The 57,671-nt window shown below is 32.8% G+C and carries 50 protein-coding genes (2 of these 50 cut by a window edge); 19 read left to right on the plus strand and 31 right to left on the minus strand.

Annotated elements, in window-relative coordinates; genetic code table 11:
* On the minus strand, positions 1 to 904 hold the 5' portion of the coding sequence (locus E0I61_RS04805) for a PAS domain-containing sensor histidine kinase (protein WP_132069784.1). Its footprint begins 815 nt before the window's first position; only the first 904 of its 1,719 coding nucleotides appear in the window; it begins with the start codon at positions 902 to 904; its stop codon lies off the left edge, out of view.
* A gap of 172 nt (positions 905 to 1,076) precedes the next feature.
* On the opposite strand from E0I61_RS04805, the gene typA reads away from it, so the two are divergent.
* Entirely contained in the window at positions 1,077 to 2,873 is a 1,797-nt protein-coding gene (gene typA, locus E0I61_RS04810) for a translational GTPase TypA (RefSeq protein ID WP_131996301.1), read from the plus strand.
* 196 nt (positions 2,874 to 3,069) lie between these two features.
* Here the strand turns inward: typA and E0I61_RS04815 are convergent, their stop codons facing one another.
* The 7 genes from E0I61_RS04815 to E0I61_RS04845 form a co-directional block, all read right to left on the minus strand.
* Positions 3,070 to 5,856, minus strand: a complete 2,787-nt coding sequence (locus tag E0I61_RS04815; RefSeq protein ID WP_132069786.1) for a T9SS type B sorting domain-containing protein — start codon at positions 5,854 to 5,856, stop codon at positions 3,070 to 3,072.
* Between the two features lie 66 nt (positions 5,857 to 5,922).
* Entirely contained in the window at positions 5,923 to 10,263 is a 4,341-nt protein-coding gene (locus tag E0I61_RS04820; RefSeq protein WP_132069788.1) for a T9SS type B sorting domain-containing protein, read from the minus strand.
* A gap of 24 nt (positions 10,264 to 10,287) precedes the next feature.
* Positions 10,288 to 12,615, minus strand: a complete 2,328-nt coding sequence (locus tag E0I61_RS04825) for a T9SS type B sorting domain-containing protein (RefSeq protein WP_132069790.1) — start codon at positions 12,613 to 12,615, stop codon at positions 10,288 to 10,290.
* Between the two features lie 14 nt (positions 12,616 to 12,629).
* Positions 12,630 to 13,466 (minus strand): ABC transporter permease, encoded by an 837-nt coding sequence (locus E0I61_RS04830; RefSeq protein WP_132069792.1) that lies wholly within the window; start codon positions 13,464 to 13,466, stop codon positions 12,630 to 12,632.
* Positions 13,467 to 13,469: 3 nt separating this feature from the next.
* On the minus strand, positions 13,470 to 14,381 hold the full coding sequence (locus tag E0I61_RS04835) for an ABC transporter ATP-binding protein (protein WP_132069794.1): 912 nt from the start codon (positions 14,379 to 14,381) through the stop codon (positions 13,470 to 13,472).
* Positions 14,382 to 14,446: 65 nt separating this feature from the next.
* The gene (locus E0I61_RS04840; RefSeq protein ID WP_131996316.1) at positions 14,447 to 14,848 is read right to left on the minus strand and encodes a response regulator; all 402 of its coding nucleotides are present in this window, start codon (positions 14,846 to 14,848) and stop codon (positions 14,447 to 14,449) included.
* On the minus strand, positions 14,838 to 16,667 hold the full coding sequence (locus E0I61_RS04845) for a PAS domain-containing sensor histidine kinase (RefSeq protein ID WP_132069796.1): 1,830 nt from the start codon (positions 16,665 to 16,667) through the stop codon (positions 14,838 to 14,840). The genes E0I61_RS04840 and E0I61_RS04845 overlap by 11 nt, the downstream gene beginning before the upstream one ends.
* 392 nt (positions 16,668 to 17,059) lie before the next feature.
* Here E0I61_RS04845 and E0I61_RS04850 point away from each other — a divergent pair, with 392 nt between their 5' ends.
* Complete coding sequence (locus tag E0I61_RS04850; RefSeq protein ID WP_131996322.1) at positions 17,060 to 18,127, plus strand: hypothetical protein; 1,068 nt, start codon at positions 17,060 to 17,062, stop codon at positions 18,125 to 18,127.
* 36 nt (positions 18,128 to 18,163) lie between these two features.
* Positions 18,164 to 19,042, plus strand: a complete 879-nt coding sequence (locus tag E0I61_RS04855; RefSeq protein ID WP_132069798.1) for an SdiA-regulated domain-containing protein — start codon at positions 18,164 to 18,166, stop codon at positions 19,040 to 19,042.
* Here E0I61_RS04855 and E0I61_RS04860 read toward each other — a convergent pair.
* Positions 19,025 to 22,759 carry a metallophosphoesterase gene (locus E0I61_RS04860; RefSeq protein ID WP_132069800.1) on the minus strand — a complete coding sequence of 1,245 codons (3,735 nt, stop codon included), beginning with the start codon at positions 22,757 to 22,759 and terminating at the stop codon, positions 19,025 to 19,027. The genes E0I61_RS04855 and E0I61_RS04860 overlap by 18 nt on opposite strands.
* A gap of 25 nt (positions 22,760 to 22,784) precedes the next feature.
* Between E0I61_RS04860 and E0I61_RS04865 the strand changes: the two genes are divergently transcribed.
* A complete protein-coding gene (locus E0I61_RS04865) occupies positions 22,785 to 23,969 on the plus strand; it encodes a Pycsar system effector family protein (protein ID WP_132069802.1) in 1,185 nt (394 codons plus the stop codon).
* Here E0I61_RS04865 and E0I61_RS04870 read toward each other — a convergent pair.
* The 13 genes from E0I61_RS04870 to E0I61_RS04930 form a co-directional block, all read right to left on the minus strand.
* Complete coding sequence (locus tag E0I61_RS04870; RefSeq protein WP_132069804.1) at positions 23,966 to 26,335, minus strand: GAF domain-containing protein; 2,370 nt, start codon at positions 26,333 to 26,335, stop codon at positions 23,966 to 23,968. The two genes, E0I61_RS04865 and E0I61_RS04870, sit on opposite strands and share 4 nt — an antisense overlap.
* Positions 26,336 to 26,700: 365 nt before the next feature.
* On the minus strand, positions 26,701 to 26,940 hold the full coding sequence (locus E0I61_RS04875; protein ID WP_131996337.1) for a hypothetical protein: 240 nt from the start codon (positions 26,938 to 26,940) through the stop codon (positions 26,701 to 26,703).
* A 211-nt stretch (positions 26,941 to 27,151) separates the two neighbouring features.
* Positions 27,152 to 28,210 (minus strand): nucleoid-associated protein, encoded by a 1,059-nt coding sequence (locus tag E0I61_RS04880; protein ID WP_131996340.1) that lies wholly within the window; start codon positions 28,208 to 28,210, stop codon positions 27,152 to 27,154.
* An 89-nt stretch (positions 28,211 to 28,299) separates the two neighbouring features.
* The gene (locus E0I61_RS04885; RefSeq protein ID WP_131996343.1) at positions 28,300 to 28,839 is read right to left on the minus strand and encodes an IS1096 element passenger TnpR family protein; all 540 of its coding nucleotides are present in this window, start codon (positions 28,837 to 28,839) and stop codon (positions 28,300 to 28,302) included.
* A gap of 203 nt (positions 28,840 to 29,042) precedes the next feature.
* On the minus strand, positions 29,043 to 29,651 hold the full coding sequence (locus E0I61_RS04890; protein ID WP_131996346.1) for an HPP family protein: 609 nt from the start codon (positions 29,649 to 29,651) through the stop codon (positions 29,043 to 29,045).
* A 6-nt stretch (positions 29,652 to 29,657) separates the two neighbouring features.
* A complete protein-coding gene (locus E0I61_RS04895) occupies positions 29,658 to 30,938 on the minus strand; it encodes a chloride channel protein (RefSeq protein WP_132069806.1) in 1,281 nt (426 codons plus the stop codon).
* Between the two features lie 127 nt (positions 30,939 to 31,065).
* Positions 31,066 to 31,455, minus strand: a complete 390-nt coding sequence (gene gloA2 / locus E0I61_RS04900) for an SMU1112c/YaeR family gloxylase I-like metalloprotein (RefSeq protein ID WP_132069808.1) — start codon at positions 31,453 to 31,455, stop codon at positions 31,066 to 31,068.
* Between the two features lie 182 nt (positions 31,456 to 31,637).
* The gene (locus E0I61_RS04905) at positions 31,638 to 32,606 is read right to left on the minus strand and encodes a lipid A deacylase LpxR family protein (RefSeq protein WP_132069810.1); all 969 of its coding nucleotides are present in this window, start codon (positions 32,604 to 32,606) and stop codon (positions 31,638 to 31,640) included.
* 78 nt (positions 32,607 to 32,684) lie between these two features.
* Positions 32,685 to 32,945: a hypothetical protein gene (locus E0I61_RS04910; RefSeq protein WP_131996358.1), complete on the minus strand. Its 261-nt coding sequence runs from the start codon at positions 32,943 to 32,945 to the stop codon at positions 32,685 to 32,687.
* Positions 32,946 to 33,009: 64 nt separating this feature from the next.
* Positions 33,010 to 33,405 (minus strand): hypothetical protein, encoded by a 396-nt coding sequence (locus tag E0I61_RS04915; RefSeq protein WP_132069812.1) that lies wholly within the window; start codon positions 33,403 to 33,405, stop codon positions 33,010 to 33,012.
* 84 nt (positions 33,406 to 33,489) lie between these two features.
* Positions 33,490 to 34,047, minus strand: coding sequence for a sugar O-acetyltransferase (locus E0I61_RS04920; RefSeq protein WP_131996364.1), 558 nt, complete (start codon positions 34,045 to 34,047; stop codon positions 33,490 to 33,492).
* 11 nt (positions 34,048 to 34,058) lie between these two features.
* Entirely contained in the window at positions 34,059 to 34,409 is a 351-nt protein-coding gene (locus E0I61_RS04925; protein ID WP_132069814.1) for an MmcQ/YjbR family DNA-binding protein, read from the minus strand.
* A gap of 4 nt (positions 34,410 to 34,413) precedes the next feature.
* Complete coding sequence (locus E0I61_RS04930; protein WP_131996370.1) at positions 34,414 to 34,872, minus strand: YciI family protein; 459 nt, start codon at positions 34,870 to 34,872, stop codon at positions 34,414 to 34,416.
* 179 nt (positions 34,873 to 35,051) lie between these two features.
* Here E0I61_RS04930 and E0I61_RS04935 point away from each other — a divergent pair, with 179 nt between their 5' ends.
* The 6 genes from E0I61_RS04935 to E0I61_RS04960 all read left to right on the plus strand — a co-directional run bounded on the left by E0I61_RS04935 (position 35,052) and on the right by E0I61_RS04960 (position 41,093).
* A complete protein-coding gene (locus E0I61_RS04935; protein ID WP_131996373.1) occupies positions 35,052 to 37,256 on the plus strand; it encodes a TonB-dependent receptor in 2,205 nt (734 codons plus the stop codon).
* 221 nt (positions 37,257 to 37,477) lie between these two features.
* Positions 37,478 to 38,098, plus strand: a complete 621-nt coding sequence (locus E0I61_RS04940; protein ID WP_132069816.1) for a hypothetical protein — start codon at positions 37,478 to 37,480, stop codon at positions 38,096 to 38,098.
* A gap of 74 nt (positions 38,099 to 38,172) precedes the next feature.
* The gene (locus E0I61_RS04945; RefSeq protein ID WP_132070224.1) at positions 38,173 to 39,528 is read left to right on the plus strand and encodes a histidine kinase; all 1,356 of its coding nucleotides are present in this window, start codon (positions 38,173 to 38,175) and stop codon (positions 39,526 to 39,528) included.
* Positions 39,529 to 39,573: 45 nt separating this feature from the next.
* Positions 39,574 to 39,879 (plus strand): 2TM domain-containing protein, encoded by a 306-nt coding sequence (locus E0I61_RS04950; RefSeq protein WP_131996379.1) that lies wholly within the window; start codon positions 39,574 to 39,576, stop codon positions 39,877 to 39,879.
* 60 nt (positions 39,880 to 39,939) lie between these two features.
* Complete coding sequence (locus E0I61_RS04955; protein ID WP_132069818.1) at positions 39,940 to 40,275, plus strand: 2TM domain-containing protein; 336 nt, start codon at positions 39,940 to 39,942, stop codon at positions 40,273 to 40,275.
* Between the two features lie 62 nt (positions 40,276 to 40,337).
* Positions 40,338 to 41,093: a LytR/AlgR family response regulator transcription factor gene (locus E0I61_RS04960; RefSeq protein WP_132069820.1), complete on the plus strand. Its 756-nt coding sequence runs from the start codon at positions 40,338 to 40,340 to the stop codon at positions 41,091 to 41,093.
* 107 nt (positions 41,094 to 41,200) lie between these two features.
* On the opposite strand, the gene E0I61_RS04965 is transcribed toward E0I61_RS04960, so the two are convergent.
* From E0I61_RS04965 to E0I61_RS04985, 5 genes are all read right to left on the minus strand, one after another.
* Positions 41,201 to 41,383 carry a CsbD family protein gene (locus E0I61_RS04965; protein ID WP_131996388.1) on the minus strand — a complete coding sequence of 61 codons (183 nt, stop codon included), beginning with the start codon at positions 41,381 to 41,383 and terminating at the stop codon, positions 41,201 to 41,203.
* A gap of 238 nt (positions 41,384 to 41,621) precedes the next feature.
* Positions 41,622 to 42,395, minus strand: a complete 774-nt coding sequence (locus tag E0I61_RS04970) for a CDP-alcohol phosphatidyltransferase family protein (RefSeq protein WP_131996391.1) — start codon at positions 42,393 to 42,395, stop codon at positions 41,622 to 41,624.
* Between the two features lie 58 nt (positions 42,396 to 42,453).
* Positions 42,454 to 43,476, minus strand: a complete 1,023-nt coding sequence (locus E0I61_RS04975; protein ID WP_132069822.1) for a COX15/CtaA family protein — start codon at positions 43,474 to 43,476, stop codon at positions 42,454 to 42,456.
* A gap of 51 nt (positions 43,477 to 43,527) precedes the next feature.
* Positions 43,528 to 44,961: a CCA tRNA nucleotidyltransferase gene (locus E0I61_RS04980; RefSeq protein WP_132069824.1), complete on the minus strand. Its 1,434-nt coding sequence runs from the start codon at positions 44,959 to 44,961 to the stop codon at positions 43,528 to 43,530.
* Between the two features lie 53 nt (positions 44,962 to 45,014).
* Positions 45,015 to 45,581 carry an L-threonylcarbamoyladenylate synthase gene (locus E0I61_RS04985; protein ID WP_131996400.1) on the minus strand — a complete coding sequence of 189 codons (567 nt, stop codon included), beginning with the start codon at positions 45,579 to 45,581 and terminating at the stop codon, positions 45,015 to 45,017.
* 270 nt (positions 45,582 to 45,851) lie between these two features.
* Between E0I61_RS04985 and E0I61_RS04990 the strand changes: the two genes are divergently transcribed.
* Genes E0I61_RS04990 through E0I61_RS05000 form a run of 3 tightly spaced genes read left to right on the plus strand, consistent with a single transcriptional unit; the run spans position 45,852 to position 48,194 of the window.
* Positions 45,852 to 46,571, plus strand: coding sequence for a glycosyltransferase family protein (locus E0I61_RS04990; RefSeq protein WP_132069826.1), 720 nt, complete (start codon positions 45,852 to 45,854; stop codon positions 46,569 to 46,571).
* A 45-nt stretch (positions 46,572 to 46,616) separates the two neighbouring features.
* A complete protein-coding gene (locus tag E0I61_RS04995) occupies positions 46,617 to 47,399 on the plus strand; it encodes a DUF5672 family protein (RefSeq protein ID WP_132069828.1) in 783 nt (260 codons plus the stop codon).
* A gap of 27 nt (positions 47,400 to 47,426) precedes the next feature.
* Positions 47,427 to 48,194 (plus strand): lipopolysaccharide kinase InaA family protein, encoded by a 768-nt coding sequence (locus tag E0I61_RS05000; protein ID WP_132069830.1) that lies wholly within the window; start codon positions 47,427 to 47,429, stop codon positions 48,192 to 48,194.
* Here E0I61_RS05000 and E0I61_RS05005 read toward each other — a convergent pair.
* From E0I61_RS05005 to E0I61_RS05015, 3 genes are read right to left on the minus strand one after another with little or no spacing between them, the layout of a single operon-like run.
* Positions 48,191 to 48,982 (minus strand): glycosyltransferase family 2 protein, encoded by a 792-nt coding sequence (locus E0I61_RS05005; RefSeq protein WP_131996412.1) that lies wholly within the window; start codon positions 48,980 to 48,982, stop codon positions 48,191 to 48,193. The genes E0I61_RS05000 and E0I61_RS05005 overlap by 4 nt on opposite strands.
* On the minus strand, positions 48,966 to 50,045 hold the full coding sequence (locus E0I61_RS05010) for a glycosyltransferase family 9 protein (protein WP_132069832.1): 1,080 nt from the start codon (positions 50,043 to 50,045) through the stop codon (positions 48,966 to 48,968). The genes E0I61_RS05005 and E0I61_RS05010 overlap by 17 nt, the downstream gene beginning before the upstream one ends.
* A 60-nt stretch (positions 50,046 to 50,105) precedes the next feature.
* Entirely contained in the window at positions 50,106 to 50,921 is an 816-nt protein-coding gene (locus E0I61_RS05015; protein ID WP_131996418.1) for a 2,3,4,5-tetrahydropyridine-2,6-dicarboxylate N-succinyltransferase, read from the minus strand.
* Between the two features lie 145 nt (positions 50,922 to 51,066).
* Here E0I61_RS05015 and E0I61_RS05020 point away from each other — a divergent pair, with 145 nt between their 5' ends.
* The 3 genes from E0I61_RS05020 to E0I61_RS05030 all read left to right on the plus strand — a co-directional run bounded on the left by E0I61_RS05020 (position 51,067) and on the right by E0I61_RS05030 (position 53,858).
* Positions 51,067 to 51,801, plus strand: coding sequence for a class I SAM-dependent methyltransferase (locus tag E0I61_RS05020; RefSeq protein ID WP_132069834.1), 735 nt, complete (start codon positions 51,067 to 51,069; stop codon positions 51,799 to 51,801).
* Between the two features lie 23 nt (positions 51,802 to 51,824).
* On the plus strand, positions 51,825 to 52,241 hold the full coding sequence (gene ruvX / locus E0I61_RS05025) for a Holliday junction resolvase RuvX (RefSeq protein WP_131996430.1): 417 nt from the start codon (positions 51,825 to 51,827) through the stop codon (positions 52,239 to 52,241).
* Positions 52,242 to 52,361: 120 nt separating this feature from the next.
* Positions 52,362 to 53,858, plus strand: coding sequence for a malate:quinone oxidoreductase (locus tag E0I61_RS05030; RefSeq protein ID WP_132069836.1), 1,497 nt, complete (start codon positions 52,362 to 52,364; stop codon positions 53,856 to 53,858).
* 64 nt (positions 53,859 to 53,922) lie between these two features.
* Here the strand turns inward: E0I61_RS05030 and E0I61_RS05035 are convergent, their stop codons facing one another.
* Positions 53,923 to 56,136 (minus strand): FUSC family protein, encoded by a 2,214-nt coding sequence (locus E0I61_RS05035; protein WP_132069838.1) that lies wholly within the window; start codon positions 56,134 to 56,136, stop codon positions 53,923 to 53,925.
* 196 nt (positions 56,137 to 56,332) lie between these two features.
* On the opposite strand from E0I61_RS05035, the gene def reads away from it, so the two are divergent.
* From def to mazG, 3 genes are all read left to right on the plus strand, one after another.
* Positions 56,333 to 56,920, plus strand: coding sequence for a peptide deformylase (def, locus tag E0I61_RS05040; protein WP_131996439.1), 588 nt, complete (start codon positions 56,333 to 56,335; stop codon positions 56,918 to 56,920).
* An 89-nt stretch (positions 56,921 to 57,009) separates the two neighbouring features.
* Entirely contained in the window at positions 57,010 to 57,489 is a 480-nt protein-coding gene (locus E0I61_RS05045) for a DUF5606 family protein (protein ID WP_131996442.1), read from the plus strand.
* 81 nt (positions 57,490 to 57,570) lie between these two features.
* Positions 57,571 to 57,671, plus strand: partial view of a nucleoside triphosphate pyrophosphohydrolase gene (mazG, locus tag E0I61_RS05050; RefSeq protein ID WP_131996445.1) — the 5' end (the start) only. It continues 682 nt past the right edge of the window; only the first 101 of its 783 coding nucleotides appear in the window; it begins with the start codon at positions 57,571 to 57,573; its stop codon lies off the right edge, out of view.

Below are 57,671 nucleotides of genomic sequence, written 5' to 3' on the forward strand. Positions count from 1 at the left end.
AATATTCTTCTTTGTCTTTGGTTAGACTGATTGTTTCTATAAGACATTCCTCTTTGTTTTTTATTGCGTCTAATAGTTTTTCGAGTTCATTACTATCAGAATTTGGACTGTTGAAGATATCCGGAGATTTTCCTATTATATCATCAGATTCATATCCTGACATAATAGAAAAAGCGGGATTTACATAGATGATGTTGGGTATTTTTCCGTCAATTGAATCAGTTTCGGTGATTATGATAGAATCTTTGGATTGGGTAATTACAGTTTCCAGTAATTTAAGTCGTTGTTCTTCTTCTTTCTGTTTTGTAATATCTTGTATGGCTCCAATCATTCTAATGGCTTTCCCGTTTTCATCTTTCAGGAGAAATCCTCTGTCTAGAACATATTTGTAAGTGTCGTTTGCGCATTTGAAACGGTATTGATCTTGCCAGTTTTCGGTTTTTTGTTCTATAAAGGAGTATAGTTTAATAGACATTTTAATGCTGTCTTCGGGATGAATTTTATCAAACCACCATTTTGAACTATCTCCCACTTCATTGTCACTATAGCCAAAAACACTTTCAATTCCTTTGTTCCAAGAAAAGCTGTCTTCTTGTATTTTCCAATCCCAAATAGTATCGCTGGTTGCTTTAGCTACAATATCGTATTTTTCATTTGACTCCTTAATTTCGTCATTTGTGTTTTTAAGCTTTTCAAAAATGGCTATGTTCCGAGTGTCGTTTTTTGATAAAATAAGTTTAAAAATTATTCCAGTAAAAAATATAAATAAGATGTCTTTAGTGAAATTGTAAAATTGATTATTTGAATCAGAAATATATTCTTGTAATAATTTATGACTAACAATGGCTACAAACATTGAGATTAGAATGTAGATGATGATTACTTGATTGGTTTTGTTTTTCATTACTCAAATATAATTAATTATTGCGGAATTATTAAACAACATCCGTAACTTATTTTTGAGATTTTGTTAAAGACCTATTTTTGTGTCTAATGCGTTAAGAATATGTAAACTATTGCAGAAATATTTTTTATACCAAAAAAAAGTGTACCTTTGCACCCATTAAAAATCACAGATGGAATCTATTAGAAACATTGCAATTATTGCCCACGTCGATCACGGTAAAACAACTTTGGTTGATAAAATTATGTATCACTGTCAGTTATTTCGTGATAACGAAAACACAGGTGACTTAATCCTTGATAACAACGACTTAGAGCGTGAAAGAGGTATTACCATTACTTCAAAGAATGTTTCTGTAGTATACAAAGGAACAAAAATCAACATTATCGATACTCCTGGTCACGCCGATTTTGGTGGTGAAGTAGAGCGTGTATTGAATATGGCTGATGGAGTTTGTCTACTTGTAGATGCTTTTGAAGGACCAATGCCACAAACGCGTTTTGTATTGCAAAAAGCACTTGACCTTGGTTTAAAACCATGCGTTGTTATTAATAAAGTAGATAAAGAAAACTGTACTCCTGAAGAAGTTCACGAAAAAGTTTTCGATTTAATGTTCGAATTAGGAGCAGAAGAGTGGCAATTGGATTTTCCAACTGTTTACGGTTCGGCTAAAAATAACTGGATGTCTGACCATTGGGAAAACGTAACTGATAATGTTGAAGCATTGTTAGATATGGTTATTGAAAATGTACCACCTCCAAAAGTTTCTGAAGGAACGCCACAAATGTTAATTACTTCATTAGACTTCTCAGCTTTTACAGGTCGTATTGCTATTGGTCGTTTGGAAAGAGGTGTTTTGAATGAAGGTATGCCAATCTCATTAGTAAAAAGAGACGGTACTGTAATGAAATCTAGAATTAAAGAACTTCATACTTTTGAAGGTCTTGGTCGTAAAAAAGTACAACAAGTAATTGCTGGAGATATCTGTGCGATTATTGGAGTTGAAGGATTTGAAATTGGAGATACTATCGCTGATTTTGAAAACCCGGAAGCGTTGAAAACAATTGATATTGACGAACCTACTATGAGTATGTTGTTTACAATTAATGATTCTCCTTTCTTCGGAAAAGATGGTAAATTTGTAACTTCTCGTCATATTAGAGAACGTTTGACAAAAGAATTAGAGAAAAACTTAGCAATGAAATTGGGTGAAACTGATTCTGCTGATAAATTCATGGTTTTTGGTCGTGGAGTACTTCACTTATCTGTTCTTATTGAAACAATGAGAAGAGAAGGATATGAGTTGCAAATTGGTCAACCGCAGGTTATTATCAAAGAAATTGATGGTAAAAAATGTGAGCCTATTGAGGAATTGACAATCGACTTACCAGAAACTCTTTCGGGAAGAGCGGTAGAGTTTGTTTCTTTCCGTAAAGGAGAAATGTTGAGTATGGAAACTAAAGGTGAGCGTATGATTATAAAATTTAATATTCCTTCACGTGGAATTATTGGATTGCGTAACCAATTGCTTACTGCTACTGCTGGTGAGGCCATTATGGCACATCGTTTTATAGGATATGAGCCTTACAAAGGTGAAATTTCTGGTCGTAACAAAGGTTCATTGATTTCTATGGAAAAAGGAAAAGCTATTCCTTATTCTATCGATAAATTGCAAGATCGTGGTAGATTCTTCGTTAATCCTAATGATGAAATTTACGAAGGTCAAGTAATTGGAGAAAACTCTCGTAGCGATGATATGTGTGTGAACGTGACTAAAGAGAAAAAACAATCTAACGTTCGTTCTTCTGGAAATGACGATAAAGCTAGAATTATTCCTCCAGTTATTTTCTCTCTTGAAGAAGCTTTAGAGTACATTCAAAAAGATGAGTATGTTGAAGTAACTCCAAAAAACATCCGTTTGAGAAAAATATATTTGACAGAAACAGATAGAAAAAGATTTAAATTCTAATTTTTATTTTTTTAAATATAAAAGCCATTCGTTAATTCGGATGGCTTTTTTTATGCTTTTTATTTTTAGTATTTGGATGTTTTTATTAGCAAAAATATTTACTGCTAAACTATTTTTTATGTTCAAGATTGCCAAAGTTTATCAGTTGAAACTTACTTAAAAAGAAGTTAGGGTAATAAAACGATATTTGATTCTATTATCTCTTCAAGCTAAAATGGCTTTTAGCTTCTCTACCGTCTTCAAGTTTTATTGTGAACCAATAATCGTCTGCGGGTAATGCTTCCTGAAGGAAAGTACCATCCCAACCAATACTTGAAGGAGATAATTGTTTCAGTAATTTTCCATATCGATCAAAAATATATATAATTGCATTTTCATAAATACTGCTATTTATTCCTTTCAGATTCCAATTGTCATTGTACCCATCACCATTAGGAGTAAAGAATTTGGGCGCATTTAATACGGCAAAACTTTTTGTTGTTTGCCCACACCCATTATTGCTTTCCACAATTAATTTGTGAAAACCACCAGGTACGTTTTCAAAAAGAGTTGAAATTTGAAAAGAAGTTTCGGTTCCATTTTCGTATTGAACCATATATTTATAATCACTTGGATTATCGAGTTCAATTATGACTTGATTTGTTTGCTGTAAATCGTGTACAATTATATTATTTATTTTTGCTAAATAGGACAGGGTAACAATACATTTTCGTGTAGTGGTACAGCCTGATTTGTTTTTTACAGTTATAGTATATTCACCTTCTTTGTTTATGGATATAGCAGGAGTTGTTTCTCCTGTTGACCATAAATAAGTGAAATCACTGGTTGTAGCGGGTGTTGAAATTCCTGTGTTTAACCGTATAGAAGGATTTACAAGTCCTTCGCACAGAATTATATTTTCTAAAACATCAACTTTTGGAGACGACTCGACTATAATTTCAAAATTTCCAGTTCCATAACAACCCTCAGCATTTTCAGCTCTAATGAATACTGTTTTAGAAACCGAAACAAACGGCTCTTGAAGCTCATTTATTCCCATAGAGGCATCCTGTTCATTTGAATAAAAAAACAAACGTACATCTGAAGGTAAATTCAATTCGGTTTTTATTAAATCTTTTTTTTGTTCTAAATCAAATGATGCTTTTCCATCACCAAGATCACATTCATGCATTGCTTCGGGTAACAATAATATGTTTTTATTAGCATGTAAAATGACAGTTCCTATGCTATAGCAGCTTGAATTTGGTTGTGTAATTTTTGCGTATATAAGTTCATCTGGAGCACTATTTCGATAATTTACAGGAATAGATTGGGTATTGGTTATGTCATTTTCAGCATCACTAATACTATGATAATAATATACTTCATAATCTTTTTCCCCTAAACAAATTGGCTCATTAGCCAGAGTCAAATTAAACAAAGCTAATCCATCAGTTGGAGCGCTATCTTGTGTGTCACATTGTGTTAACTTGTAAGAAGTTGAAAGTATTTTGGGAATTTCATAAATAGTAATTGTCTTTTCAAGTGGCTCTCTGTTTTCCCCATTTACAGTTTTTATTAGTGTTACTTTATAATCACCTGCTTGGGCATAAGTATGATAGGCATGAATATCTGTGGAGGTAAATCCATCACCAAAATCCCAAACAACAGAGTCAATTTTCTCGACAGAATTACTATAAAAATGAGTAGCTTCCCCTAGACAATTGAATTCGTAATTAAAAGTATAAAGAAATAGAGAGGTGATAAAAGGAGGAAGGCCCTGTTCTGAACTACCTGTTTTCAAATTAATTGCATTTGGTATATAATTACAACTAGTTCCATCTAATTCAGGATTGTTGATTACCGATAATTTGTTACGAAGGTTGTCAGTTGTAGCATATCCTGCACGGTATATCTTTTCATCAATGGCCAATTGTAAAGCTCCTGCTATTAGAGATGAAGTATTTATTATAGTCTTTGTGGATAGGATATTTGCACTTTTTAGGTCAAATTGAATTAATGAACTTTCTAAAATTGTCTCACCATTTGCATTAAATTTATTTGCTGTTACATATAATTTTTTTGTTTTTGACGAAAACTCTGCACCATAAGGATTTGAATTACTCAACAGAGTAATTTCATTGCTTATTTTTCCTGTACTCGAATCGAAATCGTAAAGTAATACATTACCTGTATCTCTGATTTCTTGACCTTTTGGTCCCTTTTCATTTGTTCGTCTTGATGCATTGTTTGCTATAACTATTTTTTTGCCGTTTGGAGATGCTTTTAAATATCCAATTGCATTCGGAATATAGCCACCTATTGGGATATTAAGAGGAGTCATTGTCTTGACAGGATTCTTATTAACCCCTTGAGTACTTATTTTAAAGGTATAAAAATTATTTATAAAATGTGTAATTACCCAAAAAGAAACGCCATCTCCGTGTTGAACTGCTGTTATTTTTTCAGAACATTTGTATTTGACCTCTTCACTATCATTTGGATTATAAGTGACAAGAGGAATATTCTTTTCAGTGATTACGATGTCTCCTAACCCATTATTTAACATCATGTCAACTTGGGAATAATTCACTCCATTATTAGGAGGATCCAAGTCATTTAACGGATTGTTATCCGCATTTGCAGGAAGTGGTTGGTCAACCGTAAAAATATAATATATATTGGGATTGTTTGGTTTTGGAACGATAATCGCCGACTGTGTACTTGAATTATGTCCTAATAAACCAAACCCATTAGGCATAATTTGATGATTTTTATTGTAAACGATTCTGCCGTCTGTATAAAAAAGTAAATTACCGTTTTTGTCAGAAATAGTGGTACATCCTTCTTTTGTAACTAATTTGCCATTAGTTAAAGCTACCGGACTTCCTGAATTGAAATCGAGACCGGCATTATTACCAAAATACCATATAGCCGCTTCTTTTTGTCCAAAAGAAGGAACAGTTAAAAAAAGGAAAAAAAACAATAAATAATAATATTTCATAACTATCAAATATAGTCAATATCTACAAAAAAATGCAATATTATGAATCATGAATATGGTTACATATTATCTTTTTAAGCTAAAATGTCCTTTAGCTTCCCTGCCGTCATCCAATTTTATGGTATACCAATAATCATCTCCAGATAAGGGTAGACCCAAAAATGTACCATCCCAGCCTTGACTGGATGCAACAATTTGTTTTAAAAGCTTACCGTAACGATCAAAAATATAGATGATTGAATTTTCATTGAAATTTTTATTTACTCCTTTTACATTCCAATAGTCATTGTATCCGTCTCCATTTGGGGTGAAAAATTTTGGAACACCAATTACGGCTACGGTTTGGCTTACGGTTCCACAACCATTTTTATCATTAATGTATACTTCATGAATTCCGGCAGATACATTATCAAAGAAATTAGAATCCTGAAAAGGTCCAGAAGGAGCGTCCAAGCTATATTGATATTGTCCCTGTCCTGATACGTTTACCGTTACTGAATTTACATCCGATAAATCAATAATTGAAATAGCTCCTATTTCTGCTATATCAGAAGCGGTTACTTTTATAGTTCGGATTCTGCTACAACCGGCAAGAGAACTAACTTCTACTGTATAATCACCTTCTGTATTTACATCTAATGTTGGACCAGTTTCAGCTGTTAAAACAACATTGCCTTTTGTCCATACATACGTATAGTCGGTACTGGGAGTGCCATCTTGAATTCCAGCATCTAATTTCACAAAGAAAGTGGGGAGGTTAGAGCATACTAATTCATTTTCATCTAAATCATCATTTGTATCAATATTGGGTTTTGGATTTACTCTTAAAGTTACCCTTGGGCTCAAGCCATAACACGCATTATTAGATGTGCTTTCCACACGGACCCAAATTTTTTGTTCATTTGGATATCCATTATTTATATAATTTGATGTGTTTGTTATTTCATCATTTTCTGATAAAGCATCTGCTTCATTTTTATAAAATTTTATCGAATAAGAAGTACTCGATGGAGGAAGAATCGCTGAAATATCAGTGGCTACACTACTGAAATCAAAGGTTGCAATGCCATCAGTATCGTTATTAGCTGCTCCTAAGTCATCACAGGTTGAAAAAGTACGACTGAATGAAGCTGGAATTTGGGTAGTAGAAACCACTAAGGTAATTTGAACTACACTACTACATCCATTAGCATTTTTTACTCTTGCCCAAACCGGCATACCACCCGAATTAGTATTTGTAAATGCTAAAGGATTGGAAATTAATTTCCCAGCATCTGCTGTTTCAGCCCCCGATAGTGAAGTGTAATAGCTAAAAGTTTCAGATGTGGAATTTGACGATATCTCATTGTTTTTCACCGTTAAATTAAAATCTGAGAAACCATCCGTATCGTCATCACATTGAACAATAGTAGCAGTAGTTACCACAGGTAAACGATAAACAGTCAATGTTGTTTCAGAAGAAATCAAACCGCATGAATTTCCAATTTTATCCAGTTTCACTCTGTATTTATAACCATTCATTGCATTGGTCACTTTTATCAGTGTTAAGGTTTTTGTTGTGGCATCTTGATAAGTAGCATTGTTTAAAATTTTATTCCAAGTTATTCCGTCAGTAGACAATTGCCATTGATAGGTATTTCCTCCATTATCAAGGACTGTGATTGTTGCTTTTTCTAATTCACAGGTTGGCGCAACTTGAGGTTGGGCAGTTATTATTATTGGCGCAGCAATTATATAATTGTTATGTGGAGTTAAATAACCCAGATCACTCGTAACTTTTCCTTTAGCATCAACAGTAACGGGATTGTTTCCTAATATTCCATCATTGTTAGGATCATTAAAACCAGCTTCAGTGACATCAAAACAAATATCATTATCACTATCCAAATCACGGTAGTTTTTTATTCCATCAGCGTCTGTGTCAATTTCAGTTTCTACTGAATCTAGAATTCCGTCGTTATCGCTATCCAAATCCAGATAATCTAAAACGCCATCCATATCCGAATCAATCGGATTAACTCCTGTTCCAAAAGCAGTATCAAGTCCGTCATTATTAGTGTCAGAATTTAATAACGCAACGGAAGTATTGACTTGTGCTTCAATAGTATCGGGAATTCCATCATTGTCGCTATCTAAATCCAATTGGTCAGGAATGCCATCACCATCAGAATCTTTTGGAACACAAACTGCAAAAAACTTTAAAGTTGATTTATTTGGATTGTCATCAGATAAATTTTTATGGGTAAAAGTTATCGAGTTTGACAAATATGTCAAGAATTTAAAAGTCCCTGTACCTGTGGCTAAGGGTGTTGTACTGTTTAGCCTAAATCGAATTTCAAAAGAGGAATATTGTGTAACTCCACTTTCATAAATACCATCATAATTAGTATCAATCAGCAATTGATTCGTAGGATTGAGAACTGTTATTGTTTTGTTTATAGAAGAACTTATAACATATTCGGCATCGGCATTTAGTAAATCGGTAGCGTTTGCAGTAGTCACATATTCAATTCCTATACTCATTGGTTGGTTAAAAGTCATAGTATAGGTTGCCGAATTAGTTTTCCCGATAGGAATATCGGTAATAAAACTGCCGTCAGCATTTCCTATAAAAGGAGTTCCGCTTGCAGTTGCAACTGTAGTCACTGCTCCCGTAAAGGAATTAGAATAATTACCAATTGCTATAGTTCCTGCTGCGGTATTTGAAATGTTTATATTTTGGTTTCCATAGGATTCGGTACAATTGATAATTCCATCATTATCTAAGTCAATATCAACGTTGTTATTTGTTCCGTCATTATCTGAATCTAATGGGCAATCGCTGACCGGGATCTTGTCTGAGAAAACGTTACCGCCACATCCAGAAATACTTCCTTTTACTTGATAATAACCGGGTTGGGTAGGTGTGTATGAATTTGAGGTTTCTCCAGGAATAAGAATGTCATTTTGATACCACTGAAAAGTATCATAAGAGGATAAAGTGCTGATTTTTAGAACAACATTTGGTATACATGCCGAATTAGATACTGCAATTTTATCAGTTACAATTTCTGGTTTCGTATCAAAGCCGGAATAATAACCACCATAAGTTGCGGCGCCATTTGTCCCAAAGTAAGAAACATAAACTTGCCTCGTTGATTTTACAGCAATATTCCCCGTTTGATTAAAAACGGTGTATCTCACATAATCTGTGTTTCCTGTTACTGAAACAGGAGGGCTCGAGATAGGAATGTTGTTTATGCTTACAGTCGCACCAGTTTCAGTCACAATATTTAACCCACCATTATAGAATGTACTTCCTATCGATTCAATGGAAGGAATATTGTCAACAATGCTTGGCGTTGAACAATTTAGGGGTGGTACAAAAAATAAATTTTGATTAGCGGGTGAAGCGGATCCCCCAATGCTTTGATAAGCAGATACGTTTTCGGAGGCTGAAACATATAAATTGCTATTTATAAATTGGCTTCCATCAATAACGGTATATTCTCCTCTACTCAGACTGATAATTGGTACTGTAGAACCATTAACGAAAATTTTGGTATTATCTACATTTGCAATTAATAAAACCCGTTCTAATTCATCAGTTCCAAGACCTTTTACAAAGATATATTCCTTACCGGTTTTTTCTGTTGGAACAATTTGGTCAAAACCTACATCTCTTCCATTTGTATTAGTACTATTGCTTCCTCCAAAAGAACCCGAATTGACAACTACAGGTTTGTCTGATTCTACTAATGCACCAATCATTTTAGAGCTATTGGAAACAGTATTGTTATAATTTTCCAAAGCCAAAACATAACTTTCATTTTTACCTAAAATAACAGTTATAGGTCCAGCTACGATGGTTCCATTTGATAATACCGACCCTATTGGGATGTTTGAAATAGTGACTTTGGTATTGTTCTCTGTTGACAGGATCGAAGCAAAATTTAATACACTTTGATCATAAACCGGATTTAGCATTGCACCTAATCTGAATTCTCTTCCTAGGGCACTATTTCCTTTTGATACAAGTCCGCCCGCATGATTATATGAATTATTTTGAGAAGAAAATCCGGCATTAACCCTAACACTTACATAAATTAAATCGTCAGCTTCAACTATATATCCTTTGTTAATTACAATTCCAATACTAGTTTTTGGAGTGAACAACTGCGTATTTTGTCCTTGACCAATAGAATAAATATATGGAGTAGTATTCTTGACTACACCAGTTATTATACTACCTCCGTTTGCTATAATTTTGAAATTAACATCGGTGGTGCTTGGTGTAGATATGTATAAATAATGGTCCCCTGCTAAATTTGTAACGCAAGTTAAAGGCGGAATATAGTGTGTTTTACTAAACTGGGAAAAACAACTTATGGAAAAAAGGGTAATGAGTAAGAGTAATGTTTTTTTCATTTGCTAAAAATAGCAAAATTTAGATTATCTTTTTAATGAAAAATGACCTTTTATTACTCTGCCGTTTTCTAAATTCAAATGAAACCAATAATCATCAGTGGGTAATGCGAATCCATTGAAAGTTCCATTCCACCCAATGTCTGAGGTAATTAATTGTTTTAAGAATTTTCCGTAACGGTCAAAAATATGTAAAGTTGATTGGGGTAAATTATCCAGATTTTTAATTTGCCAAATATCATTATAACCATCTCCGTTTGGAGTGAAATAACGAGGATAATCCAAAACATATACCACAAACGGAATTGATAAACCACAGCCGTTTTTATCTCTGGCATAAACTAAATATTCTCCGGGTGCAATTCTATCAAACATTGGATTATCCTGAAAAAAAGAGCCGTCAATAGAAAATTCATAATCCCCAATTCCAGTATGTTCAATTAAAACTGAATTTTCATTTCCGGAAAAATCATTTATTATTGCACCTGTAATCGTTGCTATTCCAGAGGCTGTAACATGATATTTTTTTGTTTTTTCGCATCCGTTTGCACTCGTAACTTTCACCCAATAATCACCAGAAGTACTAATCGAAATCGAATTTGAAATTGCTCCTGTACTCCATAAATAGCTGGAAAAACCAGTGTCAACGGTTAAATTAATTGAAGTACCATTACATAAAACAGCATTCTCTTCTTGAAAATTAGGTGGGTCAAAGTTGTTCACTACAAGTGTAATGGGAGTAATTGCATAACAGTCAGAACCATTTACGATTCGGGCATAAATAATTTGTTGGGTTGCAATGGTATTTTTAAAAATATTTGATAACTGATTTTGTTGGACTATGGCATCCGTTGGATTTAAATAATATTCTACGATTAAGCCAGCAGGTAAACCCGTTACTACTTGAGGTGTTACTTGTGTGTTTAAATCAAATTGGGCTAAACCATCATTTGTACCATCAGTATCGCAAGTTGAAATTGGGTTTTGAACTGCAATAGCGTTATTGGAAATAATCAATTTTACTTCGGCATAATTTACACAGTTAAATGAATTACTCACTCTTGAAAATACGGACTGATTTATGAATTTGTTGCTATACGTTGTAGGATTGGTAATTGGATTTGTTTTTGCTTGAGCATCAACCAACGTTTCATAATAAACAACCGCACTTAAATTACTCACATTGTTTTTTATAACCGCATCGACTTTGGTTAAGTTGAAAATGGATATTCCATCATTGTCGATGTCACATTGTGAAAGAGTAGTGTCATTCAAATCAATTTCTGGAGTATATTCGATTATTATTTCTTCAGTAGCGATACAACTGGGTGTCAATTGCACTTCGACTCTATAAATCCCTGGACCGGTTACAGAATAAGTAGAAGTGTTGTTCGTAAACTCTACATTATTCTTAAACCATTTGTAAGTATATCCTAAACTCGCGGGTAGTTTTGTGTCAATATTAAAGCTTTCACCAAAACAAATAGGGTTGTTTGTCGCTAATAATCGGTCTGATCCCAAATCAATTTTTGGTAAAAAACTGCCCGCTTCAATAAATACTGCGGAGTCATAATATTGGTTTCTCTGGTCAGCGATTACTAATTTTATATGGTATGTTCTTCCCGGTTGAACTTTTGTTTGAGCGGTTAAAACTTTAGTTTGCCCAGCATAATTAATTGGACTGGTAGCGGTGTTGAAGCCGCCAAAATAGAATTCGTTTTCCGGACCACAACTTTTTATGGGTTCGGTCGAATTTGGAATCGGATTAATTAAAGGGTGAATGCTTTTTGATGAAACGGGAGTAGAAGTACCAGGAAGCAATGCTAAATTAGTATAAGTAGTTGTATTTATTTCTTTGATTAAAAAGGCGAAACCATCAGAATAATTACAAGGAAAATCATCTTGGTATTCATTAGAAGCAAATATATAATCAAAACTTATGAAATCTGTCAGAGCTGTAAAATCGAATTCTAAAACCGTCGCGTTTATTGTATTTGTTATTCCTAATGCTTGTTCTAAATCAGTATCTCCCAGCCAAGAAGGATTTCCTCCTCCCAAGTTTCTTACAAATGGGCCTCTGGAATTTTGACTACTTCTCGTACTCAAAAGAACGCCTTGTGTAAAAGGGAAACTACTCCCTTGATTATTAAAATAGGCGTAACTGTTTTGACTGCCGGAAAATGAATCTCCTTTTGCGATGAAATTAGAAACATTGGCGCAAGAACTATTTACTAAAATATTTTCAACAAGTTGTTGCGCTGTATATGAGTCGTTTACTGAAATAGATTGAGCGGTTGCATCAAATATAACGCAACAAATAAAAATATAGAATAATATTATTTTCACACATTTCATCGTGTGTAAAGATACTACAAATCTCTATTTTTTAATAATCGATAGGAAAGGAAAATAAAAATTACAGTCCAAAATAATACGATAAGAATAGCCGATAGGTTGACACCATATTCTTTAATATTATTCAAACCAATTTGTGTTCCCAAGTTTTTTACCACTGATAATCTGGAAAAAGGTTCTACGATTAAATTCGACATGGATTGTAAAGGTAAAAATTGGGTAAAAGATGCTGCCGTAGTGCTATTCGGGAATACTTTAAAAGTTAAAACGCCATTGATAACTCCTTCGATGATATTCCAAACTAAAAGAAATCCCAGTGCAAAAGCAGAACGCTTTACCAATATTCCTAAAAATAAACAGAAAGAGAAAAAACCGACCAGTTTGACGAAATAGGCTAAAAGATATTCTAAATCAGAGAAAACGATACTAAACTCAGTGTAGGAAGAATAGCTTAGTCCTAAAATGAGTGACATTATGAAAATAAAAATAGTTGATACCGTTGCAAATAAAACAACAGTCAGAAATTTAGACTGAATAAACTCCTTTTTACTCATTCCATCAATTAAATTTTGTTTTAGTGTTCCATAGCTGTATTCATTTGCCATCATGGAGACAATTACAATCGCTAAAAACAATTTTAATATGGCTGCGATATACGTGTTGAAATGCCATATAAAAGGGAAATTAAAAATTCCCATCTCTGCAAGATGAAATTTAAAAATGCCGAGATCAAATTTAATGGAGGCTATTAATGCTATAAAGGTTAGGAGAATAAAATAGGCCAATGTTAAAACACGGCTGGCTTTGTTTTTCCAAATTTTTTGTAATTCTATTGCAAGTAATCGTTTCATGATTTAGTTTTTGAAAGTTGGATTAGAATTGGTCAGTTCTAAAAATTGTTCCTCTAAGCTGTTTTTACGCTTTACCAAATGATTTAGTATAATGTTTTTTTCAAAAAGAAATCGATTCAATTCCTTAGCGTCTAAATCATTTTTTAAATAAACTAAAATTTTTCCATCCTCGTTTACAACATTTTTAAAAGCTGGATGAGTTTTAACCGCTAGGATTAAATTTTCAGTATCATCAGCTTGTAATTCAAAAAAGTCTTCATTTGCTGACATACCATCCACTAAGCCAGTATATAAAATTTCTCCTTTCCTTAAAACCAAAACATGGGTACATACTTTTTCTACTTCGTCTAATAAATGCGAGGCGAGTAAAATGGTGGTTCCTTTTGACGCAATTTGTTTGATGATATCTCTAATTTGATGAATCCCTTGAGGATCTAAACCATTAGTAGGTTCATCAAGAATTAAAATTTCAGGATCATTCAATAGGGCCGAAGCTATCGCTAACCGCTGTTTCATTCCCAAAGAAAAAGTACTGAATTTACTGTTTTGTCGATCAACTAAACCTACCAATTCAAGTTTTTCATTGACTTTTGCATAGTTGATTCCTTTAATTTTACAAACCAGTTCTAAGTTTTCCTTAGCAGTCATATAAGGATAGAAATTGGGTCTTTCTATAATTGCACCTACTTTTTTTAGGGCTTCATGCGTTTCCATAGAACCACTAAACCAGCTGTATTCTCCAGAGGTTTTATTAACGACATTCAATACAATTCCTAAAGTTGTTGATTTTCCGCTCCCGTTGGGACCTAGAATTCCGTATACATTGCCTTTATGTATGTCGAAAGAAACGTTTTTTAAGGCTTGCAGTGAGCCATAACGTTTGTTGAGATTTTTGATAGAAAGTATAGTTTCCAATAGGTTCGTCTTTTTAATTTAATATAGGACGAACAAGATGGGATATTGTTACTGTTAAACTTGAATTAGTTGATTTTAGAAATGAGTTTGCATAGCGTATCTAATTTTTGAGCAGTAATTGGCTTCATTATATAATCTTTTATCACATCATATTTTTTCGCCATTTCTATATCTGCAGGGTCGATTGAAGAGGTCATGATAAAAATTGAAATTTCTTTTTTTATGGGTAAATGAATAAATTCATCCAAGAACTGCCATCCATCCATTACGGGCATATTTAAATCAAGTAAAATGGCATCAGGTAGAATTTCACTATCGTTCCAATTTTCTTTTAATTTATCAATTGCGAATTGAGCATTGTTAAAAGATTCGATTTCTTCACAGAACTTGTTTTTAGAGATGAGAATACTCATCAATTTCACAGTTAATTTATCATCATCAATGATGTAGGTTAATTTATTTTTCATTCAAATAAATTTTAAAATTTGACCCAAGACCTTCTTCGCTTTCTACTTCAATTTTTCCATTCATGGCTTCGAGCTGGTTTTTGGTTATAAATAATCCAATTCCTTTTGCATCTTCGTTGCCGTGAAAGGTTTTATTCATTCCAAAAAGTTTATGCCCATTTTTTTTCAAATCAATGCCTAAGCCATTGTCTCTAAAGTTTATAACGGTGTAGTTGTCTATGATTTCGTAACCAATATCTAAAGTGGCTTTCCGTTTTGGAGATTTATACTTAATGGCATTTGTGAATAAATTCAGCAAAATACTATCTAAGTAAGCCGGAATTGCATTAACAACCAGATCTTCTGGGATTGTATGTGTAATTGTTATTTGGCTGTCTTTAATGGCCAAACTCAAAGCCATTCTTGTTTTTTCGATTTCACTTTTTAACGGAATCTTAGTCTTTTCAATATTTGTTTTTTGCTGAATGGTTATAATTTCATTCAAATATTCGATTGTTTCTGACAGTTTCTCTGTTCCTTCTTTAAATAAATCAAAATAGGAAAGCTTTTCAGTAATATCATCTGTATTTTCAATCACATCCACTACCATTGATAAATTACTGGTGTGTGAGCGTATGTTATGAGAGACTATGTGAGTGAAATTGTACAGTTTATTGTTTTGACAACTGGTTACATCTAATAATTTTTTAAGTTCAAATTCTTTTTCGATTCTTTGAGTTACGTTTCTGCCGACACCAATAAAATTAATTAAATTGTTATTACTGTCAAAAACGGTAGTTATATTTAGTTCAAACCAATACTTCTCTTTGTTTTTATTATAATTTAGTATTGTAATTTTTATACTTTCTTTATTTTTAATTGCTTTTCTCATTAATGCTGTAGCACTTAAATCAGTTTCGGGGCCTTTGGATAAATAGCCAGGTTTTTGTCCTATTATGTTCTCCATATTTAAACCGGTAAGATCTAAATAGGCTTGATTTGCCCATACCGCTTCTCCTTTTTTATTTGCAATTACAATGGTGTCCGTAGTTTCGGAAGCTGCAAGAGATAATAAATTCAATTTAGCATCAACATTCTTCCTTTCACTTATATCTCTAATGAAACAAACCAAATACGTTATGTTATCGACCTGAAATTTTTTCCCGGAGGCCACTTCCACAGGAATGATTTTTCCGTCTTTTCTTTGAATATTAGTTTCGTTAATAATATAATCATCCTTAGCTAAGTGATTGACGAGAAAAGCCCCAACTTTTCGTCTGTATTTAACTGGAAATAAGTGAGAATTATGCCAACCAACCAATTCTGAGTTGTCATATCCGGTAAGTTCCGAAGATCTCGAATTGCAACTGGTTACAATTCCATTAGAGGAGTCAATGATAAAAATAGCGTCATTGGCACTAGTAAAAATGGAGGAAAATTTCTCTACGCTTAACTGCAATTCATTGATTAAATTCTGCTCTTTTGTGATGTCTTGAAATGTGCCCAATAAATTCATGGGTTTTCCGTCAATAACTTCTATCTGACATATAAATTCGATATACTTGATGTTATTTTTAGCAGTAGTAATCTGAAATTTATCATCAAATGAAATCCCTTCGTAGGTTGCTCTTTCGATAAGGAATTTTATCCGATCTCTATTTTCGCCCTCTGTATAAAAATTAATACCATTTTCAATAACAGGTTCAAAATCTTCAGGAACTTCAAGAATAGATTTTGTGACAGCATCCCAATATACATCATCGGTTTGCAGGTTCAATTTCCAGATTCCAATTTTAGCTGACTGCGCAGCCTTGAAATAAAGTTCAAGCTTATCTGTCATTTGTAGGGTTTAAATATTTTAATCGTCTTGGGGACAACCAAATATAAAGTTTATATCTTGGCGTTAGTGTTTTTTAATATAAAAAAACTGATATTTATGATTTTATTCTTCTTGAATTATGCTTAATTCACTTTTAATCAGTCGTTTGTGTGGTTTTTATTTTAAGCTTAAAACCCGGTTTTTGTCTAATAATTAAATAGTTACGTTTTTTATCGAATTTTTATTCCTTTTTGGTTCTTATCGGATAAAAATAATTTTGACTTTGAATATAAAAATGGTAACCGGGATACTTTTATGCTTCTAATTATGCAGTACTTTGAAAGCATATTTTTAAAAAGGAATAACCTTCAACGGCTTAATTTATTGTAATTTTGTATTAAATCCTTTTTCAAATGAGTAGTGAGCCAGTAATGCTTTTTAAAAAACCTTCGTATCCAATAAACAAATCACTGTTGGAGTACTTAGAACGTTTTGACCGTTTGTCAAAAGTTTCTATTTTTTACGATGATTTATTGCGCTTTTCAGGATCTGTGACCGTTTATGATAAAAATGATGAGGACACTTTATGGATTAGAGTGTATTATAATGAATTTGAAAGGCAAGAAATTGATTTGAATCTAAAAAAAATCTATTCGTTGTTGCATTCTGATGGTAATCTGGGAATTCTTAAATTTTTGAATGTGGATTCCATTGATTACTGCACTTTTGGAAACTCGAAACCTTTTCGAATAAAAGTCAGAAACATACTGAATGATAATTACACTCATTTTTATATCAAGAAAGCAGATGCTTCCCGTATTTACGGACTAGAATTGGAACATATTTTATCTCCGGATAAAATAAATTTTTTAGTGTATAATGACACTTTAATAGAGGAACACATCATGGGGATTCCTGGCGATATTTTTATAAAAACACTTTTGACAGATTGTACTGAAACTGAAAAATCACAAATTGCAAAAGAGTTTGTGAAATTCAACGAGCGTTGCATGATACGATTATTGGGCGATATGCGTTCCTATAATTATGTGATTGTTCCTACACATGATTTTGACCATGTTGTTTATAAAATACGCGCTATTGACTTTGACCAACAATGTTATGAAGGAAATTTTAAAGTCTATAGACCTCAATTTTTCAAAGAAAATTATCCAATGGTAAAATTGGTTAAAGACAAACTTCAAAACAGTTCAATCGAGCAATACAAAGATGAGGAAAGAGCGGTTCTTGCCAAAAGAATCCATTCTGCCGAAAATCGTATTAAAAGATTATTGCAAATTATGGGGGATGATGTTATCGCTCCAGAGGAACATTTGAAGCAATTGCAATTAGAATTATATCGTTACACAAATGATTTGAATTTTAAAAAAGCAAAATCTATGGGGAATATCATGAGTGCTGCTTTTGAATTCATTACGAGAAACTTTAAGAATACAAATTTATTTAAAACGGGATTTTAATCTTTTTATAAATTTATAGTTTACATTAATTCAACTATGAGAAACTACATTTTCATCTTATCTGCTTTTACTTTTCTTTCTTGTCAACCAGATTCGGGTACTTTAACAACGGTTTATTCGTTGCCTAAAAAGCTAAAAGAAGTTTCAGGAATTACCTATTCATCTAAAAGCAATTTGCTTTGGACAGTGGAAGACAGCGGTAATGCGAATGAAATTTATGGACTGAATTTTGAAAATGGCAAAATTGAAAAAACAATAACCATCGAAAATACGGAGAATGTCGATTGGGAAGATATCACAAAAGACAAAGATGGGAATCTATATATTGGTGATTTCGGAAACAATGATAATGAAAGAAAGGATTTAAGGATTTATAAAATCGATAAAAAATCCTTAGCAGCTGAAAGTGTAATTCCAGCGTATGAAATTTCATTTGCGTATCCGGAACAAAAAGATTTCCCTCCCAAAAAAACAGAAATGTTCTATGATGTCGAAGGTTTTTTTGAGTTTAAAAATAATTTCTATCTCTTCACTAAAAACCGAAGTAAAGGTTTTGACGGGACCGCTTTTTTATACAAAATTCCAAATACGGCAGGTTTTCATCAAGCGGTTTTAATGGGAGAATTTAAAACTTGTGACAATTACAATCATTGCGCAATTACAAGCGCTGCCATAAGCCCTGATGAGTCCAAAGTTGCTGTTTTAACCCATGATAAGATATTTTTATTCGAAAGTTTCGGAGGTGATAATTTTCTGAATGGAATAAAAACTACCCTCGAACTAAACCATTTTTCCCAAAAAGAAGCCGCTTCTTTTATTGATAATGACAGAATTTTTATAGCTGATGAAAAAGTCAAAAGTGTAGGAGGAAATGTTTATGATGTAAGTGTCAAAAAACTAAAATCCAAATCCTAAACCAAAAGCAATTCGGGCTTCTTCATCGGTAGTTTTAAAATAGGTGATTCTGGCCGTAACTACATTCAAACCGTTCAGCCATAATCCGCCACCAAAAGATTGATGCCATTTATCTGAATTCTCGTCTTTTTGCCAAACTCTTCCATAATCAAAACCACCTAAAATACCGTAGGTCATAGGCAAGACACTTCTTCTGATTTTTCCTAAATTCCAACGTATATCACTACTTTGATAGAAGGATTGATTGCCTAAAAAGCGCTCGTTTCTAAAGCCTCTTAAGTCATAATCACCACCCAAAGTTGCTCCTTGATAAAATTCGAAATTGTTATTCAATAATACTTTTGCTTTCAAAATAGTTGCTAAAACTATTTTGCCATTTGCATCAATTTTATGGTTAAAATTAATTTTGCTTTCTAATGAAGGAAAATTTCTTTTGGCGTCGTTCAAATTCATTTTCCAATTCCCAGCGATAGAAAAACCCATCCCCATGGAAGGAAAAGATGGAATATCATAATTTTCAAAACTATATTTAAGTGTTGCTCCCGCAAATTGCTGACTGTCAAAAACGCCAGGATTTACGATTCCGGGAATATTTATAAATCGATTATTGGTTTCTTCCACGCTGATTTGCTCAAATGAAGTTTGGAAATGTAGTGTGCTTCCATATTTCCCCACTTTTTTGATGGATGGTAAAACTTTCAACATTCGGATGCGCACGCGATTGTAATCCATTCCGAAAGTTTCGTCATTATTTGCAGTTTCATTTCCGGCACCAAAATAATTAATTGTAAAATTCGGACTCGTGAATTGGCTTTCTAAATCTAAATCCCATTTGACAATTGACTTCGGGAAATGCGCATTGTAAACCAATTCATATCCATCTGTGGCAAAAAAGTAATTTGCTTTCAAAATGTGTTTTTGCGTATATGGATTTTGATTGAATTTATTGATGGTATAGTTTGTAATAAAACCTATTTTGACACCATCATCAGGATTATAACCAATATTTGGTAATCCTGAAAAAACATTGTATTTCGGTTTTTCATAATCATAATGACTGGCCTCATAGTCATCGGACAAAATAACTCTGGTTTTTGAATCTAAAACGTAGGTGTTACTTTTTGATTTAAAATCATGAATTTTTACCTTTTTTCCGTTTTCTACAGTATACGAATCTTCGTTTTGTCCTCCAATTAATCGAATGTTTATGTCTGATTTTGAGTTTCCTTTTACTTCAAAAATATCATCTTCATCCAATCCGTAAATCCAGATATTTTTTGTTTTTCCGGCAACAAAATCTTTTGTGTACAACAATTCATCGCCTTCGTTTTTGGATCGGTATACTTCGATCCCAATATTATTTTTTGTTGTCTGGTGGATTATAAATTTGTCCTTTTTATCGGTACCAACAATCAGAACTGTTTTTTGTAACACATTATAATAGTCAGAAGCATAGCGTTGCAATTGTGTTTTTCGTACTTTTAATTTGCGCTTTATAGCTTCTATAGTTTTATCCTGAACTTCTTTTGGCAGATTATCAAAGGCGCTGTCTATTGCACTATCCGAAAGGTTTTCCTGAATGTATTTGGCTTGTTGTAACCAATCGTTTTCATTGGCAGTTTTTAGAAAAGCAAGATCCAAAGGATAAGGTTCGCGATTCAGCCATTTTACATTTTTAATTTTCTCATTAAAGGTTTGCATGTGACGCAATGCAGGCATATTCATCAAAAGAGAAAGGAATGTTCCATCATATTTTGTGAATGCTTGGTCACGATCTCTTGGAATCGGTTTGTAAATTATCTTTTTGCCTACTTTATATTCTCCCCAACGCCATTGATCTTGATGTCTGTCCCAATCGCCAATGAGCATGTCAAATAAGCGTGCTTTGATGTATTCACTTTCATCAATATTATACTTTTCATCTTTGTGAAGATTCTTAAATAAATCTTCCGTACTGATTATCGCGCTAGGACTCCCAAAGCTTTTTACGTCAATTTGGCTGTCAGTAGGCCGTTCTTCCACCATATACAATTCATCCCCAAAATTTGCATTATAATCTTTTAGAGCTTTATGTTTAGGGATATAGTACAATACAGGATTTGTATGTGAAACCCCAATTTTTTCGGCCAAATTTCCAATAGCAAAAGGAGTATAAGGATGTGAAGTGGTATAGAAATCAAATAAAAAATTCTCTGCATACGTATCTTCAAATTCGTTTTCGATAAATTGGTCTTTAAAAGCCACAGCTTGCAGAAAACGAGAAGCGCTTTTTTTCAAGGCGCGCATTACATATTCTTTTCCGTTTTTGTCAACAATTTGCAATGATTTGGACTGATGTCCACCACCGGCACGTTTCGGTTTTAAACCTCCAAAAAGAGTGTCAATCGTAGTGGTTTTTACTTCTATCGGCAAGCTGTAATACTTTCGATAATGGTTCCCGAAAAGGAATTTATAAAACCTGTTTTTATCCGTTTGTTTTTCTGAATAGATAGTTGCAGTGGTAGTTTTTGCAAATGAAGTTGAAAAGTTCTTAGTGCTAAAATCGTCTTTTTTAGCTACTATAAATTGTTCAAAAATCAGTTTTTCTTTGTTGTTTTCCTTCCCGTAAAAAGAAACTTTTGCGGCTCCATTTTCATAAACAGATAATCTTGCATACCCATTTCCACCATAAGAAAAATCATTGGGGTTAACGGCTTTTGCAGCCTCTGATTTTGATCCGGCTCCACTTACAATTTGCTTGATGTTATCTTTTTCAATGTATTGTAAATTATGGTCATGGCCCGAAACTACTATGACATTATTCTGACTCTGCAATAGTGTTTTTATGCGTTTAATAAAATGAGTGTAGTGTTTATTTTGAATGTCTTGCGGGCTTATTCCAGATGTTTTTCGGATGAGGTTGATAACAGAACCTATGACAGGAAGTGGAATCTTTTGTTCTAATGGGAATAGTTGTTTTTCCAATGAAAATTGACCGCCGTGTGTTCCATAGCTCATTAACGGATGATGAAGCGCCAGAATTATTGTTTTCTCCTGATTTTTATTCAGAATATCTTCTAGCTCATAAAAAAAAGCGTCTCTTGATTTTATCGTGCAATCATCGTTTATGGTTGGACTTTTATCCCAATCTTCCAGAAACCATTGGCTGTCTATAGTAATCAGTGTTAGATTTTTATTGATTTCTAAATCATCAATCCCACAGCTTTTTCTGGGTAAGAATGATTTTTTATCATTTAAATATTCCGTTACAAACTTTGCTTGGCGTACTAAACCTTTTATTCCACTGTACCAATCATGATTTCCAGGAATAAAAATGGTTTTGCCTTTGAAGTTTTTAGATAGCTTTAGTTGATTTGTCAGCTTATTTTCGGCAATAATTCGCTCATTTGGATGGTCAGTATTAGGGAGTCCCTTTGGATAAATATTATCGCCAAGAAATAAAAGAGTCGTATTGTTGTTTGCTTTTATTAATCGATCTTCCAGTAAACCAATTGTTTGTTGCGCTTTTTCTTCATTGGCGTTTCCGGCATCGCCAATTAAATAAAAAGTATGTGCAATTTTTGAGCTGTCTGTTTCGTTTTGTACTACTGGATTTTTGATTTCTTTACCAAATTGGGCGTGATGTGTTGCACATGATTGAAAAATCAAGGCTGAAACAAATAACATAAAAGTCACTTTCTTCGAGGTAATAAAACAATTATCCGAAAACAATTTCATAATTTAGTAGTATAAAAATTTATTTATGACTCTTATCGATCAAGCCCAAGATTTTGTTTTTAATTTACTCAAAGATAAACTTTCTGTTTTATATACCTATCATAATTTTAATCATACACTTGGCGTAGTTGATGCAGTTAATACACTGTCCGACAGTGAAAATTTAAATCCTACTGACAAAGAAATGCTAGTAATCGCAGCTTGGTTTCACGATACCGGATATATAAACGGTTGTGCAAACCACGAAGATTTCAGTAGTGTTATTGCAGCCGATTTTTTAAAAGAAAAAGGAAAATCGGATGATTATATAAAGAAAGTTACTGGCTTAATCAAAGCAACTATGAAGGATAGTGTACCTCAAACCCTTTTAGAAAAAATAATAAAAGACGCCGATTACTACCATCTTTTTAGCGAAGATTATGCTTTGGCTTGTGAATTTTTGAGAACAGAATGGGAAAACACAGAACAGAAATCATTTACGGATAAAGATTGGGCGATAGAAAACAAGGACTTTTTAGTAAGTAAGCATCATTTTTATACGGATTATGCTTTAAAAAATTGGCAGCCCTCAAAGGAAAAAAATATTAACAAAGTACAGAAAAAAATTAAAAAAATTGAAGTAGAAGCGAAAGAAAAGCTAGAAAAAGAAATCAAAAAAAGAGAGAAAGAAGAAAAACCAGAACGGGGTATAGATACTTTGTTTAGGGTAACATTAAATAATCACACGCGTTTGAGTGGAATTGCCGACAGTAAAGCCAATATTTTACTTTCTGTAAATGCGATTATCATTTCTATTGCACTATCTACGATTATTCCAAAATTAGACAGTCCAAAAAATGCTCATTTGGTTATTCCTGTTTTTGTCATGTTAATTTCTAGTGTAATTACCATCATTTTTGCTATACTTTCTACACGTCCAAAAGTGACTAAGGGGGTTTTTACGAAACAAGACATTGAAGATAAAAAAGTGAACCTGCTTTTCTTTGGAAACTTTTATAAAATGCCTTTGGAGGATTATGAATGGGCTATGAATGAGATGATGAAAGACAGAGAATATCTGTATAATTCGATGATTAAAGATTTATATTTTCTGGGATTGGTTCTGGAAAAAAAATACAGACTGTTGCGAATTGCCTATAATCTTTTTATGATAGGAATAGTTCTGTCGGTTATTGCTTTTGTAATTGCTTTCAAAATGGTTGGTGTTTAGTTTAATTCGTCCAATAAATCCTGATAAGAATACTTTTTAGTCATTGCTCTATTCTCGGCATTAACCACTTTTACTCTTATGGCTCTTAGCCCGGAAACACCTTGTAATTCTTCCACCTCGAATTGTTCGATGTTTGGTTCGAGAATATTTTTGAATTGCAGGAATTTGATGTATTTCAAATATTCGGTTTCTTCCTGATTATGTGAATATACGATGGTGATTTTTTCTTTTTCGGTAATACGGTCTTTAGTCCCTTTGATGTTGGCTTTATCGATTCGTTTTTTCACCACTTCATATCTCGCATTGTATGTTCCATCAACATCAAAACGCTTTTCATCCATTCTAAATCGGATAGAAATAGGGGAACTAAACACCAAAATTAGAGAAGTGACATCTAATTTATAGGGCAAAGAAGACTTTAATTGATGATGTTCCAACTCCATTTCACACAAGGTTTGCAATTGCCACAATCGTAAATTATTAAGATACATCATGTCAAATGTTAGATTTGGAGCAATGGAAGCACCAATGTACAAGTTATGTTCTACCCCGTCAGTTTTAAACCGTTCGTAATAATGCGGAAAAATATTTTGTGCTTCCGTTTGTTTTTTATCAATAATTCCAGCCAGTTTTTTATTGACAATAGACATTGCATTATCGAATTTCTTTCTGGATTGATAAAACAATCCCGTTTTTTCATCTAGTTTTTCAAAATAGTTTTCAACTAAAATTTGGCACTCATTGTCCATTTTGGAATTTTTTAAAATGGGATGAATTTCAGTTTCAATATAACGTTGAATCTGTTGTTCGGTATCCGCTTTCAGGGGAGAATCCAATTCTTTGAAAAACGATTGTAATTCAAATTTTCGCTGTTCCAACAATACAAGATTGGTATTGGATTTTAGATTTTCAAAAATTTGCAAGAGTGTTTTCAGTTGATTCTTTAGATCTGCTTTTACGGTCTCGTTTCTATGCTCGGAAGAGCCTTTAATGTCAATCTGACCATATAAAGGATATACCTCTTTGAAAACAATTTCTTTAAAAATATAACCTTTACTTTGATTACTGGTTAGGAAATATTTTTGGGCTTCTTTTCTGAATTTCCAATACACGCTAGGATGAATCGTAGTATATTCTCTTTGAATAATGGCTTCTATTTGGTGTTGCATATCATTGTTATAACGTTCCAATGTATCCACCAAATAAGGCAAAATTAAGTCCAGATTGTTTGCATTGATGCTGTTAAGCTCTCTTGGCTTTGCCGAAACTAATTCTATAATACCCAAAAGTTTATCATTTTTTATTACCGGAGCAAGAATACAGCTTTGAATATTCTGTTTTAACAAATGCTCTCCCAGTTTTTCATTTCCTGATGTTAGAGCTAATTTTTCAACATTTGAAATTATAAAAGGTTTATTTTGCTCTAAAATGGTTTTTAAAGAGCAACCAAAAAGGGCGTTTTTACAATCGACTTCTTCGATATCGTGAAGAATAAAACTGCCTATTTTTTTTTCATCATAAATTGGCCTTGTAAATTTTTCATCTTCTTCATTATAAATGATGAAACCGACTTGTAAATCGGATACCTTAAAAATGGAACGAAAAATAGTTTCAAAATTCAGGGTGTTATCGATTTGTTCCGTTTCTGATTTTAGAAGATTACTTTTTAAGTTTGAAATGGCACTTTCAATGGAAGCATCAAATAGAGATACGATACCAAAGCCTTTTAAAATCCAACTTTCCGATGGGAATTTTTCTTTCCACAAATCGATATTATCATAATTATCCATCAATAAATCGATATCCTCTGGAGTTAATGTCATCGCTTTATCAGTAGGGATAATTTCCATAAAATCGGCATTATATAGAATTCTATAATGCTTCATAATGCCATTTGCATCTGGAATATCATAAAATAAAGGTCTGTTGAAATCAAAATGTTGATTATAAAATGTGTTCAGAATCAAAATGCAATTCATGATGTAGAATTGGTGTTCATCAAAATCCCGGATTGTCATGTCAAATGTTGTCCCGGCATTATGAAGTGTTTTTTTGAATCTTTCGGTATAATTAAAAGTAAAATTCTGGAAAGGAATCGTTACTGCTTTAATTTCATTATTAGTTAAGGCAGTAGGAAATAGGTCGGCTAATAGGTATTTGATTACCGTTTCATTTTCATGAATTAAATTTAAATCTTCAATTCCTGTTCTAAATTCAGGAAAAGGTTCTATTTGTTTTAATAATGCTTTGGCGTAATTGGAGCGATAATCCACATTGGTGACAGCAATTTCTTCGAGAGCTTTAATAAGCTTATGGAATGAAATCAAGGTTTTGAATGGGCTGTCTTTAAAAAAATTACGAGTCATCCTTTTTGTTTTACGGAAAAACAAATTTACAAATAATTCGAAACCAAAAGTCTACAAATTGTCTTTTAGTTTCATCTTTAAGAAGCTCTTATTTGCAAGTATTTTTAAGAGAGTTTCTTTTAAATCAAGTTATGATTTGCTGATAAAGGTAATATTGGAGTTCAAGAGACTTTTTTTTAATTTATTTTTTTGTCTCAATAACATTATTGATTGGATTAATATAAGGATTAGCATCTTTTCAAGGGTTTTATAGTGTTAGTGATAAACTGAATTTAAATTTTATAAAGGCATGCTTTCTTCAAGAATAAAAAGGGAATAAGTTGTTGTTTTAGAATCGAATTAATTGTAATAAATAAGAGATTATTTCATATAGAATGAATTCTTTTATTATAGAAACCAATCAGTGTTTCATTTATTTCTTTTAGCTCTGGGGTAAGAAATGTTTTTCTGCCTTTTTCATCGTTAGTTAATTCGAGTTGACAAACAGTGCATTTAAATTCTTTGAAATGATTTGTGACATTTCGGGTTGTTATTATTTTATGGCCAAATAGTGAACACAGGATTCTTTTATTTATAAATTTTTCTTTGATTTCGGTTGTGTTCATATATTTGATTATTTAGATTTGGGGGACTAAACTTAATTAATAATCGTTTAAATATCAAATAAAATCGATTAAATACATTTTAAATTAAATAAAACAATAAAATTCTTATAAAATTAATATTTTTTTATATCCTCATGTAAGAAGGTGTGAAAAGGGCATAAAAAATCCCCAACTACTTAACTAATTGAGGATTGAATATTTAGAAGTGTAACTAGCTTTTCTCTTCTTTGTTGAAATAAACTAAGTAGTAATACATTTGTTTTTCTTCGTCCCAACCTTTTTCTACAAATTTTTCGGCACTTTCAGGATTGATGAAATCCATTTTAATTTGAATGTGTGTATCTAAATTGATTACGTTTTTGATTGATTTTCTCGCATCAGAAACCGCAGCATTAGCAATAGGGAAGGAGGTTACATCTTCAATACTGTATTTTTCTCCTTTATCAATTTTATAGTTCTTGAATTCCGGAATTAAGTCTGGATTATCTAGTACTTCATTCAAGAAATTTGTTTCCTCGAACTGATCGTTTTTTGCAAAATAGTTCACAGAACGGTTCATGAACATCACTTCTTCTTTCTTATCTTCAGCAGGGAAGACAACATCTTTGGCGAAGTTCTGACAGAATTTTAAATACTTTTTAGTGATGAAGTTTTCATCTTCAAAAGCATCAACAGATAAGAAATGTTCTAACCAATATCTGGCGTCATAGCGGTTGCTATCTACTGTAAGGATTTTGTATCCTTCTTCTTTTTTATAATTAAAGATCAAACAGCCTTTGTCTAATTTATTTAGACTTACTCCTTGTTGTAAAATCATTTCTAAGTGCGTTTCTTTTTCTTCAAATTGCAAAAAGTCAGCCTGAATCTCACTTTTGAAAATTCCTATGGCATCCACGACATTATTATCAATACTTACGTTTGTTAAATATGTAACGTATACTTCTCCATTTTTGATGTGAGGATGATTAGACTGTTCAAATAAGTGTTTTGTTATTTTTTTAGAAACCTCATGAATAGTACTAGGGTTTTCAAAAATCTCTGTCGCGTATTTGAACATATCATTGTAATCCAAATCAATTTCATGTGCAAACTGAAAATAGTTTTCTTCTTTTTCTCTAAATGGTTTAAAGAAAAATTCTTTCATCAAAGGCACAATTTCATCATTCAGATTGAAAGGTTGTTCCGATAAAAAAATGGCTTCGTTTCTACTTTTATTACCAACTCTATGAATTGATAAGTTTTCGATGTGTGTATTATATAAGTTGATCATCTTTTTTATTTTTTTAGATAAAAGAACCAAGATGAAAGACAGCAAAAAGGTCTTTTATCTTGGCTCTTGATTCTTAATTGTATAATGCTTTAATTCCAGTTCTCCTCAAATCCAAAGTCTTCAAAACTATCGTCTCCTTCAAACATATCCAGATCATCTTCGTCTAACCCGTCTTCAAATTCATCATTGTAGTTATCTGCATTATCTGATTCAAAGTTTTTTTCCATTGCTTCATCCGGCATTTCTCCATGAGAAAAAATAGTTTCCGGATATAAATTACCAAGAACTTGATCTTCTACAGCAGCCAGTTCTACAAGGAAAGTCCACATATTGATGAAATCATAAACATAGAGGATTTTAGTATTTCCCTTATCTAAAATATCTGACAATTGGTAATCGCTCATGATTTTTTGCTCACCTGGAACATCACCGGTATCAAAAAGTGAGATTTCATCTTCCTGATTCCAAGTTTCATCGCAAGTATAAAATGAAGCCACTTCCATTCCGTCAAATCCAAAGGAATTAAAAATAGCATTGTGCAAATCTTCTAAAGTATCGTCTTCAAGTATTGCAATGTCTCTAAAAACATCTTCTTCCGCGTCTAGAATCACTCTAAATTTATAAACCATAATCTTTGTTTTTATTGAAAGCTCAAAGGTAAAATTTAATTTTTAGATTTAGATTTCAGATTTTCGATTTGTTGATAAGATTTTTGTGTATGCATTCATTTAAGAATGATAGTAATTGAAAGTTCACCCAAGCCAGGATGTTAAGTGAAAACGCTATTCGCAAATGAGAATTTTTATTCGAAGGATTCCATTTTCATTGTTTTTTACTCGTCTGATTTGCTTTTAAACATAGTAGCGACTCTTTTTCTAAATTGATGGTATTTTTTATGATTTGGATATATCCTGCTGTGAGCCATGTTGTTAAAAATTAAAGCAACGACAAGCAAAATAAGTACACCGCTCAAAACAGGAGAAAGTACATACCAATAGCCCAAATTTTTAATTTTTTCAGAACCAGCTATTGCAATCAAAGCGGTCGCTCCGCCTGGAGGGTGTAATGTTTTAGTCATTTGCATCAAAACAATAGATGAAGAAACAGCTAGCGGAGCGGTTAACCAAAGTATATCCGGAACGAATTTATATACCGTAACACCAATAATTGCAGAAATTAAGTGACCTCCAATAAGATTTCTAGGTTGTGCCAATGGACTTTGAATTACGCCATAGACCAAGACACTTGATGCACCGAATGAACCAATTAAATAAACCACATCTGAATCTGGTAACGTTTGAGATTGTAAGTAGGCAATTATGCCAATACCAATGAATGAACCCAAAAAAGCCCAGAAATGTTCTTTAAAATCAATTAAAGTTTCTTTATACAGAATGTATTTAGTTTTACGATAATTTCTTTTTATTTTTTGAACAGGCATAAGCAGTTATTTTATTAAACTTGGCGAATAGGAGTAAACAGTGAATGGATAAATCGCTTTTGCCGTATATTTTGAAACCAAGCAAACCACTAGAATTGGAAGAAGCAATGTATAATCATTGGTTAAACCACAAACTAAGAATATAGCGGTAAAAGGCGCATGAATACTGGCACTCAAAACTGCTGCCATTCCAATTACCATGAAATTTATTGGGATCACATCAGCATTAAAGTAGGTGTTTAAGAGTAAAGCAAGGAGTAATCCTAAAAAAGCGCCGATAAAAAGGCTTGGTGCAAAAACACCACCATCTCCACCAGAAGCAAGAGTAGCCGAAGCAACAATGGGTTTCAAAAGTAAAATTCCAATAAAGGTTAGTACTAACGAAAGTGAAAGTACTATTTCATTTGGATTAATAAAAATAGTTTTGATGGCATGATATCCTTCGCCATAAAGTTGTGGGAAAACAAAAAGAGAAATACTTAAAATCACAGATCCGAAGATAATTTTGAAATAAGGTACTTTTATTTTCGAAAATTGTTCTTTAAAAAACAAAACACAACGGGTTAAATAAACGGAATGTATTCCTGCTATAATTCCTAAAAGTATAAAGTAGGGTATAGCTCTTAAATGCCAAGTCGTAATGTTTACTGCAAACAAAGGTTTTTCATCCAATAAATAAATGAGTCCAAAAGCGATCGAAACGGCTATAAGGTTTGTTAGTACAAACGCCCGAGTTACTTTTTTTGAGATTACTTCGAGTGAAAATAAAATTCCGGCAATTGGACTGCTGAATAATGCGGTAATTCCAGCGGCAACTCCTGCACAGATTAATTCTGTTTTGTATTGTCTGAATACATTTTGTTTTCTTTGCGCAACAGAACCAATAGTTGCCGAAGCGACAACTGTCGAAACTTCTATTCCGGTAGAACCACCAAAGACTACAGTCAATAAGCCGTTAATGAAATGAGAAGAAATCTTATAACTGGGTAAGTTTTTTGAATTGGAATTGGTACTTTCAAAGATTTCTTTTATCCCTTTGTTTTCCTTCTTTTTAAATACATATTCCCGAAGAAAAAAAATAATTGACAATCCAAAAACTGGAAAAACAACATAGAATATTGGATTTACAATCGTTTGGTGAAAAAAGATTTCTTCATAATATTCCGTAGCATTTTTTAAAATGACACCTAAAAAAGCAGAAAGAAAACCAATTAGAATGGATACAATAACTAGTTTCTGAAGTTTAATGAAGCGATAATTTTTTTTGATTTGCGTGGTATTGTTCATTTGAAAATTAATTGTCTGAATATTACAAATTTAGAGAAACAAAATCAGAATAGAATTGAAATATAGATTGGAATGTTTTCTTTTATGATTTTGGTAATATTTTTACTTTTTTACAAATAGAAATGTTTTATTTTTCATAAAATTCTATCGGTAATCCGTCTGGATCAGCAATAAAGAAGAAGCTTTTTTGCGTAAATTCATCAACACGAATTTCCTCTGAAATGATATTTTTATTGACCAAAAAATCTCGCGTTTTTTGAATATCGTCAACTTCAAAAGCTAAATGACGTAATCCTAGCGCTTCTGGTTTTGAAGGGCGTTGTGGAGGATTTGGAAATGAAAAAAGCTCAACGATATAATTTTCGTTTAAAGCTAAATCGAGTTTATACGATTGTCTTTCCTCACGGTAAATTTCTTGAACAATTGTTAGTCCTAAAATTGAGGTATAGAAAGTTTTTGATTTTTGATAATCAGAACAAATAATGGCAATGTGGTGGATTTTGTTTATTGAAAGCATATTATTTTAAAAAAAATTGAATTCATTTTTATCTTCAACATTTTGCTGAAGATGTTCTGAAAATATCGTCTTCGGTAGCGTAGATTACTCTGAATTTGTAAACTATAATTTTTAGTTATTAAAAATCAAAGGTAAAATTTATATTCAGTTTTTAGGTTTTCGATTATTGGATTTTGAAAAAGTTATAGTTTGTGCCCAATTCTAATTCCGCCCCATTTGTGAGGATCGCCTGTTTTGAATTCCCTCGAAAGTTCAGATCGTGAATATTCGAGATAAAGTGCTTTGTATTGTATGATAATCCCATAATTAGTTTGAAAAGTAAATCTATCGATATCGCTATTAGCAATAACATAAGGACTTTTTCGATTAAAAAGCCCACCTTGTAAACTCGTATCATATCCAATAATAGAAACTAAGCCTTGTAAATAGCCATAAATCTGGAAGTCATTTTTGTTTTTTACGGAAGTAAAAGGAAAATTAATTTTTCCTAAAGTAGTTGTTAACCCTCCAGATATATTTGTGTTCACAGTTCCCAATCGAAGTTTTGCGTTAGAATTTAGCGCCAATAAATTGTGGAACTTATATAATTGTTTTTCATGAGCAATTTCATAATTTAACAATATATCATTTTTGATTTGATATTGCCAACCATGTGGGATTTCATCATGAATCCATTCGTGAAATTTAGTTTGCATTTCCTTGCCTAAAGCGCCGGGGCCAATAATTCCAATGCTTAATGCAGAAGAAAGTTTGGTTTTATGAATAGTATCTGTCGAAATTAAAAATGATTTTAGCATTATCGCCGCGGAAAAAGGCCTATCCCCGTAAAGGATTTTATCTGACTTGAGGCTTGTTGGTGCAAAGCCCATAAGTTCTATTGATAATCCATATTTTTGTTCGCTGTTTTTTAATTTTTTAAATAAGTTGTTTATCGGATTCTTTATCAGTTTTGGGCTTGCAAGTTCAAAATTACCACCTTGCGTGTAGTAATGATCGGTTGCGGTGAAATAGTCGTTGTCATAATGAAAACGAAAATAATTATTGCTTTTTAAATCTCTAAAAGCTGCAGTATTGTCAATTCTTTGGGAAAATGATAATAGAGGCAAAAGCAACAAACAGACAGTATAATATTTTTCTAATAAATTTTTCATACTCACATATAAAAAAATAATTCTCCGATTTTTATAATTTTTAATCCAGTTTGCAAATAATCAAATTAAAAAGATAAATTATTTCAGGTAAGTCATTTCAGGAAGATTTGCAGTGGCATCTTGAATCAAAGCATCAGAATGAAGTTTATGGATCAAAGCTTTGGTTTCATCAATATCATTTATTCGGAAAAGAAACAGTACTTCGTTTTTATCATCGGCATTTTGCCAAAGATGCTCCAGAAACATATTGTTTTCGGCATGAAAGGCTTTGTCTTTTTCTAAAATTTCCCTGATGATTGTAATGGGAACATTCTTAAGTTTTGCTAATAAATGTGGCATTGTTTTTTGAATTGATAAGGTGTAAAATGAACAAAGCCTAATCAATCGATTAGGCTTTAGTTTTTTATTTTTTTGCGTCGGAACAAAGTCCTACAATCTCATGGAAAGTGTCGTGTAAGTCAGTAATTGATTTCAAAATTGCGGCATCAGATCCATTTGAAGTGACTAATTTATGTAGCGCTTTGCTTTTTAACTGTAATCGTTCTGCCGATGCTAATATTGCATTTGTTTTAAATTCGGCGGGAATATCAGACTTTAATAGCATTGCTGCTTTGTTCATCATTTCTTCTGAACGCGTTTTTATTGGTGCAAAATTTCCTTCTTCAGCCGGATGAAATGTTTGCGACATTACTTCGTGAAATTCTTTTATGGCTGGCCATTTATCAAAAGTGGATTGTGCCGAAACGGAGTTTGTAACAACAATTAGTGCCAAGACTAGTAATGCTTTAAGATGTTTCATAATTATTTTATTTGTGTTTAAAGGTTCTAACAAAGATAGGAAATTTTAGTTTTGAGGAGTTTATAATTCGGGTTAGGATATTCATTAAACATTCAATTTCCGAATCACTTTTGCCGGATTTCCTACCGCCAAAGAATTGTCGGGAATATCTTTTGTAACTACTGAGCCTGCACCAATTACACAGCCATTTCCTATGGTAATACCAGGGCAAATAACAGAGTTTCCGCCAATCCAGCAGTCATCACCGATGGTTATTGGAAGTGCATTTTCCAGCGTTTTTCTTAGCTCAGCATCCAGCGGATGTGTGGCGGTGTACAATTGAACGCCTGGTGCAAAAAAGACATTAGAGCCAATAGTTACTTTGGCACAGTCCAAAACAACGCAGTTTACATTAAAATAAACATTTTCACCACAATTGATATTGTATCCGTAATCGCAAAAAAATGGAGGTTCAATATAAAGATTAGCACCTGCATTAGGGATTAATTCTTTTAATATTTCTCGCGCTTTCTTGGTTACTCGGTATTCTGTAACATTTAATCGGTGGAGCAAATTTTTAGATTTTCGTCTGTCTTTTACTAAAACAGGATCGCCTGCCAAATAATATTCTCCCGCAATCATTTTTTCTTTTTCAGTTATCATACTTTTTTTTTTTAGGTAAAACCAAGTTGCTTTTTTATTTTGGCAGAAAGTTTGTTTCTGACTAAAGAATAGGATTGTTCAATGTAAAATTGCCATTCTTTTTCTGTTAGTTGGTTAAGGTCGTTGGCCATAACCCATTTGTAACGCGCAGTGTATGGCGCTGGTTTAAAACCTTCTCGACTGCTTATTTCTTCAAACTCTTCATCTAAAACTTTAAATGCCGCTGAAGTTGGGGATTGGTTCAGTCCAATAACAAAAAATATTTTTTCTCCAATACAAAAACACAAGTCGTCCTTCCATTTAATGTTTTCTGTTACCGCTTCATTTGATTTACAAATAACCTGTAATTCTTCAATGTTCATAAAATTAGATTTTAGTTTTGGCGATTTTATCATGAATTTTCAGTGTTTCCTGCAGTGCTGCACTTCCGTACCAAAGCGTCAGTTCCGCTTCCAGAAGTTTCGATTGTACAGCAGGATCTGTCGCCACAAATGTTTTAGCTTCTTCGATACTAGTGGCATTAAAAATATAAATACCTCTATAATTTCTTTCGTTTTTCATAAAAGGACCGGCAACAACCAGTTTCCCTTCTAGCGCTAATCGATTAATATTAGCCATGTGTCCTTCAAATAATTTTTGTTTTTCCTCCTTAGTAGCAGTTGTATTGCTTCCTGTTTTTAATAAACAAAAAACATATTGCTTCATTCCATAATCATCCGCTTTTAGGGATTTGGCTAGTTTTTCATCAAATATAGATTCGGTTTCCTGAGAAAATAACGCAGTGCTAAAAGAGAACAGTAAAAGTAAAAAGAGTGATTTTTTCATTTTTTCAGAATTTGATTGCAAACAAATTTAAGGTTTTCATTATAAAATAAAAAATGCGTGATTTCAAATTCTGAATTTATTTACTAAAACAACTCATCCTGTAATTTCAACAGTTCAGTAATAACTTTTTCCAGTTTTGATTTTTGCAATAGATATTTGCTGTATCAAAATCAAATATCATGAAACCAACAATCATTCAACAACCAAACCATTCGAACAGAACCCTTAAATCGATTTTTACTCTTGCCATTTTATTATTCTCTGTAACTCTATTTTCCCAAGTTACTATTTCAGGGAAAGTGGTTGATGAAAAAGGAAAACCAGTTTCGGGAGCCAATATTTTTATCGAAGGGACTTATGATGGTGCTTCGAGTAACGAAACGGGTAGTTTTAGTTTTACAACTACAACAATCGGGAATCAAACTTTGGTTGTGAGTTTCCTGATTTTTGAAACTTCAAAAACAGTAATTGATGTCGCTAATTTCCAAAATAGAACCATCAAATTACGAGAAAGTGTTACTTCGCTTGATGCAGTTGTGATTACCGCAGGAACATTAGAAGCGGGCGATAAAGCAAGAGTTTCGGTTTTGAAACCGTTAGACATCGTAACTACAGCGGGTTCAGCGGGAAATATTATTGCAGCTTTGCAGACGTTGCCAGGAACACAAACGGTAGGCGAGGACGGGCGATTGTTTGTTCGTGGTGGCGAGGCCAATGAAACACAAACTTTTGTAGACGGGATTCGGGTGGCGCAACCCTATGGCGCAACCACGAATAATTTACCTACACGAGGCAGGTTTTCCCCTTTTTTATTTAGTGGAATATCATTTTCTACAGGCGGTTATTCAGCGGAATACGGAGAGGCATTATCCAGTGTTTTGCTATTGAATACACAAGATGAACCAGACCAAAATAAAACCGAAATCGCTTTGATGACCGTAGGTTTAGGACTTGGAAACACCCAAAAATGGAAAAAAAGTTCTTTGAGCGTAAATGCGAATTACATTAATTTAGCGCCGTATCAAGCGGTTATTCCTCAAAATGTAGATTGGAACAGTCCTTTTCAATCTTTGTCAGGAGAAACGGTGTATCGCTATAATTTTAATAATGGGATTTTGAAAGTATACGCTGCTTTTGATAGCTCTAAATTTGATATTAATCAAGAAAACATCAATTCGCCGGAGAAAATCAGAGTCGATTTAAACAATAATAATTTCTATTTGAATTCGTCTTACAAAGGCGTTTTTGGGAATAACTGGCAAATTACTTCTGGGTTGAGTTATGGCTACAGCAACAACAAAATAAATTTGGATTCAGATAAAGTGGCCAATGATGAAAATGCGGCTCATTTGAAATTAAAATTAAAAAAAAGCTTTTCTGACCGATTGAAACTATCTTTTGGAGCCGATTATTTTGTTACTCAATTCAATGAAGATTTTAAGGAGAATTCGGGATCTGTTTTTACCAATGGATATGATGCTAACATTGCAGCTATTTATACTGAAGCTGATATTTTCTTCTCTAAAAAATGGGCGGCAAAAATAGGAGTAAGGGCTTCAAATAACGATTTGTTGAACGAAACTGCTATTTCACCCCGAGTTTCATTTGCGTATAAAATGGCTAAAAACAGTCAGTTTTCATTTGCTTATGGCGATTTTACCCAAACTCCAAATGCGGAATATATCAAATATTCCAAAAATCATCAGTTTGAAAGCGAAAAAGCTTCTCATTATATTTTGAATTTTCAATACAATAAAAACGGGAAAACATTTCGTGCAGAAACCTATTTTAAAGACTACAGTAATTTAGTGAAATTCGACACAGGAATGGCAACGTTTAATTCGGTTTATGATAATACCGGTTCCGGTTATGCAAAAGGTTTGGATTTGTTTTGGAGAGACGGAAAATCAATCAAAAACTTAGAATACTGGGTTTCCTATTCTTACATCGACACCGAAAGAGATTATAAAAATTTCAGTTCTCAAGTCACGCCTAGCTTTGTTGCGGATCACAGTTTGTCAATCGTTACTAAATACTGGATAAACGACTGGAAATCACAAATAGGGTTTACTAATTCATACAGTTCGGGACGACCATACAACAACCCAAACGAAGCGGAATTCATGAATGGAAAAACAAAAGCGTACAACAGCTTGAGTTTCAACTGGGCGTATTTATTGTCGCAGCAAAAGATTTTATATTTCTCGGTTTCTAATGTTTTAGGTTCTCAGAATGTTTTTGGATATGAATATGCCAATAATCCGGATAATGCGGGGTTTTACAACAGAAAAGAAATTGTTCCTACAGCAGATCGTTTTTTCTTTGTAGGGTTCTTTTGGACAATAAGCAACGATAAAAAAGACAATCAGTTGAAGAATCTTTGAAAAGAGTCATAATGTCAAAGGTCAAAGTCCTTGTAAACGAAAACTCTTTCAACTTTATGACTTTCGGCTTTACGACTTTCAACTAAATCACAATTCATCCATCAAATTCTACAGTTCAGTATCTATAAATTTTAAATCAATAAAAACCGAGATACTTTTGAAGTATAAATTATATAACGTTTCAATCATCAAAATAAATAACCATTTAAAAACAAGAAATCATGACAAAAATTATCACCACAATCGCATTATTTGTATGTAGTTTATTATCGGCTCAAGGGCAATTCGAACAAGGAATGGGAAAAGCATTCCAACTTTGGGGCGAAGGAAAAAATACCGAAGCTTCTGATTTATTCGAAAGAATTGCCGGTGCTGAAAAAACAAGTTGGTTGCCTAATTATTACGTTGCATTAGTAAATACTACAACTGCTTTTAGAACAAAAGACAAGGAGCAAATGAATTTGTTGCTTACAAAAGCTCAGAATTCTTTGGATACAGAAATGGGAAAAAATCCCAATAATGCCGAATTATTAGTTATGCAGGCTATGATTCACACTGCTTGGATTGCTTTTGACCCAATGACAAACGGACAAAAATTATCCGGAACTGTTATGGAATTGTACGGAAAAGCACAGGCAATTGCTCCGGAAAACCCAAGAGTTGTTTTTGGTAAAGCAGAGTTTGAAATTGGTGGAGCTAAATTTTGGGGAACTGATACTAAACCAATGTGTGTGCAAATTGAAAAAGCTATTGGACTTTTTGCTACTTTTAAACCTGAAACTCCTTTCTCTCCAAAATGGGGTTTAGAAAGAGCAACAGCAGCATTGAAAAACTGTAAATAAGTCTGTTGATTGTTTCTAATTATTCGTTTTTAAGAAATAAAACAGAGAATTGTAACTATTGAAAAAAGAGAATGATGTATATAAAACCACATTTGCTTAAAGCGTTGTTTATTGGGGTTGTGATTTTTTTAGTGTCCTTTCTAATTGAATTCATTACATTTGGAAATGAGGCTATTAGTCCTAAGTTATATACGTATTTTTTATACTGTATGCTTTATAGCGTTACATTATACCTTGTTAATGCAGCGTTGTTTATGTTTTTGGACAAAACATTTAAAGACAATATGTATTCTACAAAACGGATAATTATTGGGTTTGTCAGCTCTTTCTTTATTTCCTTATTTGTGATTTTTTTGCTTCGTATCTTTTTGAAAGTTATCCTGGAAAAAAAATCAATGACAGATTTTTTAGCAAATGAGACTCCTTCAAATTATATTGAATCTTCAATTATTGCTTTTATCGTATTGTTAGGAGTTCATGCTTTACATTTTTACAAAGCTTACAATGAAAATAAAGTCAAAGAACAAAAAATCATTGCAGGAACCGCTTCGGCAAAGTTTGAAAGTTTAAAAAATCAAATAGATCCTCATTTTCTTTTTAATAGTTTGAATGTGTTAAGTTCTTTGATTGAAGAAAATCCAGATAATGCGCAACGGTTTACTATTTCATTATCAAAGATTTATCGTTATGTTTTGGAACAAAAAGACAAAGAATTGGTTTCTGTTGAGGAAGAATTGGCTTTCGCTAAAACCTATATGAATTTACTTAAAATGCGTTTTGAAAACAGTTTGTTTTATGAATTACCAACCCAAGATGATTGGATTGCTTCATCCCTCACAATGACAGAAGCTAAAGTTGTGCCGCTTTCTTTACAGCTTTTGCTCGAAAATACGGTAAAACATAATGTGGTTAGTGAACAAAGACCATTGCACATCAGGATTTTTGTTGAGGGCGATTATCTGGCTGTTCAAAACGATTATCAAAAGAAAGAAGTGTTGCAGGATCGTCAAGGTGTTGGTTTGCAAAATATCGTCAACAGGTATGGAATTATAACTGACAGAAAAGTCTTGATTATTCAAAACGAGAAAACATTTACGGTAAAAATACCTCTTTTGACGAAACAAATTACAGTTATGGAAACAACTACAAATTACAATGAAAATACGGCTTATTTTAGAGCTAAAAAACGAGTGGAAGAGCTCAAAGGATTTTATGGAAACTTGATTTCTTACTGTTGTGTAATTCCAATTTTAATATATATAAACCTAACTTTTTCTCCAAAATTTCAATGGTTTTGGTTTTCTGCAGCCGGATGGGGATTTGGAGTGACGATGCATGCTTTCAAGGTTTTTGGGTACAGTTCCAATTGGGAAGAAAGAAAGATTCAGGAAATTTTGCGAAAAGAAGAGCAGAAACAAACTTGGAAATAATATTCGGAGAAACTTTAAGGGTTGAATAAATTTAAATAAAAAATCATGGAAAATAAATATCAAAACGAAGAGCGTTATTTTAAAGCAAAAAAACAAGTAGAAGAAATTAAAGGTTTCTATGGGAACTTGGCTGCATATATTGTGATCAATATTTTTTTTCTGATTCTAAATTTAAAAACTTCTCCAGAACATTTGTGGTTTTTTTGGCCCATGTTGGGGTGGGGAATTGGAGTGATTTTTCACGGAATGAAAGTTTTTAATTATATGCCATTTTTCAATAAAGATTGGGAAGAAAGAAAAATTAAGGAATTCATGGATAAAGAAAATGGACAAAAAAAATCTTGGGAATAGTTTTATTTTAAAATAAGAATGAACATGTTTTTTGAATGAATACTTTTAAATAGTAACAAAATGGAAAGAAACTATAAATCAGAACTTGAGGGAATGGAACCCGAAGATAAATATGCTTCCGCCAAAAGGAAAGTGAAACGATTAAAGGGGTTTTACACGCATTTAATTGTTTATGTAGCGATAAATATAGTGATTGTGTTTATTAATATTAGAGATTTAGATGCAGGAGAAAGCTATTTTAAAATAGAAAATTTCTTAACCGCATTCTTTTGGGGAATTGGATTATTGGCGCATGCACTTTCTACATTTATGCCCAATTGGATTTTTGGAAAAAACTGGGAAGATAAAAAGATCAAGGAATTTATGGAAAAGGAGAAAAGCGAGAAATGGGAGTGAAAAGGAGTATTCAGCAGCAGTTTTCAGTTAAACAAATAACCAAATAAACGATTCAACATTTAATGACAACAATAATAATCGAAGACGAAAAACCCGCAGCACGATTGCTCCAACGAAAACTGGAAAAAATAAATATTGAAGTGGGAGTGTTATTGCATTCTGTAGAAGAAGCCATTGATTGGTTTTCTAATAATAAACATCCGGAATTGATTTTTCTGGACATCCAATTATCGGATGGATTGTCGTTTGAAATATTCGAAAAAGTTGAAATTAAGAGTGCCATAATTTTCACAACTGCGTATGATGAATATGCTTTACGAGCTTTCAAATTGAACAGCATCGATTATCTTTTGAAACCCATAGATGAGGATGATTTAGAAATTGCCGTAGCTAAATTTAAAGCGCGTTTGCCAAAACAAGAAACCTTACAATTAGATTTCGAGCAGATTAAAAAAATGCTCTCTAATCCGTTTGAGAAGAATCATAAAAAACGTTTTACGGTAAAAATAGGGCAACACTTAAAAGTGATTTCCACCGATGACATTGAGTGTTTTTTTAGTGAAAATAAAGGAACGTATCTTCATACTTTTGACAACAGAAATTATTTAATTGAAACGACCTTAGAACTTTTGGAACAGGAATTAGACCCGGCAGCTTTTTATCGGGTAAGTCGAAAATTCATAGTTCCCCTTAAAGCGATTAAAGAAATTATAGTCTATAGTAACTCCCGATTAAAGGTCATTCTGCCTTCTTATGCAGCAGATGAGGTGATAGTAAGCAGGGAAAAAGTTTCTGGTTTTAAGAATTGGATTGGGTAGTTTTTAGCTATAAAAAAACTGTTTCAAATGTATGTTCAAAAAATCCTAAGAAGGAAAAATTTTGAATCTTGCAATTGAAACAGTTCAAGTAAGTTTAGGTTTGAGAATTAATCAAATAATGATTTAATTTCTTTTTCTGTCTTGCCTAATTTTTGTTGTAATTTACCCCACATTTCGTCTTCTTTACCTTCATCGTATAGTAAATCATCATCCGTTAAATCAGCAAATTTTTGTTTAAGTTTTCCTTTAAACTCATTCCAGTTTCCTTCAATCTCTTTTGAATTCGGCATAATATCTAAGTTTTAAATTACTATTTGGTCTTTACAAATTTGGTGATTTTAAACTGTAAAATTGTTATACAATTATGTAAAATCATTATATAATTCTAGTGAATTATACAATTTTATTTTATCATGCGTTACTGAATAGGAATGATATTTATGTTGAATTAAGGCTAAAGGTATTGGTTTTTAAAAATCTGACAATATGATGTTTATGTTGTTGGTATAGATTTTAATTATGACGATTTTAAACCTTAAAAAATACTTTCCGAATACCAATTATGACAAAAATAAATACTGTGTAAATTATAAAAAATGGAATGATATATTCTGTTAAATTCATTGGTAACATTACGGCAATAATCAACAATTGAAATCCCAATCCGTAGATAGAAAGTACCGTCATAAACCAGTTTGGAAACGTTTTTACCTTGTATGCCTCTTTATCGAGAGTGTGGATTATTTTATCAAAAGTACCGTAGACAATGGTATAAATTCGGAATAAAATATCAACTGATTTTTGGGTTTCTCCGGGTAAAGCTTTAGGAGATTTGTATTCGAAAATTTTACTAGTTGTATCTCCGCCTACTGATTTATTTCTTAAAATAACATAGTAATAATTGTATAAAGTTCCCTGTAATTGAATGCAAAAAAAGGCAATTAAAGTTAGCCAAAATGATGTTTTCGAAACATAACAAATGGTCATTAAAAACAAAAAATTTAAGATAATATCAAACACGCTGTCTAAGTACCTTCCGGTATAGGAAGGCGTATTTTTTAACCTCGCCAGTTCTCCATCGGCTGCATCAATAATCGATTTTAGAATGATGAAAAAACTGGCTAAAAAGTAATGTCTTTGGGAAATACAGTAAATAGCAATCAAGCCTGAAACGCCAAAAAGTAGGGTGACATGAATAGGCGTGAAACGAGTATTTTTTAATTTATTGGCGAGAAATTTCCCAAAAGGTCTTCCATAATCTGATAAATCTATAAATTTATCTTGAGCTGCAAGTTTAGACATTTAAGTTTATAAACAAAGAAATGCGACAATATAGTCAGGTGTAATAGTTGTTATACTTTTATTTAGATAATCGATGTAATGTGAATGTCATTGCCGTCAGTAAAAAGAAAGCCATTATTTGATGTAATAATCCCAACCAAAGTGGAACACTGTAAAGCAAAGTAAAGACACCCAATGTGAATTGCAAAAATACGATTAATACCAAGATATTGATTCCTTTTTTCTGTAACGAGGAAAGAGTATGTTTTTTACTTGTGAAATAAAGAGCAAGAATTAATCCTACTACAACATATGCCATGGTTCGGTGTACAAACTGAACACCGCTTTTTCCTTCGATAAGATTCAAAAGCAAGGTACTTTTTTCTATAAAAACACTATCATGAATCAATTGCCCGTCACTCATTAAAGGCCAGTGATTGTGAATTAAACCTGCATTTAAACCCGCAACAAACCCTCCATATATAATTTGTAACAACAAAAACACTAATGCAATGCGTGCTAGTTTTCCCAATGGAATTATGACAGTTGCTTTGTTTGGATAGATTAAGTCCAAAGCTACCCAAAGTGTGTAAGCAAATGTGATGAAAGCAAATGTAAGGTGTAATGCCAATCTAAAATGACTTACATCCGGATTGTCGATTAATCCGCTACGTACCATAAACCAGCCCAAGAATCCTTGAAAACCGCCCATGAATAGCAAAACAATACATTTTTTGATGGTCTCAGTAGAAAGACGTTTCTTGAACAAGAAATAGACAAATGGAACAAAAAACACTAAGCCAATTATTCTTCCTATGAAACGGTGAAACCATTCCCAAAAATAGATGAATTTATAATCACTAAGTGTGAAATCATTGTGGATGTTTATTTTTTGGTATTCCGGAAATTTTTTATATTCTTCAAAAGCCTGTGACCATTTTTCTTCGGTTAAAGGCGGAAAAGTATCCGTTACTAAATGCCAGTCGGTCATTGATAAACCAGAATTGGTCAACCGGGTAATTCCTCCCACGACAACCATCATAAATAACAATAAGCAACCGGATAACAACCAAATGATAACGTAATTATTCTCTTTTTTCATTGTTTGAAATTAATTTTCGTAAAGATATTTTAAATGAAACTAAATGTTAATTCAACAAGCGTTAATCTTTAATCCGATTTTTGCTGCTCTTTTTAGCATAAATTGATAGGCTGCCTCATATTCATTTGGAATTTCTCCTTCCAAAATCGCTTCTTTTATAGCTTCCTTCAACATTCCAATTTCTTTGGATGGCTTTAAATTGAATTTTTCCATAATTTCCTCACCAGATATTGGGGGTTGAAAATTACGTACCTGATCGCGCTCTTCGACTTCCACAATTTTCTTGCGAACAATTATAAAATTATTGTGGTATTTTTTGAACTTATTCGGGTTTTTGGTGGTGATATCTGCTTCACACAACGTCATTAGATTCTCTACATCTTCACCTGCGTCAAAAACCAAACGACGCACCGCTGAATCCGTAACGGTATCTTGTGATAAAACAATGGGACGCGAACTCATCATGACCATTTTTTGTACAAATTTCATTTTATGATTCAACGGCATGTGTAAGCGTTCGAATATTTTCTTCGCCATTTTTCCACCAAGAAATTCATGTCCATGAAAGGTCCAGCCTTGTTTTTTATTAAAGCGTTTCGTTGGTGCTTTTCCAATATCGTGCAATAATGCTGACCAACGTAACCAAACATCATCAGTGTGTGGGCAAATATTGTCAACAACTTCTAAAGTGTGATAAAAATTGTTTTTATGCGTGTGACCTTCTATTTCTTCTACTTGATTCAAAGCGGTTAATTCCGGAAGAATAATATCTAAAAGACCAGTTTTGAACAATAACAAAAATCCTATGGAAGGTTTATCTGTCGAAAGTATTTTATTCAATTCATCAACAATACGTTCTCCAGAAATAATTTTAATTCGTTCGGCATTTTTTGCAATGGATTTAAACGAATTATCTTCGATTTCAAATCCCAATTGATTCGCAAAACGGATTCCCCTTAACATGCGCAACGGATCATCAGAAAAAGTAATGTCTGGATCCAGAGGTGTTCTAATTATTTTGTTTTTTAAATCTTCCAATCCGTTGAAAGGGTCTGAAAGGCCTCCAAAATTAGTAGCGTTTAAGGATAAAGCCAACGCATTTATGGTGAAATCACGACGATTTTGATCATCTTCAAGCGTTCCGTTTTCTACAACAGGATTGCGACTTTCAAAATGATAGGATTCCTTTCTGGCGCCTACAAACTCAATTTCAGTGTCTTCAAAACGCAACATCGCTGTTCCGTATGTTTTGAAAACTTGAACTTTTGGTTTTTTTGGAAGTAATTGGGAAACTTTCAAAGCTAATTCGATTCCGCTGCCAACAGCAACAATATCAATATCTTTTTTAAAGTCTCTATTCAAAAGTAAATCTCTCACGAATCCACCAATAACGTAACTTTCGATGTTAAGTTCCTGAGAAGCTTGAGAAATGACTTGAAAAATTGTATTATTTAAGGCTGTTTTGTATGAAGTTTTAATGCTCATTTTAAAAATGTTTAAAGTCTAAAGTCCAAAGTTGTTAAACTGAAAACTGAATACTATTTCCGAATCACTTTCACCTGAGAATCATTCGTTAATTTTATTATTGTTGACGGTTTTCCGCCAATTTTCTCACGGTGCAAATTTACAACATAGTCTACACCTTTTATAATTTCCGGACTAATATCTTTGAAGGCAATAGGAGTAGGTTGACCTGAGATATTTGCTGATGTCGAAACCAATGGTTTTTTCATCTTTTCCATTAATTTAAAGCAAAAAGGTTCTTTCACAATGCGGATTCCCAATGAGTTATCGGAAGAGATTATATTTGGGGCCACATTTCTGGGTTTGTCCAATATCAAAGTGGTTGGATTTTCGGATAAATCAATGATTTGCCAGGCTACTTCAGGAATGTCTTTGAAAACATTGTACATCATTTTTTCGCCATTCATCAAAACAATCATGCTTTGGGTTTCGGCTCTTTGTTTGAGTTTGTATATTTTGGCGACAGCCTCAGCATTTGTGGCATCACAACCAATTCCCCAGACGGTGTCAGTAGGATATAGGATGATTCCGCCATTTTTTATGACTTCGTAAGCATTGTGGATTTCATCACTTGTGTTCATGTGTAGTTTGTATAGATAGATTCTGCTGCAAAAATAATCTTTCTTATTGGTATAAATCTTAAATTTATTTCAGAATTGTAGCACTTTTAATTAATTATAAGATTATTTTTGCTTGCCTATCAACATTCCAAACATGGAATTTGTATAATATTGATTGGTTTTTGAATATTAATTCATCCTTTTTTTTAAATGATTCTAACAGTTTTAAAATATTTACGTATTCGAATTTGTTTTTATTTCTACAAATTATCTGGTATAGATCATAAGACTTTGACGCTAACAAAGTCTAAGGAAATTCCAATCATTATTACAAGCTTTAATCAACTGGAGTATTTAAAAAAGCTAATCAATTTTTTATTGGCAAGAGGTTTTTCAAACCTTGTTATTATTGACAATAATTCTACCTACGAACCCTTATTGCGTTATTTTGATGAAATCAAAAATAAAGCAACCATTCACCGGCTAAAAAAGAATTATGGGCATTTAGTTTTTTGGAAAAGATACGATCTGTTCGTAAAATACGGTAACGGATATTATGTTGTTACGGATCCTGACATTGTTCCTTTAGCCGATTGTCCGGAGGATTTTTTGATTAAATTCCAATCTGTTTTATTAGAAAATAAAAAACGAATGAAAGTAGGTTTCGGATTGAAAATAGATGACATTCCCTTGAGTAACCCTAATAGAGAAAAAGTGATTAGCTGGGAAGCTAAGTTTTGGAAAAAAAAGATCTCCGAAGGAGTTTATGATGCCGATATTGATACTACTTTTGCTTTGTACAAACCTTTCTACCACAGAAAAAACAAGAAATTTAAAACGGCCTTGCGCACAGATTATCCATACGTAGCTTTGCATGGCGGTTGGTATATAGACATGAATAATCTTTCTGAAGAGCAACTTTTTTATTTTAAAACGGCTAATGATTCCAGCTCTTGGAAGATAGATGAAACAGGAAAAATTGCCAATGCTGATTACCAAAAAAAGTATTAAGTGTACTATCAGTTTTATATTTTTGATTTAAATTAATACAATAAAATGAAAAATTCAGTAAAAGTTGTCATCCCTATATATAAATCTTTTTTTGGAGAACTTGAAGAGAAATCCTTCTTGCAATGTGTTAAAGTCCTTAAAAATTATGAAATTGTTTTGGTTCAACCTGAAGATCTAGACAATTCTTATATTACCGAAAAATTTGATAAAATTGTTGTTGAAAGTTTTCCAAAACGCTATTTTGAAAATATTGAGGGATATAATGAATTGCTATTGTCAACCACATTTTATGAACGTTTTTTGGATTCAGAGTATATATTAATTTATCAATTAGATGCTTTTGTTTTTAAAGATGAGCTGGAAGAATGGTGTCAAAAAGGATATGATTATATAGGGGCTCCATGGATTGCTACTCTGGAAAATACTATTTGGTTGAAGTATTTTAATAAATTAGCAAGAAAGTTCAGATCTAAAAAGAAAAACAATCGTGAACAAATTTTTTTTAAAGTTGGAAATGGCGGTTTTTCATTGCGTAGAACAGCATCGCATTATGCAATTGCGAAACAGAATGAGCCGTTTATTTTTGAGTTTTTGAATGCGGAGGTAAAAGAAATTTATGCTATAGAGGATGTTTTTTGGTCTTTAAAAGCATCTGAATTTGATGAAAATTTTAAAATTCCGGATTATAAAGAAGCCTTACATTTTGCAATAGATCGAAAACCTAAAATTGCTTTTGAATTAATTAATAACCAACTTCCATTCGGATGCCATGGCATTAATAAACCTAAAGTTATTGATTTTTGGAAACCGATTTTGAACAAATACTAAGCACTAATTTTCTTATAGTAAAATGAAATGATCGAAAAATATAAATTTTCTAAAACCTTAAATAATTCAAAAGAAGTTCATTCCTTAATGAGGGAATTTAACTCTAAAGGAACTCTTTTTGGTGACGGCAAAAGAAATAAAATAAAACTTTTTGAATTAGAAGGGAAAACGATCAACATCAAATCCTTCAAAATTCCTAATTTAATTAATAAAGTGGCTTATAAATATTTTAGAAAGTCAAAAGCGAGACGTTCTTTTGAATATGCCAGCGCTTTACTAGAAAAAGGAATAGGGACGCCACAGCCCATTGCTTTTCTTGAAAATTATAATTGGCTTGGATTAACGGATAGTTATTATGCGAGTGAGCATCTGGAAACCGAGTTGACTTTCAGAGAATTAGTGGAAATTCCTAGTTATCCGGATCATGATGCTATTTTAAGACAGTTCACTAAATTTTCTTTCGATTTACATGAAAAAGGAATTGAATTTTTAGACCACTCCCCCGGAAATACGTTAATAAAAAAAGTTTCTGAGAATCAGTACCAATTCTTCTTAGTAGATTTAAACAGAATGAATTTTCATAAGGCTATGGATTTTAATCAGCGAATGGAAAACTTAAGCAGGCTTACACCAAAAAAGGAAATGATTGCCATAATGAGTGATGAATACGCAAAATATTACACTGAATCAAGCAATGTGATTTTTGATAAAATGTGGGAATCTACGAATCAATTTCAAGAAAAATTCGGAAAAAAGCAAAGATTGAAAAAGAAATTGAAATTTTGGAAATCTTAATGTTTAGATTTCATTTTTTTTAATTCTTTAAAGCGTACATAAACGCTAAAAGCATTCAAATAACATATTATAATCCCTTTTTTACCATCTAGAACACCCAATCGAATTGTATATTGATAAATAAATTTAAATAGGGGGCGAATATAGAAATGGAATAAGTTTGGGTTTGTTCCTTTAAGATATTCTTCTTTTGCTTTTAAATTTCCGTAAAGAACCATTTTTTGTTTATAACTGGAATAATCGCTGTAAGAATAGTGAATTAGTTTGTTTTTAAATTTACCAATTGTCCCAGTTACTATTAATTTTTCATGTACTGTTTTATGTAAAGCATAATGTACTTTTTCTTTTTGAAATAATCTGAAAATCTTATCTGTTTGCCAACCGCTAAACCGCAGTTTTTTGTTTTCGAACATGAAAGTCCTATAAAAATAATAAGCAGAATGACTTTCTTTTTTCTGAATAGTTTCTATAATTTCTGCCTTCAGTTCCAGTGTAAGTCTTTCATCGGCATCAAGAAAAAGAATCCAAGGATTTGTGGCCAGGTTTGTTGCATAATTTCGTTGCGTAGCATAGTTTTCGAAAGGATGTTGGATAATTTTTACGTTTTTATAGGACGATGCTATTTTTATTGTTTGATCTGTACTAAAAGAATCAATAACCAAAATTTCATCTGCAAAATCTATATTTTCCAGAACAGACGCCATGTTACTTTCCTCATTGTAGGTAATGATTAATGCAGTTAGGGGCAATTTATTTAGTTGTGTTGATTCGCTATTTTGTTTTGCCATTTGAAAGATTTCGTTTTAAGAAAGAATCAACTTTATCTTTAAATAAACTCGGATCAAATTCCTGATACAGCGTAAGCGCCTCTTTTTTGAGTTCTTTCTCCGTTTTTGACATGAATAATTCAGGTTTGAAGTCATTCAAGTGGATTGATTCGTTTTGAATTCCATCTTCAAAAGTTGCCCAAATTTTCTTTTCTATCCAAGGCGAGAAAATAATAAAAGAAGGTTTTTTCAGTGCTTTGGCCATGTTTATTGCTCCACCGTCATTTCCAACAATCAAATCGCATTGATTCATAATGGCGATAAATGATATCAAATCACCGCCTAATAAATCAAAATAAATTTTTGCTTGTGTTGAAGATTTACAAGCGTCAAAAACAGTTTTTGCATCATTGATTTGCTTTGGAAAATAATTAAAAAGAATATTTACATCTTTATTTTCGGCTATTGTATCAATAACTTTTGCCATATATTCCAGTGGATATGTTTTGAGTTTTTCACTTCCCAAAAGGCTAATCATTACTGTTTTTCTATCTTTTTTTAATTGGTGTTTTTCAAAAAGTGCTATAGCTTTTTGATTTTCTTCATTGGTCACAAATAATTTTGGTAACGGATCAATTGGGATTGATATTTTTAAAGGATCTAATAATGACAGTCGCCTTTCTATAGCTAAACCAAAATTAGTTTTTGGAGCAGCCTGATAAGGGATGTTATCGGTATATAAAAATTTTCGTCCTTTCTTCTCATAAGATATTTTCTTTTTGGCACCACTTAAAAAAACAATAAGCCAGCTTTCCAGCTTGGAATAAGCGTCTATGAGAATGTCATATTTAGCATTTCGGATTTGAAGTGCTAAATTCAAGAATTCTTTTTTGCTTTTGCGGTGTTTTTCCTCAAATAATATAATGTTGTCAATATTAGGATTGCCTTCTAAAACAGGAGTTGTTGATGCATACACCAAATAATCAATTTGAGCTTCAGGATAGGCAGTGCGAAGATTATTGCATATAATGCTGCTTGCCAAAACATCACCAATCATTTTTTGTTGTATTACTAGTATCTTCATAATATAAAAAACCTCCCGTTTAAGGGAGGAATATACAATAATTTTTTATTTTAAGAGGGATTAAACCGCTACGTCATATTCGCGTAAAGCATTGTTCAATGATGTTTTTAAATCTGTTGAAGGCTTGCGTGTTCCAATGATTAAAGCGCAAGGTACTTGAAAATCTCCTGCTGGAAACGTTTTAGTATAACTTCCCGGAATTACCACGGAACGGGCAGGAACATAACCTTTCATTTCGATAGGAGTTTCACCGGTTACATCAATGATTTTTGTAGAGGCAGTCAAACAAACATTAGCACCAAGAACTGCTTCTTTCCCAACATGAACACCTTCAACAACAATACAACGAGAACCAATAAAAGCGCCATCTTCAATGATAACTGGAGCAGCTTGCAAAGGTTCCAGAACACCACCGATACCAACACCACCGCTCAAGTGTACGTTTTTACCAATTTGAGCACAACTTCCTACGGTTGCCCAGGTGTCTACCATCGTTCCTTCGTCAACATAAGCACCAATGTTTACATAACTTGGCATTAAAATGACACCGCTTGAAATATAAGCACCGTAACGTGCTACTGCGTTAGGAACGACACGAATTCCTTTTTCGGCGAAGTCTTTTTTTAGCAGCATTTTATCGTGATATTCAAAAATACCAGAATGTAATGTTTCCATTTTTTGAATAGGGAAATACATCACAACCGCTTTCTTTACCCATTCGTTTACCTGCCATCCGTCACCAACTGGCTCGGCAACACGTAATTTTCCGGTATCTAGTAATTCGATAACTTCTCTGATAGCATCAGTTGTTGTCTTTTCTTGTAACAAAGCACGATTTTCCCAAGCTTGTTCTATAATTGTTTGTAATGGATTCATTTTAGTTAGATTTTTGACAAAGATATGTTTTTTAACTAAAATCAGAAACGCAAATTGATTTGAAAATGTTACAGATTTAACTTGCAGCGTATTTAATGTTTTTCAAATGTTGTAAATTTGACTAATAAATGAAAATCATTCGAACATGAAAGATAATTTCTCCAAACAAGCTGCTCAGTATTCTAAATTCCGACCACAATATCCAGATGAAATGATTGATTATTTGGTTTCATTTGTCAAAAATAAGGGAGTTACACTAGATATTGCAACCGGAAATGGGCAAGTGGCACACAAGCTTTCGCAAGTTTTCGAAACGGTTTATGGAATTGATATTAGCCAGAACCAACTTGACAATGCCATTCCAAAAGTGAATATAATTTATAAAGTAGCGGCTGCAGAAAACACCTTATTCAAGGATCAAGAGTTTGATTTAATTATGGTTGCCCAAGCAGTTCATTGGTTTGATTTTGATTTGTTTTATAAAGAAATCTACAGAATTTTAAAACCGGAAGGAATCTTTGCGATATTAGGATATGGATTGTTTTCCACAAATTCGGATTCAGATAAAATACTACGAAATTTTTATCACAATATAATTGGGCAGTATTGGGATGCGGAGCGAAAGTATCTGGATGAAAATTACAAAACGATTCCATTTCCATTTAATGAAATTGTTACGGATCCTTTCGAAAATAAGCTAACATGGACTTTTGAAGAGCTCATAGGATATTTGGAAACATGGTCAGCGACACAACATTATATTTCGAAAAACGATAGTAATCCGTTAGATCTGATTCGTGATGATTTAAAAATTTCTTGGCAAAAAAGCGATAAGAAAGTGACTTTCCCGTTGTTGCTAAGAATTGGAAAATTAAAATAGTTACCTTTGAAAAAAATAAAAAAATGCCAAGAATTCTCTCCATAGATTACGGACAAAAACGTACCGGAATAGCCGTTACTGATGAAATGCAAATCATAGCTTCGGGATTGACAACCATTCCATCGGCAACTGCAATTGCTTTTTTGAAGGACTATTTTTCCAAAGAGAAAGTTGAAGCTGTTCTTATAGGAGAACCTAAACAAATGAATGGAGAGCCCTCAGAAAGTGCTTCTGTCATTAAAGGTTTTGTAACGCATTTCACCAATCATTTTCCGGATATGAAAGTCATTCGGGTTGATGAACGGTTTACTTCAAAAATGGCTTTTCAAACGATGATTGACAGCGGTCTTAGCAAAAAAAAGCGTCAAAATAAAGCTTTGATTGATGAAATTTCGGCAACGATAATGCTTCAGGATTATTTAACTCGAAAGATGTTTTAAAAATCCAGTTGCAAAGCCACTCAAATGGCTAAAATAGATTTGTAATTCCTTACTTTTTAACAATTATTTGTTACATTTTTTCTGCATATATAAAGTATCTTTGCACTTTAAAATTTTGTTATGCCCGATACAACCGTTCGTTCGCAAAGTGAAGTAGTTCTTATAGGAGCTGGAATAATGAGCGCCACCCTTGGCTTAATCCTAAAAGAGTTACAACCCGATATAAAAATTGAAATTTACGAAAGATTAGATATGGCTGCTGCCGAAAGTTCTGATGCATGGAATAATGCTGGAACTGGACATTCTGCTTTTTGTGAGCTTAATTATACTCCAGAAAGTGAAGATGGAAGCATCAACCCCAAAAAAGCAATCAGTATTGCGGAATCTTTCGAGGTTTCTAGACAGTTTTGGGCCTATTTAGTGCAACAAAATAAAGTTTCATCACCTGAAAATTTTATTAAAAGTATCCCTCACATGAGTTTTGTTTGGGGAGAAAAAAATGTGGAATACCTTAAAACAAGATTTGAGGCTTTGAATTCGAATCCTCTTTTTAAGCAAATGGTTTTCAGTACTGATTTTGCAAAATTAAAAGAATGGATGCCTCTTGTTATGGAAGGCAGAAACGAATCTGTGAAAGTAGCAGCAACTTCAATGGCTATTGGTACCGATGTGAATTTTGGAGAATTAACCAGAAGCATTTTTAGTTATTTAACTAAATTAGATGGAGTTACGATGTATTTCAATCACGAAGTCCAAAAATTGAGACAACGTGAAGATAAATCTTGGAGAATAAAAGTTATTGATTTGGCTACAGGCCAAAAAAGGAAAACATATACTAAATTTGTTTTTATTGGTGCTGGTGGTGGTTCCTTGCCGCTACTAGAAAAAGCAAACGTTCCCGAAGGGAAAGGCTATGGCGGTTTCCCTGTAAGCGGGCAATGGCTTAAATGCACCAATCCTGAAGTGATTGCAAAACATCAGGCAAAAGTATATGGAAAAGCGAGTGTGGGTGCACCACCAATGTCAGTTCCACATATTGACTCCCGAATGATAAATGGAGAAAGGCAACTGCTTTTTGGACCTTTTGCGGGTTTTTCTACTCGATTTTTAAAAAATGGCTCGTATTCTGATTTGCCATTATCTATAAAACCAGATAATATCATTCCTATGATTGCTGCCGGTATTAAAAATATTCCCCTTACAAAATATTTGATTGAGCAAGTGCGTCAGTCTCCTAAAGACAGAATTAATGCGTTGAGAGAATATGTTCCTGGTGCAAGATCCAAAGATTGGAAATTAGAACGTGCAGGACAACGCGTACAAGTGATAAAAAAAGATGAAAAAGAAGGCGGAATACTAGAGTTTGGTACTGAAGTAATCACAACTGCTGATGGATCTTTAGCTGTTTTGCTTGGTGCTTCTCCTGGTGCTTCAACCGCAGTTTCTATTATGGTAGATTTAATAGGAAGATGTTTTAAAGATGAAATTGAAACTCCGGAATGGCAGGAAAAATTAAAAGTGATGATTCCTTCTTATGGTCAGACTTTGAATGATAATCCGGCTTTATTGGATCAAATCAGGAAAGATACTGCCTCTGTTTTAAAACTGAATAATTAGAAAAGTTAGAAATAAAATAAAAAGCGCTGGATTTAGATATTTTCTAATTCCAGCGCTTTTTTCTTTAAGACTCCATTAATTCTTTTGTAGTTTTTAAAATATTTTCAGAGAGATTAGTCAGCCAGATTAATTGCTCTATAACCAATTGCGCTTCTTGCATTTTCAATTGAAAGGCCTCTTCATCAATAGGAATTCCTTCTTTTAATTCTTTGGCTCGAATATTTTTTAATTCCGTAAATCGCATAGCCAAATCTTCTTTTGGTAGATTTTCTTTTAGATATAAATCATTTTCTTTCAAAAGTGCAATCGCATTATCCAGGTTTCTAATGACAGTATCGACTACAACATTAAACGCTTCAGAAGCAGACGTAGTTTTGTGCGATTGGATGTACGTTCCTAATGAAGCTGATGACGATAGCAATGAATGATTAAGTACCGCTAATTTATATACTTGTGGTAATTGCTTTTGTTTCGATTTTGGTTCTTGGACCATTCTTTGGAAAGAAGCCATTAAATTACCTATTTCGATAAAAGCATTTTTTCGGGCTAACCGATACGAAGTAGAAATAGTCCCTTTTTTATTATAAAAAACGGAAATTTCTTTTAAGTAATTTTGATTTGCAACAATTGATTTTTCTATGTGTGAAGGAATATTTAAAAACTCCCAGGAAGGCCATAAAAAATGATTGGCAAGGAAAGCCAAAGTGCAACCTACAATGGTGTCAAGTATTCTATATTGAACTACATCGCCAATATTAGGAGTTAATATCCCGTAAATAAAAACAACATACATAGTTACGAATGTGGCGCTGACTTTATAATTTATTTGGGTAAATGAAAATCCTAAAAGCATGCTTAAAATAGAAAGTATACTGATTGTGATGTTGTCATGTACTAATGAAAGAATCCCAAAAGCGATTAACCCTCCTATAATAGTACCAAAAATTCGATGAAAAGAACGCTGTTTCGTCAAACCATATCCAGGTCGCATAATAACTATAATAGTCAACAAAATCCAATAGACATTGTGAAAAGGCAGTATGTTTCCGATGATAAAACCAATCAACAATGTTATGGTTAATCGTAGCGAATGTCTGAAAATTGTGGAAGAGAAACTGAAATTTTCAATCAAAGTGCTCAAAGGATAATATTGAGGCGTCAGGAATTTTTCTAAGTCTTTGTCCTTTTCTTTAAAATCTTGTGAATTGAAGGCTAATGTAAAAGCGCGCTCTACAATTTTTATTTTCTCCACTTGTTTTTCAGCATACTGGAGCATGGTGGTTAGCATAAAAACACCTTCGGAAGCGTGAATTTTTCCTAAATCATTTTCATAATCGGTAATGGCAAGTTGTAAAGCATTTAAATCACTTCGTAGAGTATGTTTAGAAATATATTTAGTTCGGTTTTGTACGCTTTTGGACAATTTTTTTAAACTTGCGGCAAGATTGTATGCTAATTTTTGATACGTCAACAAAACCTTTGGATGGTCGTCAAATTTTTGATGCAATTTATCATGGTCGAATGAAGTAGCTAATGCAAGCTCCAGAATTTCCATCAATGAAATAAAAACGATTAACATTTTTCGGTTTTGATTGGAAGATCCAGAAGTTGTATGACTGCTAATCAATACTTCTCTTATATTTTGACGAATGGTGTTCAGTTCTACCTGAAGGTGTAATTGTTTTTCAATAATTGCTTTTTTATCAGCATTAATCGTCCATAAATCACCTCGTAGTTTTAAATATTTAGCCGTAAGTTTAATACATTCTGCAATTTGTAATTCGACATAGCGATGAGGTCTTATATAGTGAAAAACAAGGGAAATCATTAGGTAAAATAATCCTCCGGATAATATTAAAAGAGAATGTTGCACCATTGCCCAACCAGTATTGATACTTGCAAATGCTAATGAAACGGAAATTAGAGCAGAGAAAGAGACCATTGTTGCTCGTTGTCCATAGACAGAAATCATCGCCATCAGAAAAATTAATACCGCCAAAAAAGGGTGGAAAATTATCGAATAGGGATAAACAATATTCACTAACAAATTAACACCTGCAACAAGTAAAGCCGTTACCAGAATACCGTTTATTTTATGTTTTAGATTACTTGGAATATCGCTTGGATAGGTAAAAAAAGCACCTAAAGCTATAGTAAAACCTATTTCGAATTTGCCTAAAAAAGAAAGCAATACAACTGGAATAACTGCTGCGACTGTTACTTTTAATGCATTGGTGAAATAAGTACTGTCGGTAAATTTTCGGATTTTGTAAATCATACAATTGGATTACAAGCAAAGGTAAGAATTGAGTGACTCATTCAAAGAATAATTTGCCTTGTTTTTGTCTAAATGGTAAAAAAACACTAATTATCAATACAGGATTATTCATTGTCTATTTTTTTACTATTTTTGCAGACTGAATTAAAGGGAAACTTATTCCGATTTATAGTAGATAATACTTAATATAACAATAATGATTTTACCAATTATAGGATACGGTGATCCAGTTTTAAGAAAAGTAGGCGAGGTTCTTTCACCAGAGCAACCTAATTTGAAAGAAACGATTGCTAACATGTACGAAACGATGTATAATGCCTATGGTGTTGGACTTGCCGCACCTCAAGTAGGATTGGCACTTCGTTTATTCGTAATCGATACAACTCCTTTTAGCGATGATGAAGAATTAGAAGACGCTGAACAAAAAGAATTAAAAGGATTCAAAAGAACTTTTATCAATGCAAAAATGATAAAAGAAGAAGGAGAAGAGTGGAGTTTTAATGAAGGTTGCTTGAGTATTCCGGATGTTAGAGAAGATGTATATCGAAATCCAACTATAACAATTGAATATTGCGAAGAGGATTTTGTGATGAAAACCGAAGTTTTCGACGGATTGATTGCCAGAGTAATCCAACATGAATACGATCACATAGAAGGAATTTTATTCACGGATAAAATTTCGTCATTAAAAAAACGATTAATTCAAAAGAAGCTAAAAAACATTTTGGAAGGAAAAACATTCCAAGAGTATCGAATGAAATTTTTTGGTAAAAAAGGAAGATAGAACAGTCTTCACAGCTTTATCTTAGTATGATTTTTGGTTCTAAATAAAAAAATAAATAAGTCAAATTCTTAATAATAATTACACAAAACATGAATTTAGAAAAAATATTAGCCATTTCTGGGAAACCAGGTTTATATGTATTAAGAGTACAAACACGTACTGGGTTTGTTGCAGAATCATTATTAGACGGAAAAAAAATCACAGTAAACTTAAAAAGCAATGTGAGTTTATTGTCGGAAATTTCAATTTATACCTATGAAGGCGAAAAACCATTAGCTGAAATCATGCAAAAAATTGCTGATAAAGAAAACAAAGGTCCAGCAATTTCACATAAAGAAGACAATGCTACATTGACGGCTTATTTCAAAGAAGTTTTGCCTGATTATGATGAAGAAAGAGTGTATCCTTCTGATATCAAAAAAGTTTTAAACTGGTATAATATGCTACAGGCAAAAGGGTTAGTTACTGATGAGGCTCCGGCTACTGAAGAAGTTGCTGCTGTTATTGAAGAAACTCCTGCAGCCGAAGTTAAAGCTCCTGCAAAAAAAGCAAAAGCTAAAAAAGAGTAATTCTACTTTAAAATAATATTTAATCCTGTTCAGCTATTTTTCTGGACAGGATTTTTTTATTTTTACCAAAAACCATTTCTAATGAATTCAAGACAACACCAACTGCAAGCTTTCGAAAGATTATTAGACGTTATGGATGATTTGCGAGAAAAATGTCCTTGGGACAAAAAGCAAACCATGCA

Origin of the sequence: Flavobacterium ranwuense (assembly GCF_004349315.1) — a bacterium.
Classification (GTDB): Bacteria; Bacteroidota; Bacteroidia; order Flavobacteriales; family Flavobacteriaceae; genus Flavobacterium; species Flavobacterium ranwuense.

Coding starts and splice junctions, on each gene's coding strand:
- typA (WP_131996301.1), top strand. CDS start 1,077: ATGGAATCTATTAGAAACATTGCAATTATTGCCCACGTCGATCACGGT.
- E0I61_RS04815 (WP_132069786.1), bottom strand. CDS start 5,856: ATGAAATATTATTATTTATTGTTTTTTTTCCTTTTTTTAACTGTTCCT.
- E0I61_RS04820 (WP_132069788.1), bottom strand. CDS start 10,263: ATGAAAAAAACATTACTCTTACTCATTACCCTTTTTTCCATAAGTTGT.
- E0I61_RS04825 (WP_132069790.1), bottom strand. CDS start 12,615: ATGAAATGTGTGAAAATAATATTATTCTATATTTTTATTTGTTGCGTT.
- E0I61_RS04830 (WP_132069792.1), bottom strand. CDS start 13,466: ATGAAACGATTACTTGCAATAGAATTACAAAAAATTTGGAAAAACAAA.
- E0I61_RS04840 (WP_131996316.1), bottom strand. CDS start 14,848: ATGAAAAATAAATTAACCTACATCATTGATGATGATAAATTAACTGTG.
- E0I61_RS04845 (WP_132069796.1), bottom strand. CDS start 16,667: ATGACAGATAAGCTTGAACTTTATTTCAAGGCTGCGCAGTCAGCTAAA.
- E0I61_RS04850 (WP_131996322.1), top strand. CDS start 17,060: ATGAGTAGTGAGCCAGTAATGCTTTTTAAAAAACCTTCGTATCCAATA.
- E0I61_RS04855 (WP_132069798.1), top strand. CDS start 18,164: ATGAGAAACTACATTTTCATCTTATCTGCTTTTACTTTTCTTTCTTGT.
- E0I61_RS04860 (WP_132069800.1), bottom strand. CDS start 22,759: ATGAAATTGTTTTCGGATAATTGTTTTATTACCTCGAAGAAAGTGACT.
- E0I61_RS04865 (WP_132069802.1), top strand. CDS start 22,785: ATGACTCTTATCGATCAAGCCCAAGATTTTGTTTTTAATTTACTCAAA.
- E0I61_RS04870 (WP_132069804.1), bottom strand. CDS start 26,335: ATGACTCGTAATTTTTTTAAAGACAGCCCATTCAAAACCTTGATTTCA.
- E0I61_RS04875 (WP_131996337.1), bottom strand. CDS start 26,940: ATGAACACAACCGAAATCAAAGAAAAATTTATAAATAAAAGAATCCTG.
- E0I61_RS04880 (WP_131996340.1), bottom strand. CDS start 28,210: ATGATCAACTTATATAATACACACATCGAAAACTTATCAATTCATAGA.
- E0I61_RS04885 (WP_131996343.1), bottom strand. CDS start 28,839: ATGGTTTATAAATTTAGAGTGATTCTAGACGCGGAAGAAGATGTTTTT.
- E0I61_RS04890 (WP_131996346.1), bottom strand. CDS start 29,651: ATGCCTGTTCAAAAAATAAAAAGAAATTATCGTAAAACTAAATACATT.
- E0I61_RS04895 (WP_132069806.1), bottom strand. CDS start 30,938: ATGAACAATACCACGCAAATCAAAAAAAATTATCGCTTCATTAAACTT.
- gloA2 (WP_132069808.1), bottom strand. CDS start 31,455: ATGCTTTCAATAAACAAAATCCACCACATTGCCATTATTTGTTCTGAT.
- E0I61_RS04905 (WP_132069810.1), bottom strand. CDS start 32,606: ATGAAAAATTTATTAGAAAAATATTATACTGTCTGTTTGTTGCTTTTG.
- E0I61_RS04910 (WP_131996358.1), bottom strand. CDS start 32,945: ATGCCACATTTATTAGCAAAACTTAAGAATGTTCCCATTACAATCATC.
- E0I61_RS04915 (WP_132069812.1), bottom strand. CDS start 33,405: ATGAAACATCTTAAAGCATTACTAGTCTTGGCACTAATTGTTGTTACA.
- E0I61_RS04920 (WP_131996364.1), bottom strand. CDS start 34,047: ATGATAACTGAAAAAGAAAAAATGATTGCGGGAGAATATTATTTGGCA.
- E0I61_RS04925 (WP_132069814.1), bottom strand. CDS start 34,409: ATGAACATTGAAGAATTACAGGTTATTTGTAAATCAAATGAAGCGGTA.
- E0I61_RS04930 (WP_131996370.1), bottom strand. CDS start 34,872: ATGAAAAAATCACTCTTTTTACTTTTACTGTTCTCTTTTAGCACTGCG.
- E0I61_RS04935 (WP_131996373.1), top strand. CDS start 35,052: ATGAAACCAACAATCATTCAACAACCAAACCATTCGAACAGAACCCTT.
- E0I61_RS04940 (WP_132069816.1), top strand. CDS start 37,478: ATGACAAAAATTATCACCACAATCGCATTATTTGTATGTAGTTTATTA.
- E0I61_RS04945 (WP_132070224.1), top strand. CDS start 38,173: ATGTATATAAAACCACATTTGCTTAAAGCGTTGTTTATTGGGGTTGTG.
- E0I61_RS04950 (WP_131996379.1), top strand. CDS start 39,574: ATGGAAAATAAATATCAAAACGAAGAGCGTTATTTTAAAGCAAAAAAA.
- E0I61_RS04955 (WP_132069818.1), top strand. CDS start 39,940: ATGGAAAGAAACTATAAATCAGAACTTGAGGGAATGGAACCCGAAGAT.
- E0I61_RS04960 (WP_132069820.1), top strand. CDS start 40,338: ATGACAACAATAATAATCGAAGACGAAAAACCCGCAGCACGATTGCTC.
- E0I61_RS04965 (WP_131996388.1), bottom strand. CDS start 41,383: ATGCCGAATTCAAAAGAGATTGAAGGAAACTGGAATGAGTTTAAAGGA.
- E0I61_RS04970 (WP_131996391.1), bottom strand. CDS start 42,395: ATGTCTAAACTTGCAGCTCAAGATAAATTTATAGATTTATCAGATTAT.
- E0I61_RS04975 (WP_132069822.1), bottom strand. CDS start 43,476: ATGAAAAAAGAGAATAATTACGTTATCATTTGGTTGTTATCCGGTTGC.
- E0I61_RS04980 (WP_132069824.1), bottom strand. CDS start 44,961: ATGAGCATTAAAACTTCATACAAAACAGCCTTAAATAATACAATTTTT.
- E0I61_RS04985 (WP_131996400.1), bottom strand. CDS start 45,581: ATGAACACAAGTGATGAAATCCACAATGCTTACGAAGTCATAAAAAAT.
- E0I61_RS04995 (WP_132069828.1), top strand. CDS start 46,617: ATGAAAAATTCAGTAAAAGTTGTCATCCCTATATATAAATCTTTTTTT.
- E0I61_RS05000 (WP_132069830.1), top strand. CDS start 47,427: ATGATCGAAAAATATAAATTTTCTAAAACCTTAAATAATTCAAAAGAA.
- E0I61_RS05005 (WP_131996412.1), bottom strand. CDS start 48,982: ATGGCAAAACAAAATAGCGAATCAACACAACTAAATAAATTGCCCCTA.
- E0I61_RS05010 (WP_132069832.1), bottom strand. CDS start 50,045: ATGAAGATACTAGTAATACAACAAAAAATGATTGGTGATGTTTTGGCA.
- E0I61_RS05015 (WP_131996418.1), bottom strand. CDS start 50,921: ATGAATCCATTACAAACAATTATAGAACAAGCTTGGGAAAATCGTGCT.
- E0I61_RS05020 (WP_132069834.1), top strand. CDS start 51,067: ATGAAAGATAATTTCTCCAAACAAGCTGCTCAGTATTCTAAATTCCGA.
- ruvX (WP_131996430.1), top strand. CDS start 51,825: ATGCCAAGAATTCTCTCCATAGATTACGGACAAAAACGTACCGGAATA.
- E0I61_RS05030 (WP_132069836.1), top strand. CDS start 52,362: ATGCCCGATACAACCGTTCGTTCGCAAAGTGAAGTAGTTCTTATAGGA.
- E0I61_RS05035 (WP_132069838.1), bottom strand. CDS start 56,136: ATGATTTACAAAATCCGAAAATTTACCGACAGTACTTATTTCACCAAT.
- def (WP_131996439.1), top strand. CDS start 56,333: ATGATTTTACCAATTATAGGATACGGTGATCCAGTTTTAAGAAAAGTA.
- E0I61_RS05045 (WP_131996442.1), top strand. CDS start 57,010: ATGAATTTAGAAAAAATATTAGCCATTTCTGGGAAACCAGGTTTATAT.